Annotated in this window: 43 protein-coding genes and 1 tRNA gene; 26 read left to right on the top strand and 18 right to left on the bottom strand. The window is 32.5% G+C overall.

What is annotated here, in order from left to right:
- Positions 1-82: 82 nt before the first annotated feature.
- Positions 83-571 (bottom strand): DUF456 domain-containing protein, encoded by a 489-nt coding sequence (locus DFR66_RS12590; protein ID WP_114755190.1) that lies wholly within the window; start codon positions 569-571, stop codon positions 83-85.
- Between the two features lie 51 nt (positions 572-622).
- Between DFR66_RS12590 and DFR66_RS12585 the strand changes: the two genes are divergently transcribed.
- The 3 genes from DFR66_RS12585 to DFR66_RS12575 are packed head-to-tail and all read left to right on the top strand — an operon-like array spanning position 623 to position 2248.
- Positions 623-1012, top strand: coding sequence for a hypothetical protein (locus DFR66_RS12585; protein WP_114755189.1), 390 nt, complete (start codon positions 623-625; stop codon positions 1010-1012).
- A 42-nt stretch (positions 1013-1054) separates the two neighbouring features.
- A complete protein-coding gene (locus DFR66_RS12580) occupies positions 1055-1531 on the top strand; it encodes a hypothetical protein (protein ID WP_114755194.1) in 477 nt (158 codons plus the stop codon).
- Between the two features lie 3 nt (positions 1532-1534).
- On the top strand, positions 1535-2248 hold the full coding sequence (locus tag DFR66_RS12575; RefSeq protein WP_114755188.1) for a DUF4184 family protein: 714 nt from the start codon (positions 1535-1537) through the stop codon (positions 2246-2248).
- Here DFR66_RS12575 and DFR66_RS12570 read toward each other — a convergent pair.
- Both DFR66_RS12570 and DFR66_RS12565 read right to left on the bottom strand, forming a co-directional pair.
- Positions 2241-3350: a glycosyltransferase family 2 protein gene (locus DFR66_RS12570; protein WP_114755187.1), complete on the bottom strand. Its 1110-nt coding sequence runs from the start codon at positions 3348-3350 to the stop codon at positions 2241-2243. The two genes, DFR66_RS12575 and DFR66_RS12570, sit on opposite strands and share 8 nt — an antisense overlap.
- A gap of 3 nt (positions 3351-3353) precedes the next feature.
- Positions 3354-4316: a lysylphosphatidylglycerol synthase domain-containing protein gene (locus tag DFR66_RS12565; RefSeq protein ID WP_114755186.1), complete on the bottom strand. Its 963-nt coding sequence runs from the start codon at positions 4314-4316 to the stop codon at positions 3354-3356.
- Positions 4317-4481: 165 nt separating this feature from the next.
- On the opposite strand from DFR66_RS12565, the gene ruvC reads away from it, so the two are divergent.
- From ruvC to DFR66_RS12495, 14 genes are all read left to right on the top strand, one after another.
- Positions 4482-5036: a crossover junction endodeoxyribonuclease RuvC gene (gene ruvC, locus DFR66_RS12560; RefSeq protein ID WP_114755185.1), complete on the top strand. Its 555-nt coding sequence runs from the start codon at positions 4482-4484 to the stop codon at positions 5034-5036.
- A gap of 105 nt (positions 5037-5141) precedes the next feature.
- Positions 5142-5513 (top strand): four helix bundle protein, encoded by a 372-nt coding sequence (locus tag DFR66_RS12555; protein ID WP_114755184.1) that lies wholly within the window; start codon positions 5142-5144, stop codon positions 5511-5513.
- Between the two features lie 86 nt (positions 5514-5599).
- On the top strand, positions 5600-6754 hold the full coding sequence (gene hemW, locus DFR66_RS12550) for a radical SAM family heme chaperone HemW (protein WP_114755183.1): 1155 nt from the start codon (positions 5600-5602) through the stop codon (positions 6752-6754).
- Positions 6755-6846: 92 nt separating this feature from the next.
- Positions 6847-7632: a cyclase family protein gene (locus tag DFR66_RS12545; RefSeq protein ID WP_114755182.1), complete on the top strand. Its 786-nt coding sequence runs from the start codon at positions 6847-6849 to the stop codon at positions 7630-7632.
- Between the two features lie 9 nt (positions 7633-7641).
- Entirely contained in the window at positions 7642-8007 is a 366-nt protein-coding gene (locus tag DFR66_RS12540; RefSeq protein ID WP_114755181.1) for an MmcQ/YjbR family DNA-binding protein, read from the top strand.
- A 211-nt stretch (positions 8008-8218) separates the two neighbouring features.
- Positions 8219-8632 carry a response regulator gene (locus tag DFR66_RS12535; protein WP_114755180.1) on the top strand — a complete coding sequence of 138 codons (414 nt, stop codon included), beginning with the start codon at positions 8219-8221 and terminating at the stop codon, positions 8630-8632.
- 10 nt (positions 8633-8642) lie between these two features.
- On the top strand, positions 8643-9185 hold the full coding sequence (locus tag DFR66_RS12530; protein WP_114755179.1) for a heme NO-binding domain-containing protein: 543 nt from the start codon (positions 8643-8645) through the stop codon (positions 9183-9185).
- 3 nt (positions 9186-9188) lie between these two features.
- Positions 9189-11498 (top strand): PAS domain S-box protein, encoded by a 2310-nt coding sequence (locus tag DFR66_RS12525; protein WP_114755178.1) that lies wholly within the window; start codon positions 9189-9191, stop codon positions 11496-11498.
- A complete protein-coding gene (locus DFR66_RS12520; RefSeq protein WP_114755177.1) occupies positions 11495-12628 on the top strand; it encodes an FIST signal transduction protein in 1134 nt (377 codons plus the stop codon). Before DFR66_RS12525 ends, DFR66_RS12520 begins: the two co-directional genes overlap by 4 nt.
- Positions 12628-13653 (top strand): sensor histidine kinase, encoded by a 1026-nt coding sequence (locus DFR66_RS12515; protein WP_114755176.1) that lies wholly within the window; start codon positions 12628-12630, stop codon positions 13651-13653. The genes DFR66_RS12520 and DFR66_RS12515 overlap by 1 nt, the downstream gene beginning before the upstream one ends.
- A 20-nt stretch (positions 13654-13673) precedes the next feature.
- Entirely contained in the window at positions 13674-14954 is a 1281-nt protein-coding gene (locus DFR66_RS12510; RefSeq protein WP_242008679.1) for a GAF domain-containing sensor histidine kinase, read from the top strand.
- Positions 14954-15271 carry an Hpt domain-containing protein gene (locus DFR66_RS12505; protein ID WP_114755175.1) on the top strand — a complete coding sequence of 106 codons (318 nt, stop codon included), beginning with the start codon at positions 14954-14956 and terminating at the stop codon, positions 15269-15271. The genes DFR66_RS12510 and DFR66_RS12505 overlap by 1 nt, the downstream gene beginning before the upstream one ends.
- Before the next feature lie 14 nt (positions 15272-15285).
- Positions 15286-15996 (top strand): LytR/AlgR family response regulator transcription factor, encoded by a 711-nt coding sequence (locus tag DFR66_RS12500; RefSeq protein WP_114755174.1) that lies wholly within the window; start codon positions 15286-15288, stop codon positions 15994-15996.
- A gap of 114 nt (positions 15997-16110) precedes the next feature.
- The gene (locus tag DFR66_RS12495; RefSeq protein WP_114755173.1) at positions 16111-18891 is read left to right on the top strand and encodes a T9SS type A sorting domain-containing protein; all 2781 of its coding nucleotides are present in this window, start codon (positions 16111-16113) and stop codon (positions 18889-18891) included.
- Positions 18892-19309: 418 nt separating this feature from the next.
- On the opposite strand, the gene DFR66_RS12490 is transcribed toward DFR66_RS12495, so the two are convergent.
- A complete protein-coding gene (locus DFR66_RS12490) occupies positions 19310-21370 on the bottom strand; it encodes a tetratricopeptide repeat protein (protein ID WP_114755172.1) in 2061 nt (686 codons plus the stop codon).
- Positions 21371-21717: 347 nt separating this feature from the next.
- Here DFR66_RS12490 and DFR66_RS12485 point away from each other — a divergent pair, with 347 nt between their 5' ends.
- Both DFR66_RS12485 and DFR66_RS12480 read left to right on the top strand, forming a co-directional pair.
- Positions 21718-22998, top strand: a complete 1281-nt coding sequence (locus DFR66_RS12485) for an oligosaccharide flippase family protein (protein WP_114755171.1) — start codon at positions 21718-21720, stop codon at positions 22996-22998.
- 75 nt (positions 22999-23073) lie between these two features.
- Entirely contained in the window at positions 23074-24270 is a 1197-nt protein-coding gene (locus DFR66_RS12480) for a glycosyltransferase (protein WP_114755192.1), read from the top strand.
- Here the strand turns inward: DFR66_RS12480 and DFR66_RS12475 are convergent.
- The 3 genes from DFR66_RS12475 to DFR66_RS12465 are packed head-to-tail and all read right to left on the bottom strand — an operon-like array spanning position 24260 to position 30124.
- Positions 24260-25813, bottom strand: a complete 1554-nt coding sequence (locus tag DFR66_RS12475) for a glycoside hydrolase family 2 TIM barrel-domain containing protein (protein ID WP_114755170.1) — start codon at positions 25811-25813, stop codon at positions 24260-24262. The genes DFR66_RS12480 and DFR66_RS12475 overlap by 11 nt on opposite strands.
- Positions 25800-27035 carry a hypothetical protein gene (locus tag DFR66_RS12470; RefSeq protein ID WP_114755169.1) on the bottom strand — a complete coding sequence of 412 codons (1236 nt, stop codon included), beginning with the start codon at positions 27033-27035 and terminating at the stop codon, positions 25800-25802. The genes DFR66_RS12475 and DFR66_RS12470 overlap by 14 nt, the downstream gene beginning before the upstream one ends.
- Positions 27032-30124, bottom strand: a complete 3093-nt coding sequence (locus DFR66_RS12465; RefSeq protein ID WP_114755168.1) for a glycosyltransferase family protein — start codon at positions 30122-30124, stop codon at positions 27032-27034. Before DFR66_RS12465 ends, DFR66_RS12470 begins: the two co-directional genes overlap by 4 nt.
- 140 nt (positions 30125-30264) lie before the next feature.
- Here DFR66_RS12465 and DFR66_RS12460 point away from each other — a divergent pair, with 140 nt between their 5' ends.
- The 4 genes from DFR66_RS12460 to DFR66_RS12445 all read left to right on the top strand — a co-directional run bounded on the left by DFR66_RS12460 (position 30265) and on the right by DFR66_RS12445 (position 34923).
- Entirely contained in the window at positions 30265-31446 is a 1182-nt protein-coding gene (locus tag DFR66_RS12460; protein WP_114755167.1) for a glycosyltransferase, read from the top strand.
- A gap of 415 nt (positions 31447-31861) precedes the next feature.
- Positions 31862-32569 (top strand): LytR/AlgR family response regulator transcription factor, encoded by a 708-nt coding sequence (locus DFR66_RS12455; protein WP_114755166.1) that lies wholly within the window; start codon positions 31862-31864, stop codon positions 32567-32569.
- Positions 32570-32862: 293 nt separating this feature from the next.
- Positions 32863-33954: a response regulator gene (locus tag DFR66_RS12450; protein ID WP_114755165.1), complete on the top strand. Its 1092-nt coding sequence runs from the start codon at positions 32863-32865 to the stop codon at positions 33952-33954.
- 258 nt (positions 33955-34212) lie between these two features.
- Complete coding sequence (locus DFR66_RS12445; RefSeq protein ID WP_114755164.1) at positions 34213-34923, top strand: PH domain-containing protein; 711 nt, start codon at positions 34213-34215, stop codon at positions 34921-34923.
- 76 nt (positions 34924-34999) lie between these two features.
- Here DFR66_RS12445 and DFR66_RS12440 read toward each other — a convergent pair whose 3' ends face one another.
- The 3 genes from DFR66_RS12440 to DFR66_RS12430 all read right to left on the bottom strand — a co-directional run bounded on the left by DFR66_RS12440 (position 35000) and on the right by DFR66_RS12430 (position 38333).
- Positions 35000-36100, bottom strand: coding sequence for a DUF4407 domain-containing protein (locus tag DFR66_RS12440; RefSeq protein ID WP_114755163.1), 1101 nt, complete (start codon positions 36098-36100; stop codon positions 35000-35002).
- A gap of 165 nt (positions 36101-36265) precedes the next feature.
- Positions 36266-37867: a phosphoenolpyruvate carboxykinase (ATP) gene (gene pckA, locus DFR66_RS12435; RefSeq protein WP_114755162.1), complete on the bottom strand. Its 1602-nt coding sequence runs from the start codon at positions 37865-37867 to the stop codon at positions 36266-36268.
- 73 nt (positions 37868-37940) lie between these two features.
- Positions 37941-38333, bottom strand: coding sequence for a DUF423 domain-containing protein (locus tag DFR66_RS12430; RefSeq protein WP_114755161.1), 393 nt, complete (start codon positions 38331-38333; stop codon positions 37941-37943).
- 182 nt (positions 38334-38515) lie between these two features.
- Here DFR66_RS12430 and DFR66_RS12425 point away from each other — a divergent pair, with 182 nt between their 5' ends.
- Both DFR66_RS12425 and DFR66_RS12420 read left to right on the top strand, forming a co-directional pair.
- Entirely contained in the window at positions 38516-39886 is a 1371-nt protein-coding gene (locus tag DFR66_RS12425; protein WP_114755160.1) for a saccharopine dehydrogenase family protein, read from the top strand.
- Positions 39887-40432: 546 nt separating this feature from the next.
- Positions 40433-41707, top strand: coding sequence for a hypothetical protein (locus DFR66_RS12420; RefSeq protein WP_114755159.1), 1275 nt, complete (start codon positions 40433-40435; stop codon positions 41705-41707).
- Positions 41708-41887: 180 nt separating this feature from the next.
- On the opposite strand, the gene DFR66_RS14050 is transcribed toward DFR66_RS12420, so the two are convergent.
- From DFR66_RS14050 to DFR66_RS12400, 4 genes are all read right to left on the bottom strand, one after another.
- Positions 41888-43480, bottom strand: a complete 1593-nt coding sequence (locus tag DFR66_RS14050; protein ID WP_242008678.1) for an energy transducer TonB — start codon at positions 43478-43480, stop codon at positions 41888-41890.
- The gene (locus tag DFR66_RS12410) at positions 43477-43851 is read right to left on the bottom strand and encodes a BlaI/MecI/CopY family transcriptional regulator (protein ID WP_114755158.1); all 375 of its coding nucleotides are present in this window, start codon (positions 43849-43851) and stop codon (positions 43477-43479) included. The genes DFR66_RS14050 and DFR66_RS12410 overlap by 4 nt, the downstream gene beginning before the upstream one ends.
- Positions 43852-43860: 9 nt before the next feature.
- Complete coding sequence (locus DFR66_RS12405) at positions 43861-44286, bottom strand: hypothetical protein (RefSeq protein WP_114755157.1); 426 nt, start codon at positions 44284-44286, stop codon at positions 43861-43863.
- Positions 44287-44874: 588 nt separating this feature from the next.
- The gene (locus DFR66_RS12400; RefSeq protein WP_114755156.1) at positions 44875-46263 is read right to left on the bottom strand and encodes a dipeptidase; all 1389 of its coding nucleotides are present in this window, start codon (positions 46261-46263) and stop codon (positions 44875-44877) included.
- A gap of 110 nt (positions 46264-46373) precedes the next feature.
- Here DFR66_RS12400 and DFR66_RS12395 point away from each other — a divergent pair.
- Positions 46374-46455 (top strand) — tRNA-Leu (locus DFR66_RS12395).
- Between the two features lie 104 nt (positions 46456-46559).
- Here DFR66_RS12395 and DFR66_RS12390 read toward each other — a convergent pair.
- From DFR66_RS12390 to DFR66_RS12375, 4 genes are all read right to left on the bottom strand, one after another.
- Positions 46560-47318, bottom strand: coding sequence for a LytR/AlgR family response regulator transcription factor (locus DFR66_RS12390; protein WP_114755155.1), 759 nt, complete (start codon positions 47316-47318; stop codon positions 46560-46562).
- 2 nt (positions 47319-47320) lie between these two features.
- Positions 47321-48331: a sensor histidine kinase gene (locus DFR66_RS12385; RefSeq protein WP_114755154.1), complete on the bottom strand. Its 1011-nt coding sequence runs from the start codon at positions 48329-48331 to the stop codon at positions 47321-47323.
- Positions 48332-48378: 47 nt separating this feature from the next.
- Positions 48379-49113: a hypothetical protein gene (locus DFR66_RS12380; RefSeq protein ID WP_114755153.1), complete on the bottom strand. Its 735-nt coding sequence runs from the start codon at positions 49111-49113 to the stop codon at positions 48379-48381.
- A gap of 247 nt (positions 49114-49360) precedes the next feature.
- Positions 49361-50068, bottom strand: a complete 708-nt coding sequence (locus tag DFR66_RS12375) for a hypothetical protein (RefSeq protein ID WP_146841174.1) — start codon at positions 50066-50068, stop codon at positions 49361-49363.
- Between the last annotated feature and the right edge of the window lie 96 nt (positions 50069-50164).

Here is a 50164-nt window from a genome sequence, read left to right as displayed (position 1 = left end):
TAAGTAGGTCGGCGAAAGAATCTTGCATTTGTATATAATTTGGAAATACAAATATCTAGATTTTAATATTTCCCCACAACTTTTAGACTTGATCCCATACAATCCACACAAACAATCCCAGATACATTACACAAATTACAAATTTCATGAAACTGGAGGCCAGAAACCCTACAAAGGAACCTGTAGCTGCTTTCAAAGCTCGATTATGGTCTTTAAAGTCATAAATGAGTTCACCTATGAATGCCCCAATAAAAGGACCTATAATAAACCCAAATGGAACTGGAGCAAGAATCCCAACGATTAAACCGATATTAGTTCCCCAGATACCATAAGAGCTTCCGCCATATCTCTTGGTTCCTTTTGCAGGAATCACGTAGTCTAAAACCGAAATAATAACTGTAATCAAAAGAGCAATCCCCAGAACCCAATAGTTAGCCGGAACTGCCTTTGTGAAATAAAGAAATGCTAACCCAACCCAACTAATTCCAGGTCCTGGCAAAACCGGTAAAAAACTTCCAAAAACACCCAAGATAACACAAATAAAACCAAGAATCAAAAGGAGTACATCCATAAATTTATTTTTAGTAATTTTGAAAAAAACAAAAGCAACATTTACTAGCTTATGATACGGATTAAATTAACAACTCTATTTTCTATCTTCTTCTTTTTTACATTTTCTTTTTGGGACGTAAATGCTCAAGAAAAAAATGTAAAAAGTAACGACCTGCTTTTAAAGGAAACTATTTATAACGAGTATCGAGTAAAAGTATTAAATTTTTCTTTGAAACAGTTTGATGCTCTTTTTTTTGAGTTTTTTGATAAAAAATCAAATCCAGACATTGTGTTGACAAAGGAAGAATTCTATAAATACACAATCCAGATTGCAATTTTTTCAGATCGATTGGCTGCTTTGTATCCAGATCAAAAAGAAATTGCAGCCGAAAACAAAAAGAAATGGTTTGCTGAAAACTACGAAGATTATTTGCTTTCGAAAGCATCTCAAAAAAAATAATTGTATTTTTATAGATTATTATTCCAATTCAAAAACAAAACCTTGAAGCAGTATTTCCTCTTTTTAGTCTTTATTTTTTTTAATTCCTGTCAATACTTTGACAAGCAAATTCCTTCGGAAAAGGAATTACTGCAAAAGGAACTGAAATCCATCAATTGGAAAGAAGTCGATGAATATCCATCAGTATTAGATTGCGAAAAAATTGAAGATAAAAAGCAACGCCAACAGTGTTTTTTTGAAATTTTAACACAGCTGATTCAGGAAAAATTGAGTGTTGATACGCTTTCCGTTCTCTATCCTGAACTAGATACAATTGAAGTTAAGGTGACTGTTTTTCCAAATGCAACAATGCAATTCGAGCCGCAATTTCCCAAAGATTCTGTTGCTTATGACAAAATCAAAATTGACAGTATTCTGAAAGCCCGTTTGGTTGATTTCCCTAAAATAAATCCAGCCATTAAGCGTGGTATTCCTGTAAAAACGCAATTTATACTTCCTGTAATTCTTAAAGTCGAGTAAATAATGCCATTTACATTTTCACACCCAGCAATACTTTTGCCATTTTTAAAAAATAATAAATTATCAGCTACTGCTTTGATAGTAGGCTCCATGTCTCCTGACTTGGAATATTTTTTCCGAATGAAAATGCAAAGCGAAATTAGTCATACGCTTTTAGGGATATTTCTAATTGATTTTCCTCTGGGTTTTATAATTATGTTTGCTTTTCATGAAATTATAAAACGCCCTCTCATAGAAAATTCGCCACCTTTTCTTCAAAACAGGTTGCAGGATTTAAAAGAGTTCAATTGGGTAGTTTATTTTAAAAGTGCATTTTTTGTAGTTTTGATATCCTTTTTTTTAGGAGCTGTTTCACATATAGTATGGGATTCAATGACGCATTGGGATGGATATATAGTACAACAAATTCCCTTTTTTAATCTAAAATTTTTTTCAATACCGTTTTACAAAATTGCACAGCATGCAAGTTCAATAATTGGCTTGTTGTGGATTTTATTTTATATTTATAAACTACCAGAAACAAACGAAAATAGCAAAATAATTAATTTCAATTATTGGTCTTTGTCCATTGTTTTTTCAGTGGTTTTTATTGCTATCCGATTTTATTTTGGAACAGAATTGAATCAAATTGGGAATTCAATAGTGAGTATTATTTCTCCCACGATATTAGCAATTACTCTGACGGGATTGATTTTTAGAAATAAAAAAACTATTTAGTAAAGCTTCTCCCTTTCCATTCGTATTTTCCAAACAATGAATACAAAGCCACATTTACGCTAAAAAAAGGATAAAACAAACTACTTAAAATCAAATACTGTATTTTGGTATTGGTTAAAAATTGATTGGTTTTGTAAATTAAAACGGTGTCAACTGAAAATTTTAAAATAAATAATAAAAAGACATTCTGAAAACTAGTTAAATCCAAGATCCAAGAACCAAGGAGGAAGATCCAACTCAGATTTCCTACAAAAACTAACAGCCCCAATCCTTTCCCGAAAGTGCTTTGATATGAACTTGCTTTAGATGCCCAACGGATGCGCTGATGGAATAATGATTTCCAATCATTCAATGGTTTTGTGACAACAATATTGTTTTGGGATTTCAAATAATGGACTTTTTCAGGGGATTTTGCAATTGCTTTTTGCAAAAGGAAAACATCGTCGCCGCTGGCGATTTCATCGTTTCCTTCAAAACCATTGAGCTCATTAAAAAAGGATTTGGTATACGCAAAATTAGCACCATTGCACATGAAACCTTTGTTGATTCCAAAACTCCCAATGGTTGCACCCTGCAAACTAGCCAAATCCAACTGCTGGAAATGATGCAGAAATGAATTGCCGCAATCATACGTTACCGCTCCTGCAATCATCGCAACATCGTGCAGCTGAATGTAATTATCCAAGGTTAATAACCAATTTGCATTGACTACACAATCGGCATCGGTGGTGATAATCCAGTCTGTATTTATAAATTGCATCGCAGTTACTATAGCATCTTTTTTGGGTGAATTCGAAACCCGAACGTTCTCTATTATCCGAACACTGAACACTGAGCACTGAACACTGAACACTTCTTTAGATTCATCATCGACCAAAATCACTTCGAACAATTCCATCGGATAATTCAACTTTGATAAACTTTCTAATAAAACAGGTAGATTTTCAGCCTCATTGCGGAAAGGAACGATAATAGAGAATTTTGTTTTTGGCTTTAAACCCGAACATTCAATTGAATTGATTTTGGTAAAACCATAAATCAGTGCAATTATCGCTAAGCAATAAAGGAGGATTATGAGGCTTAAAACAAATGTAATGATCATATTTTATGGCGTTTTATTTCCCGCTACTTGGGAAATAATTTTAAAATTCAACACATAGTAAGTGCCAATAATCACTGGTAAAACCACATTCAAAAACCACATCAAAGTCGAAATGAAAATCACAATCCATTCGTTTACACCTAAAATCCCAAAGAAATAAACGGCGACACTTCCTTTTACGGCAAAGTCTAAAAACTGAAAAGTAGGCAAGGAAGACGCTAAAAAATAAACAGACGAAATGGTTGCAATCAAGGTGAAATATGGCAAGTCGACATCAAAAGCCAGAAATAAAAAATAGTATTGGTGCGAGAAAACGATATAGCGACAGATTCCTAAAAAGATGTTTTTTTGATGAATGGGTTTTGGTATTTCATTAATCTTATGAAGCAGTTTTTCGATAGAGTAGCCTTTGATGGTAATTTTTTTAATCGAAAATAAAACTACAAATAGGAGAATTAAAAATCCAAAAAGCACTACTACCGTTTTTGTGGTAATCACATTGTACAGTGCATTAAAATACAACAAACCGAAAATTCCAAAAATAACGGTCAGTATCATTTGGATTCCGTTGCAAATCAGGTTCAAGAAAATGACTTTTTTAGTATTTGATTTATCAAAAAACAACGCTTTTCCGGCATATTCTCCAACTCCATTCGGCGTAAAAAGTCCCGCAGTTAATGCGCCAAGAACTTGTTTTGTTGCTTCTCCCAAAGATATTTTATGGATAAATTCTACTAAGTTTTGCCATTTTAATATTTCAAAAAACCGATTCAAAACACTCAATAACAAAATAAACGCGATTCCGATAATAGATTGATTTTTTTGAAATAAAATAATGAATTTTTGCCAATCCAACTTGTCGTTATTGGCCAATTGATTGTAAATAAAATAAAACGCACCGGCCACAATCAAAACTTTGATTAGAAGTACGAGGAATTGCTTAGTTTTGTGTGGAATTGAAATCATTGTGCAAAGTAAAGGAAAACTATTGTGAAAAAGCTATTCCACAGAGATTCACAAAGAATTCGCGAAGATTCAAAAAAAAATATTAGGAGGATTGCAAGCTTAGTGAATCTCGGTGGTTCTATAGAGCATCTTCGTGTAACTACAAAGAAGTTAAATTAAAAAGTATTGGCAAACGAGCGCATCATATTAGGAATTGACCCTGGAACCACAATTATGGGTTTTGGATTGATAAAAATTGTCAATAAAAAAATGGAGTTTTTGCAATTGAATGAATTGCAATTGTCTAAGTATGACAATCATTATCAGAAATTGAAAATTATTTTCGAACGTACGATTGAGTTAATTGATACGCACCATCCAGATGAAATTGCTATCGAAGCGCCTTTTTTTGGTAAAAACGTACAATCGATGCTAAAGTTGGGTCGAGCGCAAGGAGTGGCCATGGCGGCAGGACTTTCTAGAGATATTCCTATCACGGAATACGAACCCAAAAAAATAAAAATGGCGATTACTGGAAACGGAAATGCTAGTAAAGAGCAAGTTGCCAAAATGCTACAGCAATTATTAGGATTGAAAGAATTACCTAAAAATCTGGATTCCACAGATGGATTAGCAGCCGCAGTTTGTCATTTTTTCAATTCTGGAAAAGTGGTTGGTGCCAAAAGTTATACAGGTTGGGATGCTTTTGTGAAACAAAACGAGGAACGAATAAAAAAGTGATCAGTGTTCAGTATTTTAGTGTTCAGTTGCGTTGGGCAAGTATGATTAGTCAGTTTTCAGTAATTTTAATTAAGTTAGAGTATTCCGTTTTTTAAAATGTATCATATGAGATTCCAAGATTTATTAGCCTATAAAAAATCGTTCGCATTAGCAATGAAGGTTTTTGAAATAACAAAATCATTCCCAAAGGAAGAAACCTATTCATTGACAGATCAAATTCGGCGCTCTTCAAGAAGTGTTCCTGCAACTATTGCTGAAGCATATAGAAAGAGGACTTATCCAAAACATTTTTATAGTAAGTTGACTGATTCTGATGGAGAAAATTCAGAAACGCAAGTTTGGTTAGAGTTTGCCGTTTCTTGTAAATATATTTCTGAAGCTATTTATCAGGAATTTATTTCTGAAAGTTTAGAAATCGGAAAACTTGTAAATTATATGATATTGAATCCTGAAAAATTTGGAGTTAAAAAGGAGTGATCATTATTTAAAATATATATACTTTCTCAAGACTGAACACTAAAAATCTGACCACTGACCACTTTATTATAACTAACCACTAATAAATGAGCGGAATCTACATCCATATCCCTTTTTGCAAGCAGGCGTGTCATTACTGCGACTTTCATTTTTCGACTTCTATGAAGAAGAAAGAAGAAATGGTTTTGGCTATTGCCAAAGAAATTCAGATGCGTAAAAGTGAGTTTTCGTTTCTCGACAGCGCTCGAAGTGACAATAAAATTGAAACTATTTATTTTGGTGGAGGAACGCCAAGTGTCTTGACTTCTGAAGAAATTAATTTTTTGATTGAGACGGTTTACAGTAATTATGCAGTGATTGAAAATCCCGAAATCACTCTGGAAGCCAATCCGGATGATTTGTCAAGCGAACGAATAATCGAATTGTCAAAAAGTAAAATTAATCGTTTAAGCATAGGGATTCAATCGTTTTTTGAAGACGATTTGCAACTGATGAATAGAGCTCATAATTCGGCGGAAGCCAAAAAATGTTTAGAAGAAGCCACAAAGTATTTCGACAATATTTCCCTCGATTTGATATACGGAATTCCCAGAATGAGTAATGAGAAATGGAAACAAAATATTGAAACAGCGCTGTCTTTTGGGATCCCGCATATTTCGAGTTACGCTTTAACGGTAGAGCCTAAAACCGCTTTGAATAAACTGATTCAAACGGGAAAAATTGCTGCTCCTAAAGATGAAGTCGCGCAAGAGCATTTTGCTATTTTGGTAGAAACGCTTGAAGCCAATGATTTTATTCACTATGAATTATCAAATTTTGGCAAAGAAAACTATTTTTCCAAGAATAATTCGGCGTATTGGTTGGGGAAAAAATACATTGGAATTGGACCTTCTGCACACAGTTATGATGGCATTTCCAGAAGTTGGAATGTTTCGAATAATTCGCTATATATAAAATCTATTCAAGAAAATAAACTGCCTAACGAAACTGAAATTCTTACGACAGCTGACCGTTACAACGAATATATTATGACGGGTTTGCGAACGATTTGGGGCGTTTCTTTGGATAGAATTAACACCGAATTTGGAAGTGAATATTTAGAATATTTGAACAAACAGGCTCAAAAATTCCTTAGTGATGATTTAGTTTTTATTGAAAATAATATCTTGAAGCCAACACCAAAAGGAAAGTTTTTGACGGATGGAATTGCAAGTGATTTGTTTTACTTAAATTTGGAATAACATATAACCACTAAGAACACAAAGAAGGCGATAAGCCCACTATGCTTTGTGATCTTGGTGATAATCTTAGTGCCCTTTGTGGTTAAATAATTATGATTGCAACTATTGATAACTTTAAAGTCGACCTATCAAAACCCATTGATATTTCGATTCCATTAACGAATACAGATGAGAATCCAATTGCTTGGTATATTGATAAACCAGTAATTGAACCTGTAGTTTTTGGGGACTGGATAGGGAAAGTTTCGGAAGGGAAATCTTCGACAAACTTTAATAATATTTTCTTTAATCCACATGGGCACGGAACTCATACTGAATGTCTAGGGCATATTACACGGGAATTTTATAGCATTAATCAATCGTTGAAACAGTTTTTCTTTTTGGCTGAATTGATTTCGGTTGTTCCGGAACTGCAAGGAGAAGATTTGGTAATCACGTTAGAAAGCATCTCAACTGCGCTCGATGTGACACTGAAATTAGGTCTTCCAAGAGAAGCGCTAATCATTAGAACACTTCCTAATTTTAAAATAAAAAAATCTTTGAAATATTCGAATACCAATCCGCCATATCTTTCTGAAGAAGCTGCGCGTTTCATTCGCGAAAGCGGGATTAAACATTTATTGATTGATTTGCCAAGTGTAGATAAAGAAAAAGATGATGGAAAATTATTGGCGCACAAGGCTTTTTGGAATGTTACCGATGTCAACAATCTGAATGCTGATGCACGATTAGACTGTACGATTACCGAAATGATTTTTGTGTCGGATGAAGTGAAAGACGGCACTTATTTGCTGAATTTACAAATCGCATCTTTTGAGAATGACGCGAGTCCGAGTAAGCCTGTTTTGTATGCTATTTTAAATGAGGAATCAAAATAATTTTAAAAAATGAATTTAGAAACGTACTACGAATATTGCTTGTCTAAGAAAGGGGTGACGGAACATTTTCCTTTTGATGAAGATACTTTAGTTTTTAAAGTAGGCGGAAAAATGTTTGCGCTATCGTCTTTAAGTCAGTGGGAGAAAGGGCAACCGTCAGTCAATTTAAAATGTGATCCGGAGCGTGCCGAGGAATTACGAGCGGAATACGATGACATTCAACCTGGTTTTCACATGAGTAAAACCCATTGGAATACAATTGCTGTAAATGAATCCGTTTCAGACAATTTAATTAGAGAGCTGATTGATCATTCTTATGAGTTGGTTTTCATAAGTTTGACCAAAAAAATTCAAAATAATGTAGTGTCAGAATAGTTTTCAAAAAAAACAGACATTTTGTTTATTGCTGAGTTCAACTTATAAGTTTAACAAATTTATTTTTTAGATTTAGTATCTAAAACAATAAAAACCATTCGTCGATACTTTTTTTGCAACTGTCGACACTTAATTTAACTCCAACGAAAATACCTTGTCATTCTGTATTTTAAATTTATTTTTGATTTTTGATAAATACACTGTAAATAAAATGATAAAATCATTAAACATTCTTTTAATAGAAGATGATGCTATTGAGGTGATGAAGTTCAATAGGGTTGTTAAAACTCTTAATTTGAATCACAAAATTATAGAAGCTAATAATGGTGAAGAAGCCCTTGAAATTCTTAGAGTTAAAGAGGTTATACCTGATATTATTTTGCTGGACTTAAATATGCCTAAGCTTAATGGTTTGGAGTTTTTGAGAATTCTTAAAAATGACGATACATTAAAATTCATACCTTCTATTATGTTAACAACTTCTAGCAATCATAAAGATTTATTAGAGTGTTATAAAATAGGGATTGCAGGTTATTTATTGAAACCTTTAAAATACGACGATTACATGGAGCGTATTAAAAAACTACTTGATTATTGGAGCATAAACGAACTAATTTCACAATAAAACTCACATTATGTACGGAATTGTAAATAAGGCTATTCAAGATTTAGTAATTACAAACTTTGGAGAACAAAAATGGGAAGACATTAGAGAACGAAGTGGTATAGAAGAAGATTTCTTTATCAGTAGCGAAGCGTATGATGATGACATTACTTATAAGTTAGCAGGAGCAGTTTCCGAAGAAATGAAAATGAGCGTGAGCGATGTGTTAGTAGCTTTTGGTGAGTGGTGGGTAATGAAAACTACAAAAGAAAAATATGGAGGTTTAATGGAATCTGGAGGCTCTACTTTAAAAGAGTTTTTAGTAAACTTACCTTTATTTCATAATCGAGTAATGCTTATTTATCCAAAACTTACACCGCCAGAATTTAAAGTTAGTGAAGTGTCAGAAAAAAGTCTTAATTTACATTACTTTTCTAAAAGAGAGGGATTGCAAGATTTTGTACGTGGTTTAATTAAAGGATTGGGAAAAATGTTCAACACTCCTGTAGAAATCGAATTGTTACAAACGCGCGATGATGGAGATTCACACGAAATTTTTAAAGTAAGTTGGTAAAAGATGAGCAATTTTCAATTCAATTTTAATGTAGATGAATTTAATACAATTTTTCCTTTTTACATTTTAATTGATGAGGAATTAAAAATAAAAAGTATAGGAAAATCACTAGCTAAACTGCTGCCTAAAGAATTTACGGGTAGCAGTTTTGTTGATTTATTTGAATTTCAAAGACCTCACTTTGATACATTAAACATTCAAAATATCAGCCAAACCTTCAATCAATTGGTGATTTTTAATTCAAAAATTGACACTTCTATTTCTTTAAGAGGTCAAATCAATTCATTTCATGATGATTATCTTTTTGTAGGGACACCTTGGTTTAGTTCTATTCAAGATGTAGTAGATAAAAAACTTATACTCAATGATTTTGCATTTCATGATCCGTTATTAGATTTATTACATGTTTTAAAAAACCAAGAAATACATAACGAAGAACTAAAAGAACTACTACATACCCTAAATAATCAGAGAAAACTACTGAAAAAAGATAAAGAAGAACTTAATAAACTTTCTTTAGTAGCAAGTGCTAATAATAACGGAGTAGTTTTTACAGATCCTGATGGAGTAATATATTGGTGTAATGATGCTTATGTAAATTTAACGGGTTATTCTAAAGAAGAAATATACGGTAAAACACCTGTTGAAATAGGAAGATTGCCTGAGTCAAGTGTAGATGAAATCAAGAGAATGGTTGCTGCATTTGGAAAAAACGAACCATTTGATGTTGAAATTTTACATAAAACAAAATCTGGAAGAAAGTTTTGGTCACGCACAAAAGGTCAACCCATAAAAGATGCAAACGGCATTACTAATCAGTATTTTGCCATGATTGATGATATTTCAAACGAAAAACTAAAGGAAGAACGATTACAAATTCTATCTTCAATTGCTGATGTTAACATTAATGCTGTAATTATATCTGATAAGTATGGTAAAATAGAATGGGTAAATAATAGTTTTGAAAAGATTACAGGATTTAAAATAGATGAAGTAGTTGGTAAATCACCAGGTTCCTTTTTACAAGGCGAAGAATCAAACCCAGATACAGTCAAGTATTTAAGAGATCAGATAAAAGCCGGTGAATCTTTTAATTGTGAAATATTAAATTACTCAAAATCCGGAGAAAAGTATTGGATTCGCATTCAAGGTCAGCCCATAAAAGATAAGAATGGCGAAATATTAAAGTACTTTGCCATTGAAGAGGATATAAGTTTAGAAAAAAATTACTACGAAAGAATAAAGTCCGAAAAAGAAAAATACAGCAACATTATTGCTAACATGAATATGGGATTGCTGGAAGTTGACAATGAAGATGTTATAGTTTTAGCGAATCAATCTTTCTGTGACATGAGTGGTTATACTTTACTGGACTTAGTAGGATCAAAAGCGTCTAATTTGCTGTCAAATATAAGCGACAAAAAAGTAATTCAGACTAAAAATGAAATGCGAAGTTCAGGCCTTTCAGATTCTTATGAGGTTACTGCTAAAACTAAAGATGGTCAAACAAAATTTTGGTTGATAAGTGGCGCGCCAAATTTTAATGTTCAAGGCGAGATTGTTGGTTCCATAGGTGTTCACCTCGATATTACGCAACAAAAATCCCTTGAATTACAAAAAGAACAATTACTTGTTCGACTTGAAAAACAAAACGAACAATTAAATGAATATGCACAAATTGTTTCACACGATTTAAAATCGCCCTTGCGAAGTATTCACTCTTTAATTTCATGGATTAAAGAAGATAATATTGGGGAATTTAGTGCGCAATCTGTTGAATACCTTAAAATGATTCAAAACAAAGTTGAAAAAATGGATCATTTAATTCATGGTATTTTAACCTATTCTAAAATCGATACTATTGAACTTACAAATGAGAACATTGATTTAAATGAAATTATAAATAACATAATAAACATCATTCATATACCAGACAATATTGCGGTAACTATACTTTCTAAACTGCCAACAATTATTGCAGATAAATATAGAATTCAACAATTATTTCAAAATTTAATTGGAAATGCAGTAACCTACATCGACAAGCCAAATGGTTTAGTAGAGGTCGATTTTATTGAAGAAAAAAACTATTTCATATTTTCCATAAAAGATAATGGGCCGGGAATTGCAAAAGAAAATCAAGAAAAAATATTTAAAATTTTCCAATCGTTTACAAAACACGATAAATCTACAGGAATAGGATTGTCTATAGTAAAAAGAATTATTACAAATTACAATGGAGATATTTGGATAGAAAGTGAACTTAATGTGGGAACTACGTTTTTTGTTAAATTACCTAAAAAAGTAAAATGAGAATAGTACAAGCATTTAAAAAAGAAAATCAAAGCTGGAAATATACAAAGTCCAAAGTCCAATTAGTCAATCCGTTGGTTTTGGTTTTTGGAAACAGAATGTTGTTAGAAAACGAAAAATTTATAAAGGAAGTTAGAGCTGAATTTCCTTATGAGCATATAGTTTTTGGCTCAACATCTGGAGAGATTGTAGATTCTATGGTTCTAGATGAGTCTATAGTTGTAACAGCAATCGAATTTGAAAAATCATCTTTTAAAGTAAAAACAGCTAATATTTTAGATTTTAATAAAAACGCACAATTATTGGGTGAAAGCCTTTATAATACTATGGCAAAAGATGGATTAAAACATTTATTTGTTATTTCAGAAGGAACTTTTGTAAATGGTAGTTCTTTAATTAAAGGTATTGAAAGAGGTATACACGATAAAACATTAATATCTGGAGGACTTTGTGGTGACGATGCAAAATTTGAAAAAACTCTTGCTTCATACAAAGAAAATCCAAAGCAAGGTGAGGTTGTTTTAATAGGTTTTTATGGAGAAAGTTTAGAAATATCGGTTGCGAGTTTTGGTGGTTGGATTACTTTTGGTCCAGAAAGGTTAATTACAAAATCTAATGCAAATGTTTTGTATGAAATAGATGGATTACCAGCACTTGAGTTGTATAAAAAATATTTAGGCGAAAAAGCAAATCAACTTCCTCAAGCATCACTTTTATATCCTTTAAATGTTACCGAACATGATAAAGAGCATGCAGTTGTTAGAACCATTTTAGGTATTAATGAAGAAGAAAACTCAATGACTCTTGCAGGTGATGTTCCAGTAAATTCAAAAGTACAACTCATGATGACTTCAGTTGATGGATTGTCTCAAGGCGCATTCAATGCTGCAAAATTAGCAAATGCAAATCGTATAAAAAAACCAGAATTAGCTTTGCTTGTAAGTTGTGTAGGAAGAAAATTAGTCATGAATCAGCGAGTAGAAGAAGAAATTGAAGAAGTTAAAAATGTTATTGGTAATGAAGTAACAATAACCGGCTTTTACTCTTATGGAGAATTAGCACCTTATTCAGGAAAATCTAGTTGTGAGTTACACAATCAAACTATGACTTTAACATTAATAAGCGAATAATGAATTCACTCATAAAAAGGCAAATTAATAAATTTCTAAAACCAGAACAACTTAAAGATATTAAAGATTTTCTTGTTGCTGTAAACGATTCTTACAACAATTTTGATGATCAACTCGCTATGTCACAAAGAGCTATGAGAATTAGTTCGGACGAACTTTTTGAAGCAAATCAAAAACTACGTGAAGAAGCCCAAGATTTAAAAGAAATTAATAAAAACTTAGAAGATGTTTTAAATTCAATGAATTTAGACGTTTCAAAAGTGGCAACTGAAACTAATTTTAATACATCAGATTTTGTAAAAAAACAAGCTTTAGAAATAATTACCATCAATAAACAGCGAGAACAATTATTGAAAAGTTTAGAAGAGCAAAACAGAGAATTAAACGAATATGCTCATGTTGTTTCACACGATTTAAAAGCACCGTTACGTAATATTTACACTTTAGTAAACTGGGTTATCGAAGATAATAAAGATCAAATGGGTGACCATTGTTTAACTTCTCTAAACTCTGTTTTGTATAATGTTGAAAAAATGGATGTTTTAATTAAAGGAATTTTAGAATATTCAACGATTGACAAAATAGAATCAGAAGATAGATTAATCGACTTTAATGTTTTATGTGATGAAACGGTAAGGACATTATTTGTGCCTAATACGATGACCATTAAAATTCAAGAAAATTTACCAAAAGTATTTGGGAATACTTCGCGTTTTAAGCAAGTGTTTCAAAATTTAATTCAAAATGCCATAAACTATTCTGATAAAGATAATGGAATAATTGAAGTAGGATATGAAGATAAAAATGACCACCATTTATTTTATATAAAAGATAATGGTATCGGGATTAATCCTAAGTATTTTGAACGAATTTTTAAAGTGTTTACTAAACTAGAAAGCAACAATCAATCATCGGGTATTGGATTGTCTATAGTTAAGAAAATTGTACACTATTACAAAGGAGAAATTTGGGTGGAAAGTCAAGAAAATATGGGTTCAACTTTTTATTTTACATTACCAAAGTAACATTTTCAAAAATACTAATTATGAGTCATTCTAATCAAATGGATAAGGATCAAATTATAAATCAACAATTGCGATTGCAACAATTATTAATTAGCATATCTACAGAATATATCAATGCAGATTTACATGATATTGATGGATTGATTAATAATTCTTTGCAAAAAATGGGTGAATTTGTTGAGGCAGACAGAAGCTATATTTTTTCTTATAATTTAATAGATAATACTTCAAGCAACACTCATGAATGGTGTGCTTCAGGAATTGAGCCTGAAATACAAAATTTACAAAATATCCCAACAGAATACATTCCTCAATGGCTAGAGGCACATAGAAAAAATGAAGCTTTTTACATTCAAGATGTAAATAAGTTGCCAGATGATGGTGAATTTGGGCTAAAAGCAATTCTAGAACCTCAAGGAATTCAAAGTTTAATAGCAATCCCAATGATTAAAGCCGGAGAACTTATTGGTTTTGTTGGTTTTGACTCGGTGAAAAAATTGTTTAATTACTCAGAAAACGAAAAAAATATTCTTTTTGTTTTTGCTAACATGCTTGTAAATGTTAGGCAACGTAAAGAACACGAAGAGCGAATAAAAGAACAAGAAGACAAAAAAGAAATATTATTACAAAATCTAGAAAAGCAAAACAAAGAATTGAGCGACTATGCTCATGCGGTTTCTCACGATTTAAAAGCTCCATTACGAAACATAAACGCACTAATTAACTGGATAAAAGAAGATAATCTAGACAAATTTGATGATCAAACATTGGGGTCATTTGATTTGATGTTGCAAAATCTAGAAAAAATGGATCATCTTATTATTGCCATTTTAGATTACTCTTCCATTGATAAAAGAGACACTGTTTCAACAAATTTTAATTTAAATGATGTTGTAAACGATTGTTTAAAAAAGATAGAAATCCCTACAAATTTTAAAATCATTGTTTCAGATGCATTACCCAATGTACATGGGAACAAACAACGTATGACGCAAGTTTTTCAAAATCTAGTTCAAAATGCTATCGATTATAATGAAAGTGATTCTCCATTAATTGAAATTGATTGTACTGAAAACGAAGAGTTTTACACAATTAAAATTAAAGATAACGGAATAGGAATAAAAAAAGAATATACCGACAAAATTTTTGACTCGTTTATGAAACTACACAATAACTTTAATTCGGCTGGTTTAGGATTGTCTATAGCAAAACGAATTATTGAATCTAAAGGAGGGAAAATTTGGGTCGAAAGCGAGGTGAATAGTGGTTCAACATTTTATTTTACAATACCAAAAAACTAATGGAACAGCCTAATTCAGAATACATCAATCAGCTCTCTGGCGATAATGAAGAATTCAAAACAAGAATAATTACAATTTTAAAAAGAGAGTTGCCAGAAGAAATAGAATTGTATCAAAATTATATTAGTAATAAAAATTTCAAACTTGCTGCAGAAAGTGTGCACAAACTGAAACATAAAATTTCTATTCTTGGTCTTGAAAAAAGTTATTATATTGCAGAAGAATATGAAGATAATTTAAAAGAAAATTCTACTAATTTGCAATCTGATTTTGAAGCTATTTTAAAACGAATGCAAGATTTTGTAGCTACTTTGTAAACCTTTTTTTGCATATGAACTGCATTGTTATTGACGATGAAGAAATGGCAAGAGCAATAATTGCTCAAATGATTTCTAATCACAAAGAATTAAAAATGGCTCAAGAATTTTCTAATGCCATGCAAGCCATAAAATATCTAAATCAAAATGAAGTTGATTTGATATTTTTAGACATTCACATGCCTGAATTTACCGGTTTCGATTTTATTCAAACTATAAAAAATCCGCCAAAAATTATTTTGGTAACATCTGATAAAAACTTTGCAATTGAAGCTTTTGAATACGAATGTATTGTAGATTACTTAGTGAAACCAATTACAGAAGAACGTTTTCAAAAGGCAATAATAAAAGCAAATGCGTCACAATTTTCTCCTTCGTCTATAAAAGAAGTTAAAGCGGTTACAGAAGATAATGCTAACGAATTTTATATCAATATCGATAGAAGACTAATAAAAATTGAATTTAATTCGGTATCTGTAGTTGAAGCTAAAGGCGATTATATTCATATTAAAACCGATACCAAAAATTACGTTGTGCATTCTACTTTAAAGAAAATAGAAGATAAATTACCTAAAGATTTATTTCTAAAAGTGCATCGTTCGTTCATTATTAATACCAAAAAAATTATTGATATTGAGGACAATAGCGTCTTAATTGCTAAAGATGTTATTCCGGTAAGTCGTGCCAATCGTCCTGAATTGATGAAACGATTGAATTTATTATAAGCTATTCGACCATACAAAAACGTATTTCAACTATAGTAAATGTTGGCTAATCTAATATTTCAATAATTCTTTACTTAGTTAATTATCTTTGATTCATAATAAAAAACTACAATTATGAACAAGAAATACTTTTTAGTTTCTTTGCTTTTTTTGATGTTATCTTATCACTTAGGTTTCTCACAAGGTAAAACTACAGTGGGAAAAGCTGCAGGAACTTGGATAGCATTGATGAAGGGCGATAAGTTTGATCCAAATGACGATCAACAGTCAGTAGCTGATACTGATTTTGTAGGGAATGCAAGTAACGCTATGGTTGAAACCCAAAAAGCAACAATAAACTTTATTGACGGGATAACAGACGAAACTTACTTTTTTAGAGTAAGAATGGGACAAAGTAATGCATCTACTTCGTTTTATTTAGGCTTGGACGTTTCCGGGGATTTGATTGCGGATATTTTTATTGAAGCAAATATGAAAAGCCAAACACCTTACGTTTCTTTTCATAAACGAGATCAAACTAAAACAGGAATTTCTCCTTCACAAACTGCCTGGTTAAACGGTACAAGAAATAATGAACTCATCTTGGACACTCGCAATGCTGATATTTCGACTTATAGTGCCGGAACAGATATTGACGGTGGAAATAGTGGAATAGACAGTTGGATAGAATTTGGATTTACAGAAGAAAGTTTGAAAGCTTATGTTTTGAATAACTTTGGTTTAACAATTACGGGAAATTCAACAATTGCTTTGTACGGTTTTACCTCAACAAGTCAAACTTCTAATGGCGATGTTGCAGGGGTAAATGATAAAGAACCAGGAGTATTAGACAAGACTTGGGTACAGTTAGGGATTGTTATCAACGGGACATTAGATAATATAGCTGCAGGAGAAATTTTGACACCTACTGTAAATACATTAACAACCACGGATACCACTCCAACTATTTCGGGTACATGGGGAGGGAGCATGTTAGGAGATGACAGCTTAACAGTTACTGTAAATGGAATCATTTATACCAGCGAAATTTATATTAATAATACAAATTGGAGTCTTACCGTTTTATATCCAGAACTACTTCCTGGAACTTATGATGTTGTTGCTACAACCAAAAGAGCTTCAATGAATATAACTAGTAACGATACATCAACGGCTGAAATAGTTATCATGCCTACAGATGAAAATGCTGTAACAACGGTTTCCTCTGCAAATGATGGTGGACTAGAAAGTAATGGAGATTTAGCTACACTTATTGCTAAAAGAAATTTCAAAAGAAGTAAAACAAATAGTTATGCCAATAAAAAAGAATCTCAAAAAAAGTACATTTCCAATTCTATTCTCTCCAAAACAAGTAGTTTTAGTATTGATTTTTCTGCTATAATCCCAAATACAGGAATGTTAGGTACTGAAACTACTTTTGTTTCTAGTCCAACAGACTTAATTGGAATTACAAATGCGAAACAAGTATATTCCATAGATTATTACCAAGGCGACAAGCGAGTGGGAGCAGTTTTAGCTACTGATACTAAAAATTCGGTTTACAGTCATTCTAAAGCCATTTGTGATCGATTGAATGATTCTTCGTTAGAGAATATAGTTACGATTAATTTGAACGGGGATGAAATCATTTTAGTTGAATTAAAAAGAGCCAATGGATTAATTGAATATGCTTTGAATTTTTCAGTACAACAATTGGAAACTGAAAATAAGCTTCACAGCTATTGGAATATAGAACAATATCCTTCAGGTGATTATCTTAATTTTCAGGTTTGGGGATCTTCAACAGCTCAGATTTGTAGTATTGCAAAAACAATTATTTCTAAAATCAGACAACAAAAAACATTAATTTCTGAAAAAGTAGATAATAGAATCCCTAATGTCTTTGTTAAAAAAGGCAGTTATAAAGATGGGCAGTTAAATTTGACAATAATTAATAAATCAAATGCTTACGCTTTATCTTTTCAAGGAAATAAAAAAGCAACTGAAGTAGCAACAGCAGAGCTAGTTTCTCAAAATATAGGACTAACGGCAGCATACGAACAAAATGTTGTTTTACCCGTTGGAAATTTATTTGATATTGGTTTCTCAATAATTGGAGATACTTCTAAACAAGTCGATGCTTTATATTTAGCTGATGGTCCTTGGGGTTTAGATTATTCAGAACTCCAAACCACAATAGCAACTTTTAAAATTAACAACATTGCAACTAGTGCTAGTACCAATGATCAATACAATATTGAACGTGATGCCGCGGTAACCGGAAGCGTTTATGGAACAATGAATTTGTTTAGAAACATCCTTCCTGGAGAATTAGTATTTGATGCAAGTAATTACTTATCCCTAAATTTTGCAATCCAAAATTCATTGCCTGTTGAGGTAGTCCTAGTAACGGATAAAACTACAGATTGGAATGATAGATTACGTTTTCAGCTGAATGTAAATTCAACTGTTTCAGATATTAAAATACTTTTCGACATGTTTACGAATCCAAAAGGGCACAGATATACTAACGAAAAAATTAAGGGAGTTGTTTTCTCAGTTCAAGGGAATTACAATACGTTTCAACCATTTGAGCTTAATGTATCCAGTCTTTCCTTTAAAAACGCTAATACTTTGAGTACGAATAACTTTACGAATGGATTTATTAAGAGTTTATATTCTTATCCTAACCCATGCCAACTTTCGACTACATTAGTTATCCCTAAAATAACAGAAAGTGCAACCGTGGAAGTTGTAGATATGATGGGAAGAGTGATGATAACAAAAGAATATAAAACGATACCTTCAAATAATGAAATACAAATAGCTGTAGACAATTTAAGCAAAGGCCTTTACCTCTTTGTTGTTACAACTAAAGAAAAAGAACAATTCCAAACCAAGTTTATGATTAATTAAGAATACCACAAAGCAATGAAAAGCGATCTATTTGGGTCGCTTTTTTTATGTTTTAATGTAATCAAAAATGATGGGTTAGTTTAGCCATTTTTGAAACTGTTTGTACTGTAGGTAAGCAATTTGCAGGGTCAAATGTAATAAAGACTCTAGTGTGACTGTATTGCAATCATAGAGAGTCAATCGTGTTAGTCGAGTAAATATTTAAATGAATTCAATTAGTTACTTGAGGATAATTAGGTTGACTTTTTTACAGTCATCTACATTAAAGATATAGATAAAACAGTAGAACTCGCATACACTCTATTTAACTAATATATTTTGTGTGCTTCTAAATCTTACTTATAATTTAAGTGTAGCACATAAAAAAGAGATTGCCTTAGACAATCTCTCATTGGTTTAACTTAGTTTAGTAGGGAAGTTATTTCAATACGAAAATTGGTTTATCAAATAAATTCCATTTTAATCGTAATCCTATTTCATTAAAAGTAAAACCAGCCGCTGTGGTCGATGCAATATTACTTCGGGTTCCGTAAATATTCGCTAATAAACGATCAGAGAATTTATAACCGAATTTTGCTTGAACTCTGTATGTCCATTGTTTAGAATTATCTTCTATAAATTGAAAACCCGTTGCAACATTGGCGTTGTAAAACCAAGACTTAGCTTCGACTATTTTTTCATCTTTAAGTATTTCTAAGAACAACTCGACAGCATTAAATTTTTTCGGACTAAAATAATCAGTTGGAACTTGATTTTTAAAAGCAATATATTGGTAATTTAGTCCGCCTTTTAAAACAGGATTCGACATGAAGTTATAATAAAAAGACGTAAACAAAAGGTTTCGGGTATTATTATCTGTTTGAGATGTGTAGAAGTATTGTGTAAACCATCCAAAATTAAAATTAGTACCCATATTATAATTCAAATAGTAATTATTAGTAGCAATTTGTTTGTCAATCAAATCTGAGTTAAAATTCTGCACTTCTCTTTTATATCCAATTTCTAAATCTTGTAATTTGAAAGGTTTTGCTTTGAAATAGGTATTAATCAATAATTGATTGTAATTTATCGTATTAGAATTAGCAGAAGTTACTCCCGCATCTAACGTATAGCTAATTTTTGGATGAAATTTATAATCGAAACCCAATAAAATATCATTTGTTTTAGCACTTACATTTGAAACGGTGTTTTCTGTTTCTCTATATTGATAGGTTGTATTAATCGTTACTTTTGTTGATAAAGGAATCGAAATGAGTGTACGAGTGGACATAGCCGTGTTGTTACCATTGTCAAAAGAATAACTTAATTTTTCTTCCAGATAAGGAGTAAATTCCTCTTTGATTTTTTTAAAAAAATTCTCTGCGTCATTTTGGTTTTTAAAAATTTCTAACGTTTTTGCAACAGCTGATAGCGAATTTTTCACTTCTCCTGAAGCATAATAAGCATTTGCAATTCCTAGATTTCCATCAAAGGATTTTGAATCATTTCCTAAAATAGTGGAGTAGTAGCTGATACTTTCTTTGAAATCACTGCGATAAATGGCTAACGTTGCAGATAGTGCTAATAACCAATTTTCATTAGCATATTTAGTATTTAAATCGGTTATTTTTAGTTCTGCTAGTTTATATTTTTTATTCCAAATCAAAGCTTGTACATATCGTTCGTGGGTTTGTTTAATTAGGTTTTCATCAGTAATACTATTGATTTTTTGAACTGCCTCTTCTGAAATAGCTAAAGCTTTTTTGTCTTTTCCATCAATATGCTCAATTAAGGACAATCCATTTAAAGCAATAATTGGGTCGTTAGTGGCAATTAAATTATAGGTTTCTTTTCCACTTACAATATTTTTTGTAATAAGATATAAATTTGCCTTGTTGAGTAAGGTTTCTTTGTCTCCAGGGAAATCAATTAAAATTTCATTATAAAAAGCTTCGGCTTCAGTGTATTTTTTTTCATTAACTTTTTGATTTGCAAATCCTAGCTTTATGTATTTTCTTGAAACCAATGGGCCAGGATTACCAGGAGACAGTTCTAGTGCCTTATTAACTTGATCAAGTGCTTCTTTGAATTCTTTTAAATTAGACAAGGTATTCGCATAACCAAGATGGCCAACAAAATTATCAGGGTTTCTCTCTACAAGTCCGCTGTAAAACACTTTAGCTTTATCAAATTTTTTGTTCCAAAGTAACGATTCTGCATAATTTAGTTCAATTTCTAAATCGCCAGGATATTCACTTTTTAATGCTGTAAAAAGGTCTAATGCTTTTTCGGCTTGATTATTTAGGCCAATTGCTCTTGCATAACACAAGCGTGCCGTTTTATTATTGGGGTAATCTTTCAAAATATTTTTAAAAAACACTTCTGCTTTATCAAATTCACCCTTTTCCAGATTACTGAAACCTTTGCTCATATCTTGTGCATTTCCAATATTACAGAATATGATTAGTAGAAAAAAGATAGTTTGGTTTAATAATTTCATCCGATTGTAGTATTGATTTATATTGATGCAAGTTAGGTATAAAGCTATGATATTTCACCTACTGAAAAAGACTATTCGTCGAAGAATTATATAGTTTCATGGTTATGCAGTTGATATTTGTTCCAGATACGATATGTAAATTCAAAAAATGCAGCAATGAAAATAACATATAACGCGAGCCTTTTTGAATCATATTTTTTTGAATTTGCATAAAAAGCTTTTTTGAGTGATGCGTTATTTTACATTTTAGGAAGAGAAAAACCAGAAAGTAAAAGAATTATTTCGCTCTTGTGGTTATTACGATATTTTACTGTATTATTTTTTGTATTTTGCTTTAAACTTAACCAATGAAAATAGCATCCTATACGATTCCTTCTATTCCAACAAAATTAAGTCCTGAGCAGTTATTTATGGTTACCATACTTTTAGTAAATGGTGGTAATTATCTGTATAACTTATTGCTGGGTCGCATATTAGGGCCTGCTGCGTTTTCAGATGCTGCAATTTTAATTACATTTTTATTGATTTTGTCGTTTGTAGGAATGACTTTTCAGATTGTATCTGCAAAATATGCGGTTTTATTCAGCGAAGAAAAGCTTGTTTTATTTACAAATATGATTACAAAATATGCTCTTTTATCAGGTATAGCAATAGGTATGGCTATTGTACTTTTTTATCAGGAATTTCAAGAACTTTTTCACACAAAAACTGCTTCAATGTTTATGATCTTTGGTATTGGAATACCATTTTACTTTATGATGAGTATCAATCGCGGCTTATATCAAGGGAAGAATCTAATGAAAAAATTAGCGCTTACTTATCAAACAGAAATGGCGAGCAGACTAGTACTCACCATTTCGGCTGTTTTATTATTACCTGCCGTTCCTCCGTCCATAATTGTAGCATTTGGAATATTATTATCCTTTGTTTTTGGTTTGTTTCCCTTTCAAAAAAATATTGGACTGTCTTTAAAATTTACCAATGTGCAGGAAGGACAAGACACTTTATTAGATAAAAAAGCAATAATTACCTTTTTTTTGCTAACTGCATTTTATGAGTTCACACAAATTATAATCAATAATAGTGATATAATTTTAGTAAAACATTATTTTGATAGTGAGCAAGCGGGTTTGTATGCATCATTAGCTTTAATTGGCAGAGTAGTGTATTTTGTTGCTTGGATGTTTGTTATGTTACTGCTTCCTAAAGTGATTCAATTGAAAAAAGATGGTCAGGAAACTAAGCCTATACTAATGAAATATGTGGCCTACATCACAGTTTTATCCTCTTTTATAGTATTAGTAACGTTTGTTTTTCCTGAAACCGTTGTCCATTTAATGTTTGGGAAAGCATATCTGTCGATTGCATACTTATTATGGAAATATGCTTTAGCTACTTCTGTTTTTGCGATAGCAAATATTTTTGCGTATTATTTTTTATCTATTAACCAATACATTCCAGTTGTAGTCTCAGGATTAATTGGACTCACTCAAATCGTACTAATTGTTTTATTTCATGACTCTTTGCAACGAGTCGTAGAAATGCAGATTATTGCTATGGTAGCATTACTCTTTTTTCAATTGACGTTTTTCTTTTATCATAATAAAAAGCACGTTCGTCTAACCTAATCAACCATTCGTCGAAAACTTTAATAAATAATTTATATGAATAAAGATATTTGCAGCACAAAACAAGAAAAACCTATGAGAGTAGCTGTAGTAACATCATTTCCACCTAGTAAAGTAACTTTAAATGAGTATGGGTATCATTTAGTTAAAAATTTCGTGCAAAAGGATGAAATTGCAGAATTGATTTTGATTACTGATAAAACAAAAGAACCCAAACAATTGGACTTTGAAAACAGTAACAAAGTTTTAGTCAAAGAATGTTGGGAGTTTAACAGTTACACTTCTATTTTTACTATTTGTAAAACTATCTTAAAAGAAAAGCCAGATGCTGTTTTGTTCAATTTGCAGTTTGTAAAATTTGGAGACAAAAAAGTTCCTGCTGCTTTAGGATTATTAATACCAATGATTTTGCGATTATTGGGTTGCAATACGGTAGTGCTATTACATAATATTTTAGAACAGGTGGACCTTAAAAGCGCAGGTTTTACAGATAGTAAAATTGCCCAAAAAATTTATAATTTTATAGGAACTAGTCTGACTAGTTGTATTCTTAAAGCTGATATTGTTGCTGTTACCATTAGTAAATACGTAACGGTTTTGAATGAAAAGTACAAAACAAATAATGTGGTTTTAATCCCTCATGGAACTTTTGAAATCCCGAAAAACCCTTGTTTTGATTTGCCTGAAGGGCCAAAGAAAGTGATGGCTTTTGGGAAATTTGGAACGTATAAAAAAGTTGAAATTTTAATTGATGCTATTGAACTTATTCGCAAAAATAGTAATGAATCTATCGAAATTATCATCGCTGGAACTGATAGTCCAAATACTCCGGGATATTTACAAGGGGTCAAAGAAAAATATGCTAATGTTCCTGGGATTACTTTTACAGGTTATGTAGAAGAAAATGAAGTGGCAACTATTTTTAATAACAGTACGATGGTTGTGTTTCCATACACTTCAACTACAGGAAGCTCTGGTGTTTTACATCAGGCGGGTAGTTATGGCAAGGCTGTTGTCATGCCTGATTTAGGTGATTTAAGTATTTTGGTTAAAGAAGAAGGTTATAAAGGTGAGTTTTTTGACCCTGAGAGCAAAGAGTCTTTAGCAAATGCTATAAGTTCGATTTTAAACGATGACAACTACAGAAGGAAGTTAGCTATGAATAACTATGAAGCGGCTTGCGAACTTTCGATGGATAAAATTGTTCAAATGTATATTGGAAATTTCAAACAAGTCAATTACGACAAAGTGTTAAGATGGGCTAATGATTAATGTATAGAAAAGCAGGTTTTTTATTTCCATGTATATCTATAAATCCAAATCTTTTTTGTCTTAACTTCTGCCATGGCCATTTACCGGCGACCTGATCCGGTACTTGAGGGAAATCATATAAGGTCCACGACATAAATGCAAAGTCATTCTTTTTGAAAATGGCTTGCATTTTTTTATGGTAAGCAGCCTGTTTGGTTACACTTCCTTCCCAAAAATTCCACATACCTCCATAGGATGGCACTCCAAATTCAGAGATAACAACTGGCTTATTGGTGCTTTTCATCAAGGTATTGGTTTCGTATTCTAAATGGGTATTGTCATTATAAAAGTGGTAGGAAATAAAATCCATCTGCTTGGCGAGATGGGTAGCTTCTACAGAGTTAGACCACCCAATGGTAATCAGGTGATTGGGATCATTCTCTTTGATTACAGTTGCTATATGATCTAGCCAACTCAAAACATTTTCTTTGCCTCTGTTTTCAAAATCTAAATTAGGTTCATTCTTTAAATCCCACGCTATAATCGCTTTATGATCTTTAAAGGTGTTTACTATTTGCTCCGCATGTCGATGCGTTAAGGTCCAGCTGTCTAAGGAATAGTCACTGTAAAAATCAAATAATGTTACAATGACTTCTAATTTTTTAGATTGAGCTAGGTCGAGTAGGATTTTTAATTTTTCAAGTTTCTCAGCCAGTACTTTGGCTTTGCCAAAATCATCGTATTGAATAAAAATGCGTATGGAATTTAAATTGGCCTTTTTGATAATGTCAAAATCTCTAGCAATAGTATCTTTATTAAACAAATCGCCAAAGGTGTCCCAAGCTGAATTTTTAGGGTAATAATTAATACCTTTAATGGTAAAAGGGGTGCCATTTTTTAATATCACATTGTTTTTTATGGTATACATTGGTTTGGCACGCACTGTATCTTTAGCAAAAGCTGCTGCCTCCATTTTTTGAAAATGACGCACGCGCCAGAAGCCATCTTCTAGCAGCATCATTACTTTGTAGGTGGTCGTGTCTTGAATAGTAGTAACCAATTGTTTGTTTTGATATACTTTTTGATATTCAATCACATTTTTATCAGTAAAAACAACTAATTGCCCATCTTCACTATAAAATTCTAATTCAGGAAAATGTTTAAGTGTTGTATTTTCGATAGCAATATTTTGTGATTTGTTGTGTTTAATAGTTCGGTATAAATTTTGGCGGGTGTTAAGTGTGTAATAATCATCAATACCTTTGTAATCATTGTTTTGTAAAGCTGTATTTTTTACATACCAAGAAAACAAATAATCTCGTTCTAGTTTTCCCAACGTGTTTTTTTCCATTTTACGCGCGGGATTTTCTAATTTAGTCCAATTAACTTTGGGAAGATAAATATCCTCACTTTCGGTAGCTAGGCGTAGCATACCCCCCCTGTCTGCGCCGGTATTCAAAAAGTCCAAAATTTTTGCCATTCCAGAAACGGTAAAAATACTGATCAATATAAAGCAGGTAAAAAAAGCTGCTTTGTACAGATTGCGATTGTTAATTAGCTTCATAATTTTTAGTTTCAGTTTTTTTAGTAATCCCTAAGGTAGTGATTTCAAATTGGTAGGTTGGCTTTTTGTAAAAAGCAGCTAGTAAATTGAAGGTAGCATATCCTTTATTGGTTTCAACATTTTTTGTTTCCAGTAGTTTCCCGTTATGAAATATTTTTAGTTCTGTTTTGATTCCGTCCGGTACAATTTGTTTCATAAAACTTTTCAAAGGACCCACAGTTATTTTTCGATTTTTTTCAGAAAATTGATAGGTAAAGTTACTTAGTAGCGGTTTATAAGTTATTTGTATAAGGTTGCTCTCTGCTATTCCGGTGATATAGGCTTTTACGTTATAGGTTTCGGCATGGTCCGGGTGCAGGAGCTGTGCAATGGCAACTCCGTTGATTGTAGCTGCAAAGGTTTTAAGCAACATATTGTTTTTGGTTATAACCTGAAAAATTACAAGTGTACCATCACCCACTAAATTTCCAAATTGATCTTTGATCTTTGAAGTTTCTAGTTTTGTAATTTGATTTCCATCAGCAAATTCGTGGTTTCTAGAAAATCCTACTGTAAAATCAGTAGCAATAGATGGATTGAGCTCAGTTTCAAACTCTTTTGAACTGGTATTTTCACATTGCGTAGAGACTAACATTTTCCCAGATTTGGTTCTAGAATATATGTTTTTCCAAGCAATGAACGAGGCTGTCTTTTGTGTACTTACGGTAATATTTTCTAAAAATTGGTCTTTTATAAAAACGGTGGTGTTATCTGCTTTTGGATTGTCATAACTATCCGTAGGAATAGCAACCATCATGGTGTAATGTTCTTTTCCGGTAAGAATGGTGTTTGGTCCTAGATAGTTTTCCAGTAAGGTTGGAGTAGTATTGTTAGGCAAAACTTCAAAATTCCCGGTGTCAGTTACTTTTTCATTTTGAATCAGATACCAAGATACTTGCCCAGTCTTTAAACTGTAAATAGGAGGGATTTTAAAAGTTAATTTCCCTTCTTGATTTTTTCCTTGCAAAATAGTTTTCCCGTAGGAATGAATAATAAATAATCGAGCAGTTGCGAGTGTTGAGTTGCTCTTGAATTGTAACGCTATTGGTTTGCCTGCTATAAATTTTTTTTGAGTTGTAACCAATGAAATATTGGCTTCGAGATTATTTGTTTTGGTGGCTGCAAAGACAAATAATAAGAAGCAAATAATGGAAACTATAATTAGGCGGAGTCTCTTTATCATTTTGGATTACCAATATAATTATTTAATTCAATTTTAATGAAGCTAAATCCTTTTCCGTTTACCTTTTGTAGCAGTTCTTTTTCTGCCTTTTTATTGCGCTTTGGAACAATGGTGCGGGCTAGTGACTCATTAGGTAAGCCATTGACAAAGCAATTTTCTAAAGAAGAAATAATAATGCGACAATTTGATAAATCAAGTAATTTGTAATCAAAATACTGCTTGCGTTGCACTCTTACTCCCTCTCTTACAAAATGATGATCTACATATAATAGTTCTTTATCAGCTGTATAATAAGATATTAAGAGTTCAGGAACCGTAACTTCTTGAATGCCATAATTGAACAAAGTACCTTTTAGATGGTTGTTTTCAATAATCAGATCAGATAGAGCTACTTGATTGTAAAAGTCGGTGATGGCAACGTTTCCAGCGGATTGTATGTCAAAATTAGTGGGTGTTTCACTTATGTCTTTTGGAGTGTATTCATTAGGATTAAAGGTTGTTGGTTTTTTTACTTCTTTTTTTAACCATGAAATTTCTTCAAAATTCACTTTGAAACTAGTTGTTTCTTTGGGTAATATCTTATGCTTGATGACATTTTTAGCATTAAATGTAGCCAAGACGCGGTCGTATTTATTGTAAAGGCTGGACTTTAGAACAACGTCAGCAGGGCTGTTGTCTAGGTTTTGTATTTCGCCAATAATCATGAATTCTTTGTTGTATTGAATGAGTTTTGCCGAAAGGATTTCGAGCTCTGGTTGTTTCAAAACATCTTCGTGATAGGTAGTTTGGGTTGATATTTTTCGGCGTCCTTGTTTGAAGTACTCTGTTAAATTACTAGATACAAATTGGTCAGGAGGTATGTCTAAAGGCACGCTTTGCGGCAAAATATACCATTTCCCTGCTCTTTTAATCACCTCGTGATAGTAGTCTTTTTTGATTATTTCTAGTGGAGTAATCCATTTAGTTTTGGCTACCAGTGTACTCCTATTGGCAGAACTTTTGATGATATCTATGGTTATAGCATCGAGTTTAGCATACGAATTTAAAATCCCATCAGCAACTGAGGTTTCAAGCATGAACTGCGAAATAGATAATTTGCTATTAGGGTCAATAAAGGAATGTGCTTTTTCGTAATATTTAAAGTCTAAGGCATCATAATAAGCCTTAACAACGTTTTTTGGACTTACTTGCGTTGCGTTGTTTATATAAAAATCATAGATACCATAGCTTATTACACCTAAAAGCAGCAGGATCCATAGGTGCAAAACAGCGATAATCTTAAACGGAAACTTAGTATAGGGCACTTCAAATTTGAAGAAATCGGGTTTAGTCTCGTCTTTTAATTTTAATGCTCGAAAAAAGATGCTTTGCACATTGATTACAAAAGCAATAATGATTGTTAATATGGGTATGATACCCCACATTAGTTTGAGGTAGGTAGGAACTTCGTCTTTTGGGAGCACTTTGGGAAGTGGCGAAATGTTTAATTTTTCCCAGACCATGATACCATTCTCTAGTTGAGAAAGTCTGTGCCAACCACAAAAATAAAGTATCGGATCATAAAATTTATCATTCGAAAAAACATATTTCAGGTTGTATTTTTCAGGAACGGTCAAGAATTGTTGCAAGGAACCAATGCCTTCCATTCCTCTAAACTTCGAATTCTCTAGTCGTTCAACGGCACGTGAGGTTAATTCAGGTAGCCGGCGTGCGGAATGGTAGTTTCCATCTACTGTTTTTGCATTAGTTTGTGACGACAACGTTGCCATTTGATCGCCAAAGCCAAGTGGCAAATAGCGCCATTGATCGTGCTGATCTTGGTTTAAAAAGTTTACTAATGGTAACGTATTGATTTTTTGAGGTTGAAAAGGCCTAAAATAACCTAAGGTAATCGTGAAACCAGCAAAAAACAAAAAAGTACCTGCAAAAGCTGCACCTAGAATACGATGATACACATTGCCAAAACGATTTTGGATGGCTGTTTTTAAATCACCTTCAATTAAGCGATACACAAATTCACCAAACATGGGCAAACTCATTATAGAAGCCCAGAGTGTAAAACGGTCCAATGTTAAGATGTTAAAAGCATTTTCGCCCAAAACCTTTAGCGGAATAGGAGTGGTTCCCCCAGTTCCCAATACAATTAAAAGTGAAATGGATAATCCAAAACAAATGTATCTTTTGCTGTAATAACGATATAAAATGTAGGGCAAAATAAAAAAAAGGATACCCCAAGGGATTACAAAAAACATGAGTCCTGAGGAGGTCACTTCAAGAAAATTGTCACGACTTCCGTGTGGAATAGGAACCTGTGTTATGGGATTTGCCTTAGAGTTGACCCAATAAGGAAAAATACAAAACACAATTAAAAAGAGCGATCCCGCGCCAAAAACAATAATTCGTTTGAGTAATTCAAATAAGGTTTGCAAGAAAAGTTTAAATCTCACTTCTTTGTAGGAAGATACTTTTTCTCTTGAAACATCCATAACGACAGTGCCTATCAATGGGAAAATAAAAAACACCATCCCAAAAATTGGCGTAACATGATGAGAGCAAATGGTTAAAGCGAGTAGTGAAAAAGATTTCACAAGATTTTTGATATGTCCATTTTTTATCCAAAGATAAATTTCGGGCATGCAATGCATCAAAACAGAAACCCCAATTATGCTGGGCAGTTGACCAAAAATATGTAATGTCTCAACAAATGAAGATGAAAATACAGCAACTATCGCTGCGTAACCAGCCACCGTTCGATTACCGGTAATCATTAAAGTGTAGCGGTACACCCCAGTAATAAATAAAATAATTCCTATTATAGCAACTGTAAACAAGCCAAATTTCAACCCGCCCAGTAAGGATAATAACCCAATGGCTTGATGAACTAAGGGTGGGTAGCCCATAACGGTAAAGCCAGTATACCAGCTATAATTCCATGGTTCAAACCAACTCGTTGCATAATGATTGGCAAAAAACATATGGATTAATGCATCGTATGTGCTTTCTAGTGTAAAAAATATTGCACTAGCGTGAAAAACGACCCCAATTAACAGAGCAACTATTAAGTATTTATTTGATTTTTCCTTTGACAATTGTTTAAAAATGATTTTTTTGTAAATGTATTAATAAAACTGTTAATTTAGTGAATAAGTGTATTCTGCATTACGATTTTATTGTGTTATTAAATCATAAATCATATATTTACTATAACCAAATCCCATAAGTTATAATTATGAAAATATTAATTATCGATGACCAAGAGTTAGTGATCCTTTCTCTAGAAAAAAGCCTACTCGATTTAGGGTACGAAGTGCTTTCAGCAAATACAATTTCTGATGGAATAGAGAAGTATGATCTCTATCAACCCGATTTGGTTATTGCGGATATAAATATGCCTTTTTCTAATGAAACAGTAGTGACTGGTTTAAATGCTGAAATTGAAGAAGATTACAATGGACTTGAAATTGCAAAGCACATAAAAATTATAAGAGAGCACACTACTCCGGTAATGATTTTATCTGGAAATACAAACGAAGATATCATCGTGAAGGGATTTGATTTAGGCGTTGATGATTACATGAAAAAACCAGTAAGCTTGAGTGAAATTGGTGCTCGTGTGAAACGTTTAATTGGTAATGGAAAAATGCCAGCGAAGGAAACCAAGAAAAACCAAATTATTCAAACCAATTGCATTGGTGTAGTAATACCTTGCTATAATGAAGAATTACGATTGCTGGGGGATGATTTTAAAGCGTTCATTAATTCTAATTTAGGATATCATTTGTGTTTTGTAAATGATGGTAGTAAAGACAAAACACTCGAGGTTTTAGAAAAGTTAAGAGCAGGTCATGAAGATCATATTAGTATATATAATTGCGAGAAAAATGGAGGTAAGGCAGAGGCAGTTCGTTTAGGGATGTTGCATCTAGCAAAGCAAGATCAGTTTGATTACATTGGTTTTTTAGATGCTGATTTGTCTACTGATTTTGAAGATTTTCATGATTTAGTAAAGGTTATTTCTACTTCAAATTATAAATTAGTAAGCGGCTCGAGGATGGCTCGTATGGGTGCTGATATCACTAAAGAATCAGCTCGTGCTATCATCAGCAAGATTATTAATTTAATCATTCGTAAAACTATTGGAATGGAGTTTAATGACACACAATGTGGCGCTAAAATCATGAGTAAAGATGTGATTGATAAGACTTTTCAAACAAAATTTTTGACGAAATGGTTGTTTGATGTTGAGATTTTTATGCGCATGAAAAAGGTGTATGGAGATGAAGAAACTAAAAAAATTGTTTGTGAGCAACCTCTAAAAAGATGGATTCATGCTGATGGTTCTAAGTTATCCTTCAAAGATTCTTTGAAAATTGTTTTTCAAATAGGCCAAATAGCGATTCATTATAGATAGGACAATGCAAATATTTATATTTTAAAGAATGTTAGGTATTTAACATATCCTCCTTTCAACTTTTATTAGCATTAAGTTCAATTAAGTTTAACAAATACATTTTAAAGACAAAATTCAAGCATTTGTCTAATTTTATAAAGACATTTATAATACAAGTAGTTGAAATTCTTAAAAAAGAACTTTCAGAAGCATACAAAGATACTTGCAGCATATGAAAATTCGACATTTTTATATGCTTAACAATATTCACACAAGCTAAAACATAGTATGTCTATACTTGGTTTAGAAAAAAGTTTAAATAGAGCTAACGAATAAGAATATAACTTAATTAAAGAACTACAATACACAAACTTGAATTTGAAATTATTTTGAAATCCATGCAAGATGTTTTAGATTTACTATAACCACTTACTTTATGAATTGCATTATTATTGATGACGAAGAACTGGCAAGATCGATTATGACCGAAATGGTGAGCAGGCACCCTGAACTCAAGCTAATTCAGGAATTTCCAAATGCCATTCAAGCAATTAAATTCTTGAATAATTTTGAGGTAGATTTGATTTTTTTAGATATTCATATGCCTGATTTTACTGGGTTTGATTTTATTCAAAGCATAAAAAATCCACCAAGAGTAATTTTAGTTACCTCAGATAGTAATTTTGCTATTGATGCTTATGAGTACGAGTGTATTGTAGATTATTTAGTAAAACCCATCTCCGAAGAACGCTTTCGAAAAGCAATTCAAAAAGCAAATTTCTCTAAAACTTCTGCCAAACCAATAGAAACTAAAGTAGTAGAAAAAGATAATGTAAACGAGTTTTATGTCAATATCGACCGAAGATTGATAAAAATAGAAATGGCATCTGTAAATATTGTGGAGGCTAAGGGCGATTATATTCATATTAAAACAGAAAGTAAAAATTATGTGGTCCATTCTAGCCTAAAGAAGATAGAAGATAAATTACCTAAAGATTTATTTTTAAAAGTACATCGCTCTTTTATTATCAATACTAAAAAAATTATTGATATTGAAGACAATAGTGTCTTGATTGCTAAAGATGTAATTCCCGTAAGTCGCGCTAATAGACCTGAATTAATGAAAAGATTAAACTTGTTGTAATAATAAATAGTCAAAAAACAAGGTTGGTGTTAATTCCTAAATTAAATTTTTTTCTCCATTCAACATAATTACAGCTACTTAATCTACAATTGTATTAAGTAGTTGTAAAATATTATTTTTAATTCTATTTGATTCATTTTCAGATATTTTACCCTTTTTTTTGAATAATGAATCTACAGAATATCGAAATTTTAAATAATTTCATCGATACTTTCTGCCACTCTAACTTAAAAATAAAACGATATAATATTGTATCTATATTTTTGTAATGATAAAAATAAAGAACAATAGCTATGAAAATACTTATTATAGACGATCAAGAATTAGTTTTATTAACTCTGGAAAAATATCTTATAGATTTAGGATACCTTGTCAAAAAGGCGAATAACATGGCTGATGGAATAGCCATGTATGATGAATTTCAACCTGATTTAGTTATTACAGATGTTGATATGCCTGTAGTTGCAAATTCAAGTTTTGAATTTAAAAGCTTGGATTATATAAAAAAGAAATCAGGTTTAGAGATTATCAAACATATACGAGTTTTAAAGAAAGAAACGACTCCAGTAATGGTCTTGTCTGGTAATAGGCAATTAGATGTCATTTCTCAAGCTTTGTCATTAGGTGCTGCTGATTATGTAATTAAGCCGGTACGTCTCGATATAATAAGTATGCGAGTAGAAAACCTAATTGGAAAAGTTGATACTGATAAAAAAAATACTAAAAAAGAGCGCTACATTCATGAATCTTGTGTGGGAGTAATAATCCCTTGTTATTATAGTTTAGAAACCATGCTGAGCGAGGAATTTATAAAATTTGTAAACACCAATCTTAACTATCATTTATGTTTTGTTAATTATAGCTATGAAGAAATGCCTACAAAGATTTTAAATAAATTTTGCAAAGGCAAAAGGATTAGCGTTCTGAATTTTGATCACGTTGTTCATAAAACAGAAGCGATAAGATTAGGCATGTTACATTTAGAGAAAGAGCATCAGTTTGAGTTTATAGGTTTTTTAAACGAAGATCTTTCTGTTAATTTTGATACCTTCAAAGAATTGGTCAATATTATATCCACATCTAATTATAAAAATGTTGTAGGTTTAGAAGTTGGTTCATCAAATTCTACTTTTTGGGGATTTCCAATAAAGCACTTTGTAAATAAAAAAATAAACGGTTTCTACAAGAAATTTTCAGAAAAGCACAGTAAGGAAAAGAATAGGTTTATCGAAGTTTTTGATAATGACATAGTTAAAGATATTTTTAAAAATAAATTTTTGTTGGAAAATAAATTTGAAGAGGAAATATCAAACAGAACAAAATGTTTTTTTGGAGATGATAAGTGGAATGATAGGGTATGTGTTAAATTGCTTAAGCTCGCTTAAATTAACAACTAAAGTTATTAATTGCAATCAACATGTTGCAATCCCAGTTTATTATAAATTAAACTATTTTTAAAATTACCAAACTAAGAGATTATGCAATTTGTATAATCTCTTTTTTATGAATTTTAGTTGGTTTTCAAAAGTTTAACAAAGAAATTGAAGAGTGGAATTTCAGAATTACTAAATTAGGCATTACTTTTGCGAATAAAGTTAGAATAAAAATTACAAACACATACTGAAATAAATTCAGGATATCATATGAAAGAACAATTTAAGAAGTTTTTAAACGAAGAACAAGACCCAAAAGCTATAGAAAAAATCGCTTCAAAACTGAGTGATTTATTGATGAAAAATGAAGAAATAGGTTATATAGCCGTTCAGAAAAAACCAGCAATTACCGTTTTGCCAGACAGTATTGTTTTGACCAATAAAAGAATTGTTATTTGTCAGCCTAAAAACCTAGGACTATCCATGAATTTTATAGATTACACTTGGGATGAGATTGAAGGCACTTTTGTGAAAGAAAATATTTTAGGTTCAGAGTTTTCTTTTACAACCAGAACAAATATGGAAGTTTCTATTGATTATATTCCTAAAATTCAAGCGCGAAAGATTTTTACGTTTGCAAAAGAACAATTGGATATATTGAAAGTTGGGTCTGTATTGAATGCAACTATGATGGATGAGGTTCCGGTTTCAGCATCAGAAGAAGTGGAGATTGTCGAAGAAATGGAAACGGAAGAAGTGATTAGTTTTGCTGAGATAATGCCGGTTTCACAACCTAATTTCATTGCTGAAAATCAAGTATTCGAAGACGTTCCAGCAAGTCCAAAAGACAAATCGTTAAGTGATTTATCTCAAGACGAACTTTTTGAGAAATTACAGAATTATAAAAAATTATTGGACAACGGGTTGATTTTACAAGGCGAATACGATGCTTTCAAAAAAGAAATTTTGAGTTATATGTAATTAGTCTTAAAGTAGAAAGTCATAAAGTCAAAAGGAAGTAAAATATCTTTTGACTTTATGACTTTCGACCTTTGACTTAAAGCGTTCTTTTCTGCTTTTCTACAAAATTATTGGATTGTAATTCTAATAAATCAGTGGCGTTTTTCCGCTGTAAATCATACAGTTTTTTATCGTCAGCAATTTCTCCGTAGACTTTGTCGTGCATCGTGGCGCTGGTTTTTACGAGCAAAGTACGTTGGTATTTATCTTGTTCTATTGTGGCTTTCAAAGCGGTTTCAAGATCCTCCAGTTTATAATCATATTCGCCTTTTGGAGAAAGTAATTTGGCAATAATAGGAGAGGTTTCTATAGCTAAAAACAGGAGCATGATGAAAAACGAAGGTAGCCACGGCAGTTTGTCTAAGGCGTTAATTCGGGCCATTAAACCATCAAATCCATCAATAATAGGCTGTGTTTCGGTCACTTTTTTGTCTAAATCGGTTTGCAGCGTTTTGGTATTTTTCTCCATTTCTACAATTTTAGCCAAGTTGTTTTTTTGTAAGGTGTCCAGTTCTTGTTTTGCCAAATCATGTTTGGCGATTTTTTCTTTAAAAACGGGGCCTTTGCCTAATTTTTTTGTTCCTGCGGTTCCTTCGGCTTCGGTGATGTAGGTTTCATAAAGCGTATTGACTTCTTTCTCCTTGCTTGTGATTTCGGTCTTTAATTTTTCTATATCTGCTTTGTTTTTATCCAAATCCGATTTGAAATAATTAGCCACTTCTTTTTTGTTATTCAAAGCCATGGCATTTTTTTCTTTCAATAAAACGGTATTAATTTCTTTTTCGAAGATTTTAATTTCTAATGGTTTCGAAATAACAATCGCTATGATTACCGCCAAAATAATTCGGGGAGTTGCCTGAAGAAATTCACTTCCTATTTTGTCTCTTTTTCGAATAGTGGAAACTATGAAACGATCGAGATTAAAAATAAGCAAACTCCAAACGATACCAAATGCAATTGCGGGATATACACTATCAAATACGGTATACAGCGCATAAGAACTGGCAAGGAAAGCCATGACAGCAGTAAAGAAAACGGTGGCGCCAATACCTACATATTTGGTTTGTTCGCCTTCGGAACTGCCTTCAAGTAAGTTTTTGTCTGCTCCTGAACAAAGGATAAAAAATTGTTTTAACATGATTGATGATTTTTTGATTGATGATTACAAATTTAACGCCAAAAAAGGAATCTTGGTATAAATAATTGATATGTATTTATTTAAGGCATTTGTTACGGTTTGTATCAAATAAAAGAGAGCTGCTCACAAGGAACAGCTCTCTTTCTTTTTTGAATTATAATTAACTTATGCTAAGGGAGCGCCAGCCATAATTTCGGCATTGGCAAATTCTTCAAATTTGGCAAAATTAGCTTTGAATTTTTCAGCTAATTCAATTGCTTTTTTATCGTATAGTTCTGGGTCTTCCCATGTGTTTCTTGGGTTCAATATTTCACTAGGAACATCTGGACAGGTTTGCGGTTTTGCAATCCCAAATACTTTGTGATTCTCATACGCTACGTCGTCTAATTCTCCGTTTAATGCAGCGGTAATCATGGCACGTGTGTATTTTAATTTCATGCGGCTTCCTATTCCGTAAGGTCCGCCAGTCCATCCTGTATTGATCAACCAAACTTTTACATTGGCATCTTTCATTTTCTTACTCAACATTTCAGCGTATTTAGTTGGGTGTAATGGCATAAATGGTGCGCCAAAACAAGCCGAGAAATTAGGCTGAGGCTCTGTGATTCCAGCTTCGGTACCTGCTACTTTTGCTGTATAACCAGAAATAAAATGGTATGCAGCTTGTCCTGGAGTCAGTTTAGAAATTGGAGGCAATATCCCGAATGAATCTGCAGTTAAGAAAAATATATTTTTTGGATTTTTACCAATAGAACCCGGCTGAATATTATCAATATGGTAAATAGGATAACTTACTCTAGTGTTTTGTGTAATAGAGACATCTTCATAATCTACTTCTTTTGTGTCTTTATTGATGATTACATTTTCAAGTATAGCTCCTTTTTTTATAGCTCTAAAAATGTCTGGTTCATTTTCCTCAGTAAGGTTTATTACTTTAGCATAACAACCACCTTCAAAGTTAAAAACTGTGTTTTCGTTTGTCCAGCCATGTTCATCATCACCAATTAATTTTCTGTTTGGATCTGCTGATAAAGTTGTTTTTCCTGTTCCTGATAATCCAAAGAAAATTGCAGTATCACCGTCTGTTCCCACATTAGCACTACAGTGCATTGGTAATGTATTTTTGAAAACTGGTAAAATGAAATTCAATGCAGAAAAAATTCCTTTTTTCATTTCACCTGTGTAACCGGTACCGCCTATCAAGACTACTTTTCGAGTAAAGTCAAGAATAGCAAAATTACTTTGTCTTGTCCCATCCACCGCTGGATCAGCCATAAAACTAGGCACACATAAAAGAGTCCATTCTGGGTCGAAGTTTGCTAATTCTTCCGTTTCTGGTCTCAAAAACATATTGTAACAAAATAAATTTGCCCAAGGGGTTTCTGTTATTACACGAACATTTAATCTGTAATTTGGGTCAGAACACACATAAGAATCTCTTACATAAACTTCTTTGTTAGATAAATAAGAAGTGACTTTGTTGTACAGTGCTTCAAAAGCGTCTGATTCAAAAGGGATATTTACTTTTCCCCACCAAACTTGATTTTCACTGATGCTGTCTTTTACTATATATCGGTCTTGTGGAGAACGGCCAGTATATTCACCAGTATTTACTGCTAATGCACCGGTTGAGCTTTCAATTCCTTGACCTAATTTTATTGTTATGTCGTGTAATTCTTCAGGGGATAACTGGTAATGAATTTTTGCATTTTCAATTCCTAATTCTTTTAACGAAATCGATTGCGAGAAAAGCGTGTTATTGTCCATAAATTTATTGTTGTAGTTACTTTTTTATAGACTGCAAAAGTAGAAATTATATTTCAGTTAGCCTTTGATTCTTTTAATTTTGTGATTTTTTATTCATAATATTCAGTAATAAAACGCCCCAGCCCAGTATTAATAGGAGTCCGCCAATAGGAGTCACGAATCCAATAATTTTAAAATCAAATGGGGTAAGGTCATTAGTTGCTAACAAATAAATAGACCCAGAGAATAAAATTACGCCAATAAGAACTAAAAAATAGATTGCATTTTTTGTTTTTTTAGGAACGTCCTTCAGTAATCCCAAAAACAATAAAAATAGCGCGTGGTACATTTGGTAGCGTACACCGGTTTCAAAAGTCACTAATTGTTCAACAGACAGTACTTTTTTTAGGGCATGTGCGCCAAAAGCACCAAGAATTATTGCAATCACTCCTAATATAGCTCCTGTTGAAAGTATCTTTTTGTCCATGTTTATTTTAATTTTATTGTAAAAGTATCTCATCTCACATTAAATTAAAAGCGTTTTGTGAGATACTTTTTTTTAGCATTTGATTTATTCTAAATCAGAAATTATAACGAACATAATTTTTTTCTCAACACTATTTGTTATAAATACAACAATTTTGTATGTTTGTGTTATAATTATACAAAATGAAAACAATTTTAATCATCGGAGCAGGAAGATCAGCTTCATCTTTGATCCATTATCTGTTAAGTAAATCAGATAAAGAGAACTTGCATCTTATTATTGGTGATTTGTCATTGGCATTAGCCCAAAAAAAGACAAACAATCATCCTAATGCAACGGCGATTGCCTTAGATATTTTTGATGAAATTCAAAGAAAAGAAGCCATTCAGAAAGCCAGTATTGTAATTTCTATGTTGCCGGCTCATTTGCATATTGAGGTTGCAAAGGATTGTATTGTTTACAAAAAGCATTTGGTTACCGCGTCCTATGTGAGTGACGCCATGCAGGAATTAGACGCTGCAGCCAAAGAGAATAATCTGATTTTCATGAATGAAATCGGACTTGATCCTGGCATTGACCACATGAGTGCCATGAAAGTGATTGATGAGATTAAGGAAAAAGGCGGCGAGATGATTTTATTCGAATCTTTTTGTGGCGGACTTGTAGCGCCGGAATCGGATACGAATCTTTGGAATTACAAATTTACCTGGGCGCCACGCAATGTAGTTCTTGCGGGTCAGGGTGGCGCTGCTAAGTTTATTCAGGAAGGGACTTACAAATACATTCCGTACTGTAATTTGTTCCGCAGAACTGAGTTCTTACAAGTGGAAGGATATGGTCGATTCGAAGGCTATTCAAATCGCGATTCGTTAAAATACCGCAGTGTGTATGGTCTAGATAATGTGCTTACTTTATACAGAGGAACCATTCGTAGAGTGGGTTTCTCTAAAGCTTGGAATATGTTTGTGCAATTAGGAATGACGGATGACAGTTACGTTATGGAGGACTCAGAAAACATGAGTTACAGAGAATTTGTAAACTCGTTTCTGCCATATCATCCCACGGATTCTGTGGAAATCAAGACCCGTTTGATTCTAAAAATTGACCAAGATGATATTATGTGGGACAAGTTATTGGAACTCGATTTGTTCAACCGTGATAAAAAAGTAGGTTTAAAAAATGCCACTCCAGCACAAATTCTGGAAAAAATATTGACGGATAGCTGGACGCTACAGCAAGATGATAAAGATATGATTGTCATGTATCACAAATTTGGATACAAATTAAATGGCAAAAAAGAACAAATAGATTCAAAAATGGTTTGCATTGGCGACGATCAAACCTTTACTGCCATGGCAAAAACAGTGGGTTTACCTGTTGCAATGGCGACTTTACTAATCTTAAATGGCACAATCACGACTCCGGGAGTGCAATTGCCTATTCGTAAAGAAGTGTATGAGCCTATTTTAAAAGAATTAGAAGAATACGGTGTTGTTTTCAAGGAGCAATCCATGCCGTATTTAGGATACAATCCGGATAAAGAGTTTAGTTAGTAAGTTAGTTAGTAGTTTTTTTAGATTTTTAGTTTGATAGATCCGCTCCTTTTTAGAAGCGGATTTGTTTTTTAAAATGCTTTATTTATGCTGAGCTTAGCCAAAGTGTGGGCGTGACCCTGCAAATTGCTTCGTCGTTCCTCCTCGCAACTTCGGGTCGGGCTGTTCGCTGCAATCTTTATGTTTTAAAGAAAAACATAAAGGATTTTCGCTGCCATCCCTCACGCAACGCATTCAATGGATGCATTTTTTTTTTGAATTGTAAGAAAATTTAATTATATTTGAAAAGCACAAAGCGAAACAAACCTTCGCCAATCTACCCAATTTTGGTGTATATGCGAAGGTTTGTTTAGTCTATATACTATTTACCTGCTATTTTGCGCTAAAACTTCAAAATAAATAACTTAATAAAAATATATAATGAGTGAAAATACTATCAAAGCAGAAGAACCAGAAATTGAGCAAATTGATAAACCAAATTTTGGCACTTAAATTAATAAATTTATAAAACATATCGAAGCTCAAACTGACATTTTTCCTCTTGTAATGAGTTTATTAGGTGTTAAACTAATTCAAGAATCTAAACATGTAGATAAATATATTAAAGATAATGGCTTACTAATTAAAGATGAAGAAAATACAGAACTAAAACAATTAGAAATTCCTGAAAGTAAAATTAAAGAATTTATTAAGCTAAACGAAAAAGTAGATACAACAAATTTAGCATACAGCCTATTACCTATAAATTTTGTTGTATCATTTGTAAGTCAGTATGATGCTTATTTAGGTGGTTTGATAAGAGTAATGTTTTTAAATAAGCCAGAATTTTTAAATAATTCGGAAAAGAATATTATGTTTTCTGAATTACTTAAATTTAATTCAATTGAAGAAGCGCAAGAATTTGTTGTAGAAAAAGAAGTTGAATCTGTTTTAAGAGAAAGTCATATTAAACAATTTAAATGGTTAGAAAATAAACTAGGAATACCATTAAGAAAAGATTTACTTAGTTTTAGTGATTTCATTGAAATAACAGAAAGAAGAAATCTTTTTGTTCATTGTAACGGAGCAATTTCAAGGCAATACATTGAAAATTGTAAAGAAAATGGCGTAAAAGGTATTGATGAATTAAAAATCGATGATTTATTAGATGCAAAGCCTGCTTATTTTAGTAAATGTTATATGACCTTATTTGAAATTGGTGTAAAATTAGGTCATGTAATATGGCGCAAATTGAAACCTGAAGAAAATAACGAAGCTGATGGTCATTTAAATGAAGTATGTTACGAACTGTTAATAAATGGGCATTATAAGCTAGCTATTAATTTATTAACTTTTGCAACCGAAACCTTAAAAAAACATACTCAAGAAATGGTTTGTGTTTTTACAATAAATAAAGCATTAGCATATTATTTATCAAATAAGAAACAAGATTGTATAAAAGTTATAGATAAACACGATTGGTCAGCAACAAATGACAAATTTAAACTTGCAATTGAAATTCTAAAAGAAAATTATCCAGAGTCATTAGAAATAATGAGATCGATTGGTAATAAAAATGAACATTTAAATGCAGAAGCTTATCTTGATTGGCCATTATTTAATGAAATCAGAAAAACAGCAGAGTTTAAGCAAACTTACAAAGAAATTTTTGGAGAGGAATTAATCTATAAGGAAACAAAACCAAGAGATTTAGAAGATATTTTAACTGAACTAAAGCAAATTAGGAAAGAAACAGAAGAAGCGCAAAATGCTGAAAATGATGAAATAATTGAGGAAGTAGAATCGATAAATGAAGAAGCAGAAAGCATAATGGAAGAATAAAAAACAGCTGGTAATAGTCGTTTTGCAAACTTGCTAAACTTGTGATAAAACTGGTTTTCGTTTCGCAAGAAACTAAATTTTTAAAAGAAAATAAGTACTTCTGAAGTCCGCAACCTCGCCAAACGCAGGAGCGCTAGTTTAACATATCCGCTTCTAAAAAGAAGCGGATTTTGTTTTTTATTACGCCTTTCCAGATTGAATAGTTATTGGTAAACTATACATTACTCTCACAGGGACGCCGTTCAGTTTTCCGGGAATCCAATTAGGACATAAACCTAAAACACGGACCACCTCTGTACCAGTTCCGTATCCAATATCTCTTATGATTTTGATATTAGTCAGTCTGCCATCAAGTTCAACGATAAATGTAGCGTAGACTTTTCCTTTAGCATTATTTTTTTCAGCATCTAATGGAATATTAAAATTGGTTCCCACAAATTTGTAAAATTCCTCAATTCCTCCCGGAAAATCAGGTTTTGTAGTTATACCTGCAGTATTATAAACGTCTCCCAGTTCATCGCTGGCAGTCAATTTTGAAGCCTCTGCCTGATAGCCTTTTTCTAAAACAGTAATTGTCTCATTATTTAATTTTTCACCTTGGCTGTTTACTCTATATCCATATCTGTCGTAGTATTCTCTTTCATTGCCTTGGGTCACATAAAAATGAACATCATTGTTGATGTTAATATAGCCGTTAGCGGCAGGGTTACCGTTAATGTCTACAGATCCTTTGTCATTAAAATAAAGACTACCAATTTTGGTATACTCCTCGTTCTTAATTTTTACTACCTCTAGTTTTTTTCTTTTTATAGTGTCAATTTGGTTTTCTGACTTTTCAATTTGTTGCAATTCACTTTTGGCTGTTGCAATTTTCTTATTTAAAATAGGTTGCTGTTGTACGATAGTAGTGTTCTTTTCTCGTGCAACCGTTTCTGTACATAAAGAAAATAATAGTATTGCAAGTACTGGAGCAATTGCCATTTTCTTCAGTATTGAAATGTTTTTTGATGTGGTTTTTGTCATCATAAGTAATCGTTTTTTAGTTATTAAATAATTCAAATTACTGGCCAAGTAAAAAGTTTGGTTCTCGTTAGCTTTCGATAGTAATAAAGATTGGTAGAACGGAACATTGTTATAAGAGGTCACTACTTTCTCATCAGCAAGAAATTCGTGGTTGAGTTGTATGGCTTTTTTGTAAAAAATAAAAATAGGGTTGAACCAAAAAACGGTTTTCAATAATTCGATGAATAAAATATCCAAAGTGTGTTTTTGGGTTACATGCGTGAGCTCGTGTGTGTACAATTCAGCTTCAATTTGACGGTTGTTGTATTCCGTTTCGTTAATGAAAATCGTATTCAGGAAAGTGTGTGGCAACGTTTTTTCGGGAACCAAAATCAATTTGGCATTCTTATATTCAATTGGTGTATTCGATTTCATTTTAGACGAAATCTTAATGATATTGCTGATAAAACGTACCGCCAAAACGAGTGTTACTACAGCGTACAAACTCCATAATCCTATTGCCAGATAGTTAGTTTCCTCCAGTATTACAGCGCTTCCTTGCAGTATCTGGATATTTCCTGGATTGAGTCTAGGTTTTGCTATTTCTTGAATCACTTCAATAGTTATAAATGGAATTACCATTGAAAAAACAAGGCTTAACAACAAGTAAAACCTATTGAAAACGTGTATTTTTTCTTTTTCCAAAAACAAATAATACACCGCCAATAGCACCAATAAAGTAATTGTCGATTTGATTAGAAAGTCGCTCATTTTTTCTTTTTTAGAATTTCACTGTCTATTATTTTCTTGAGATCTTCCAGTTCCGTTTGAGACAAATTAGTTTCTGTGGTAAAGAAAGAGGCAAATTGTGATGCCGAATTGTTGAAGAAATTACTAATCAATCCGTTGACGTGTTTCGAGAAATAATCGGTTTTCTTGACCAAAGGATAATATTCCCGAGAGTTCCCAAATTCAGTGTATGCTACAAATTGTTTATCAATCATTCTTTTCAATAAAGTAGCAATGGTTGTGGTTGCAGGTTTTGGTTTTGGGTAGGCTTCAAGCAAGTCTTTCATGAAGGCTTTCTCGAGTTTCCAAAGGTGTTCCATTACTTGTTCTTCGGCGTTCGTTAGTTGTTGCATGTTATTTTTTTATTTGGTGTACATTTCTTCAATGGGTATTCCTTTTTCGTAGATTTTGGTTCCTAGTAAAACGCCTTCGGAGTCATAAAATATCCATTTTCCTGTGGGTAGCCATTCAGTTTTTGAATTTATAATGGCTTTATTGGAAACTCCTATTTGTTGGATTTTGCCTGTATTGTGATATTTGATAATGTGGCAACTGTTTTTTTTGTACTTTTCTTTAGAAGTTAATCTATCACTAACGAACTCTTTCCAAGTTCCTGTTTTATCTCCTTTTTTGTATCTTCCTGTTGCGCTGGATTCGATGTTCATGAATTTTTCTGTTTGTATCCATTTACCTGTTTTTAATCCGTTTTTGGTTTGATTAATTTTACAGCTAGTGAGACTTATACACAAAAGAATGATGATTATTGTGTACTGATTTTGCGTTTTCATTTCTACAGATTAAAAAATTGCTCTACAAATGTAGAATAAAAAATGAAACAAACAAGTTTTAGAGAAAAAATAATTATTGGTTAGTTAATTTACTGGTAATGAGTTGATGTAGTTGGCGGTGGAAGGTTTGCCACAGATTCACAGATTTTTTATTGGATTGGTTGTGGTATAAAAAATTTACCGCAGATTCGCAGATTTTTCATGGATTGTTTTGCTGGATTGCTGGTGTAAAAGTGACCACCGCAGATTCGCAAATTTTTCATGGGTTTGTTTTGCTGGATTGATGGTGTAAAAGTGAGCACCGCAGATTCGCAAATTTTTTCCTGGATTGACGGTATGAAAAATTACCGCAAATTCGCAGATTTTCTTGATAGGATGCTTTAGAAAATCACCGAGGGTTTGCGTTAAGGATGGAAGTGGAAATCCTTTTTAGGTGCCTTTTTTTGGTGGCTAAAAAGATTGAGAACGCACAGCCTGACCTTGTTGCTTGACGAATTGTGTTGTTTAAGAAGGATTTTATGCAACGAGGAAACGCCCAAAAAAAAATCCGCCCTGTGGAGAGCGGATATAGTGTTTGATGAAAGGAATTTATTTAGACAACTCCACGAAATATTTGTAAAACAACGGAATAGTTTCGATTCCTTTTAGGTAGTTGAAAATACCGAAGTGTTCGTTTGGCGAGTGAATGGCATCGCTGTCCAAACCAAATCCCATTAGGATAGTCTTGCTTTTCAGTTCTTTTTCGAATAAGGCAACGATAGGAATACTTCCTCCGGAACGCACCGGAATTGCAGGAACGCCAAAGGTTTCCGTGTACGCCATGTTTGCGGCTTTGTAGCCAATGCTGTCTATAGGGGTTACGTAGCCTTGCCCGCCGTGATGCGGTTTTACCAAAACGGTTACGCCTGCAGGAGCAATGCTGTTGAAATGTTTGGTGAATAATTCCGTGATTTGTTCCCAGTCTTGATTAGGTACCAAACGCATGGAAATTTTGGCGTAAGCTTTACTGGCAATTACCGTTTTGGCTCCTTCGCCGGTGTAGCCGCCCCAAATTCCGTTTACATCTAGCGTAGGACGGATGGAGTTTCTTTCGTTGGTTACATAGCCTTTTTCGCCGTACACATCGTTAAGTTGCAAGGCATTTTTGTATTTTTCTAAGCTAAAAGGCGCTTTGGCCATTTCAGCTCTTTCTTCCAGGGATAATTCTTCAACATTGTCATAGAAACCAGGAATGGTAATGTGGTTGTTTTCATCATGAAGCGAAGCAATCATTTTAGACAACACATTGATAGGATTAGCAACAGCACCTCCGTACAATCCAGAATGCAAGTCGCGATTAGGACCTGTAACTTCTACTTCTACATAACTTAAGCCACGTAAACCTGTTGTGATTGACGGCTGCTGATTAGAAATCATTCCCGTATCTGAAATTAAAATCACATCATTCTTAAGTTTTTCCTGATTGCGTTCTACGAACCAACTCAAACTTTTGGATCCAATTTCCTCTTCGCCTTCAATCATGAACTTGACATTACAGGGTAACGTATTGGATTGAACCATATATTCTAATGCTTTTACGTGCATGTACATTTGGCCTTTGTCATCACAAGATCCTCGGGCAAAAATGGCGCCTTCGGGATGGATTTCGGTTTTCTTGATTACGGGTTCAAAGGGTGGAGAAGTCCATAGCTCCATTGGGTCGGGTGGTTGCACATCATAATGACCGTATACTAAAACAGTAGGTAAATTTGGGTCAATGATTTTTTCGCCATATACGATTGGGTAGCCTGGAGTATCACAAATTTCAACAAAATCACAGCCTGCTTTTTCTAAACTGGCTTTTACGGCATCCGCTGTTTCAAAAACATCGTGAGAGTATGCGGTGTCAGCACTTACGGATGGGATTTTCAATAATTCGATTAACTCGTTGATAAAGCGGTCTTTGTGTTCTTGAACGTATGCTTTAATATTTTCCATTATTTGAATTTTGTTTATATTTCAAAAGTACAAAAAAGAGTATGATTATTTTTTATCAAAATTGTTTTGAAAATTGGAAGTTAAGTGTATCTTTGCACCCACAATAAACCGCGGATATGGTGAAATTGGTAGACATGCCAGACTTAGGATCTGGTGCCGCAAGGCGTGTAGGTTCGAGTCCTATTATCCGCACGAAAAGCCCAAACGAAAGTTTGGGCTTTTTTTATGCTTTTTGATTTTACTTTATACAAACCAATAAAAAAGCTTCTCAAATCGAGAAGCTTTTTTTGGGGAATTTATTGATTGATCCAGCGTCTGAATTCAGCTGTTGATGAGGTGCTTGTAATGAAACGTTTTTTATAGTTTTTTAACTGAATTGATAAACGGTCATTAAAGTAATTTTCAATTTTTAAAATACAATTGATATTAATAATCTCGCCACGGTTGATTTGAAAAAATACTTTTGGATTGAGTTCTTGTATCAATTCGCTTAAAGTATCCTTAAAGGCATGTTCTTTTCCTGAGGTGTCAATTGCAACACATTTGCCTGATTCTGCTACTATGGCTGCGATTTCATATGTGTTCAGCATAGCCATTCCTTCATTATTTTTAATTATAATTCGCTCTTTGTATTTTTTCTCTTCACGTTGTAGTAGTGATAGCGCCATCTCATGCCAGTTAATGGTATTTTCCTCTTTCTTTTTTAGGTTGAGGAATTTTTGCATGGCTTCGTTAAAGCGATTGTAACTAATAGGTTTTAGTAAATATCCAATACCATTTGTGTCAAAAGCTTCCTGATAAAAAGTATTATAGGCTGTCGTAAAAATAATTGGAGCGCTGATCATATTATCTTTTAACGATAAAAAAACCGTTCCATCTAATAGCTCGATATCTGAAAAAACTACATCTACAGTTTCCTTTTTTGTGGCCCAATTGCGCAACTCTTCATTGCTTTTAATTTGAGCAAGTATAGTAATGTTTGGGTCAAATTTATGAATGTGATTTCTAATGATTTCAGCATTATGATTTTCATCTTCAATGATTATGCATTTCATATTTAGTAAATTAGCGGAATTGCTACACAATACTCATTTTCTGTTTTTGTGAAAATGACATCCAAGTTAAACATGAGTTTGTAGTGTTTTTTTAGGTATTGGTTTCCTAGTTTAGAGCTGTTTAGTTGTTGTATTGTATTCAATTTGTTTTTTATGAATATCGTGTTTTCATTTCGGTACAATTCAATAATAAGAGGATTTTCTTCACTTGCCTTGTTGTGTTTTATGGCATTTTCAATTCCTAATTGCAAAGTACAAGGCAATATAAATCCGGTTGTGTCATTGATATTTGTAACAACTTTATAAGCGTTGTTGAATCTTTTTTCGATTAGATTACGGTATCGTTTTGTAAATTCAAGCTCTTCAGATAGTGGTACAATTTCCTGTTCGTAATGGTCTAAAAAATAGCGGTACACTCCTGAAAAATCGTCGATAAAGTTTTCTAAATCTTCGGGGTTTTTATGACTTAAATTCGACAGCACGCTTAAATTGTTGAATAGAAAATGCGGTTCAAGGTTTTTTTGTAGCATTTTAGATTTAAAAATTTCCTTTTCTCGCTCTAATCGTGCTATGTCGATTTCCAATTTTTTAGAATCATTAAAATAAAGGTAAATAAGCGTAAACCCGCAGGTGTATAAATGATAAGTAGTGATTCCGAAAGCAATATTACCAATCAAAAGCCACGTTGAGGTACTTAATCCGTGTACTAAATAGCGGTAACAAATAAAAAATATACTGGTAAAAACAGCAAATACTAACAAGGAGAGTACAAAAGAAAGTGTGATTCTTTGGGTATTTTTGAACTGCTTTTTAGAGATGATTTGCCATGATAAGTAGGAGCTAATCAAGGCCAACAAACAAGTAAAGAGCCCAAAAACATGATCTTCGATTGCAAAAAAATTAATGGAACCAAACTTACGTGTTTGGTACAACGTGTAAATCTGTGTAGTGTTGACACCAATTACCACTAGTATTGTGAAGAAAATATTTTTTAGGCTACTTTTTGTTTTCATTCCTGCTGTTTTTACAAATATAATAAAACCTTGTAAGGAGTATCAGTTTACAAATCTTCGGCAATCACATTTTTTATTTCGCCTTTTGTGTTGAATGTTTGTATTTTAGGATTGCCTTTTTCGTCTACATAAATCATTAGTTTGGGCCTTCCTGTAGCGTCATTTAAAAACAAACCTTGCGAGTTTCCTCTGGTTTTGCCTAAGAACAATAGATTGCGTTCACCATGTAGCTCATATATTTCATTGATCTTTTTTTTGCGTGCTTCAGGGTCGGTAATTTTTTCAGCTTGGGCAAATAGTTCCATTCTTGTCGTAATGTTACTTTCTGCTGGATAATCATTGATGTTGATGCCACGTTGCGACATGATTTTGCCATTAATAATGGACTCTTGATTGGATAATTGTAAAACTTGATCGTCCTTGTATCGATCCATCGTAATTGACATTCCAGAAATCAAACCGTTCTTTGTTTGCTTTGTTTGATAAATAAGTCCACCACATTCATCGCCTTGATCGTTAAAGAAAATAAGTCCTGATGGTCTTTCTCGTTTTTCCCAATCTTTGCCATCCATTCTGCCTGAATGTTGTAATTCCTTATTGCTAAGAACCATTCTTAGAGTGCCATCGTTTTCGATAATATTGATTCTTTTTACGTTGATTTCTTCAAAATTTTCAATCTCCTTTAGTTTGTTAAAGGAGAATAAAAAAAAGCAAAGCATTAGTAAGGTTAAAAAAGTTGAGTAACGTGTTAAAAATTTCAGTTTTGCATCGGTTGTGTTCATGATATGTTGTTTTAAGGATTTCTATGCTGCTAAAGTAGTAGCTATGCGATTGCCTTAAAACGGATTAAATCTCAATTAGGGGAAAATGAACTTGAAATAGGGGAAATTTGAAATGAATCCTAAAAGTAAAAATGATTTTCAAATTAAAAAGCTGAGGTGCTTTTGCCAATGCATGCTGAGGTTGCGTTAGTGAGTTATAGTTAAGTACAGTTCAAAAAAAAGCTTCTCAATCGAGAAGCTCTTTTTGTTATTGAATAGTACTTAGGAAATTTGTCAGAGTAATTAAATCTTTTTCTCTTGATAATGAAATGCTATTAGCTTTAATAAACTTTGTTATTTCACTTTCTTGTTGTGGATACATAAGCAGTAGCTTTGCTTTTGACTCTGGGAATGCTACTATTTTTTTATCTTTTGTTTCTAAATAATAACTGTACTTTACTGATGTAAATTTCGGTTTGTTGCCTAATTCAAAAGAAGTTCGTGGTATTCGTCCTTCTATGAAGTCAATTTTATCTCTACGCAATAAACTCAAATTATTTTTATTTAGTAATTCAAATAAATACAAGTAGGACGGTTCGCTTGAATTGTTCTCCAAGTTTACTAATCTAAGTTTAAATTGATTATTGTTCATTAGAAAAGTATTGTAAAGCGGGTCTTTTGAAATAGTATAAATTTCATTTGGCGCCTTTTGAACCTCAATAACATCATCATAAGCATTATACCTTAGCATCATTTTTGTTTTTATACCTACAATTTCAGAAAGTACAAAGTTTTTAAAAATATACGGGTTACCTTCAACGTCTTTATAGAAATCTTGGGTATACTTTTTATTTCCTTCAATATTACTTAAGTTGTTATAGATAGGTATTATTGTTTGGTCAGTTCCACCAAAAGTTTGAGATAACATAGAAATGCAATATCCCATACAAAAACTAATTAAAATTATTTTTTTCATAACCCGTTGGGTGAAATTAGTTTATTTGAATTTTGATATTATTGATTGGTCTGTCAAATATGAATTTGTTGATATATTGAACCAATGTTAATGCTG

The organism is Flavobacterium glaciei (genome assembly GCF_003350545.1).
GTDB classification, from domain to species: Bacteria; Bacteroidota; Bacteroidia; order Flavobacteriales; family Flavobacteriaceae; genus Flavobacterium; species Flavobacterium glaciei.
Note: the sequence above shows the minus strand (reverse complement) of the source record. Positions and strands in the feature narration are given on the sequence as shown.

Coding starts and splice junctions, on each gene's coding strand:
- DFR66_RS12590 (WP_114755190.1), bottom strand. CDS start 571: ATGGATGTACTCCTTTTGATTCTTGGTTTTATTTGTGTTATCTTGGGT.
- DFR66_RS12585 (WP_114755189.1), top strand. CDS start 623: ATGATACGGATTAAATTAACAACTCTATTTTCTATCTTCTTCTTTTTT.
- DFR66_RS12575 (WP_114755188.1), top strand. CDS start 1,535: ATGCCATTTACATTTTCACACCCAGCAATACTTTTGCCATTTTTAAAA.
- DFR66_RS12570 (WP_114755187.1), bottom strand. CDS start 3,350: ATGATCATTACATTTGTTTTAAGCCTCATAATCCTCCTTTATTGCTTA.
- DFR66_RS12565 (WP_114755186.1), bottom strand. CDS start 4,316: ATGATTTCAATTCCACACAAAACTAAGCAATTCCTCGTACTTCTAATC.
- DFR66_RS12555 (WP_114755184.1), top strand. CDS start 5,142: ATGAGATTCCAAGATTTATTAGCCTATAAAAAATCGTTCGCATTAGCA.
- hemW (WP_114755183.1), top strand. CDS start 5,600: ATGAGCGGAATCTACATCCATATCCCTTTTTGCAAGCAGGCGTGTCAT.
- DFR66_RS12545 (WP_114755182.1), top strand. CDS start 6,847: ATGATTGCAACTATTGATAACTTTAAAGTCGACCTATCAAAACCCATT.
- DFR66_RS12540 (WP_114755181.1), top strand. CDS start 7,642: ATGAATTTAGAAACGTACTACGAATATTGCTTGTCTAAGAAAGGGGTG.
- DFR66_RS12535 (WP_114755180.1), top strand. CDS start 8,219: ATGATAAAATCATTAAACATTCTTTTAATAGAAGATGATGCTATTGAG.
- DFR66_RS12530 (WP_114755179.1), top strand. CDS start 8,643: ATGTACGGAATTGTAAATAAGGCTATTCAAGATTTAGTAATTACAAAC.
- DFR66_RS12525 (WP_114755178.1), top strand. CDS start 9,189: ATGAGCAATTTTCAATTCAATTTTAATGTAGATGAATTTAATACAATT.
- DFR66_RS12520 (WP_114755177.1), top strand. CDS start 11,495: ATGAGAATAGTACAAGCATTTAAAAAAGAAAATCAAAGCTGGAAATAT.
- DFR66_RS12515 (WP_114755176.1), top strand. CDS start 12,628: ATGAATTCACTCATAAAAAGGCAAATTAATAAATTTCTAAAACCAGAA.
- DFR66_RS12510 (WP_242008679.1), top strand. CDS start 13,674: ATGAGTCATTCTAATCAAATGGATAAGGATCAAATTATAAATCAACAA.
- DFR66_RS12505 (WP_114755175.1), top strand. CDS start 14,954: ATGGAACAGCCTAATTCAGAATACATCAATCAGCTCTCTGGCGATAAT.
- DFR66_RS12500 (WP_114755174.1), top strand. CDS start 15,286: ATGAACTGCATTGTTATTGACGATGAAGAAATGGCAAGAGCAATAATT.
- DFR66_RS12495 (WP_114755173.1), top strand. CDS start 16,111: ATGAACAAGAAATACTTTTTAGTTTCTTTGCTTTTTTTGATGTTATCT.
- DFR66_RS12490 (WP_114755172.1), bottom strand. CDS start 21,370: ATGAAATTATTAAACCAAACTATCTTTTTTCTACTAATCATATTCTGT.
- DFR66_RS12485 (WP_114755171.1), top strand. CDS start 21,718: ATGAAAATAGCATCCTATACGATTCCTTCTATTCCAACAAAATTAAGT.
- DFR66_RS12480 (WP_114755192.1), top strand. CDS start 23,074: ATGAGAGTAGCTGTAGTAACATCATTTCCACCTAGTAAAGTAACTTTA.
- DFR66_RS12475 (WP_114755170.1), bottom strand. CDS start 25,813: ATGAAGCTAATTAACAATCGCAATCTGTACAAAGCAGCTTTTTTTACC.
- DFR66_RS12470 (WP_114755169.1), bottom strand. CDS start 27,035: ATGATAAAGAGACTCCGCCTAATTATAGTTTCCATTATTTGCTTCTTA.
- DFR66_RS12460 (WP_114755167.1), top strand. CDS start 30,265: ATGAAAATATTAATTATCGATGACCAAGAGTTAGTGATCCTTTCTCTA.
- DFR66_RS12455 (WP_114755166.1), top strand. CDS start 31,862: ATGAATTGCATTATTATTGATGACGAAGAACTGGCAAGATCGATTATG.
- DFR66_RS12450 (WP_114755165.1), top strand. CDS start 32,863: ATGAAAATACTTATTATAGACGATCAAGAATTAGTTTTATTAACTCTG.
- DFR66_RS12445 (WP_114755164.1), top strand. CDS start 34,213: ATGAAAGAACAATTTAAGAAGTTTTTAAACGAAGAACAAGACCCAAAA.
- DFR66_RS12440 (WP_114755163.1), bottom strand. CDS start 36,100: ATGTTAAAACAATTTTTTATCCTTTGTTCAGGAGCAGACAAAAACTTA.
- pckA (WP_114755162.1), bottom strand. CDS start 37,867: ATGGACAATAACACGCTTTTCTCGCAATCGATTTCGTTAAAAGAATTA.
- DFR66_RS12430 (WP_114755161.1), bottom strand. CDS start 38,333: ATGGACAAAAAGATACTTTCAACAGGAGCTATATTAGGAGTGATTGCA.
- DFR66_RS12425 (WP_114755160.1), top strand. CDS start 38,516: ATGAAAACAATTTTAATCATCGGAGCAGGAAGATCAGCTTCATCTTTG.
- DFR66_RS12420 (WP_114755159.1), top strand. CDS start 40,433: ATGAGTTTATTAGGTGTTAAACTAATTCAAGAATCTAAACATGTAGAT.
- DFR66_RS14050 (WP_242008678.1), bottom strand. CDS start 43,480: ATGAGCGACTTTCTAATCAAATCGACAATTACTTTATTGGTGCTATTG.
- DFR66_RS12410 (WP_114755158.1), bottom strand. CDS start 43,851: ATGCAACAACTAACGAACGCCGAAGAACAAGTAATGGAACACCTTTGG.
- DFR66_RS12405 (WP_114755157.1), bottom strand. CDS start 44,286: ATGAAAACGCAAAATCAGTACACAATAATCATCATTCTTTTGTGTATA.
- DFR66_RS12400 (WP_114755156.1), bottom strand. CDS start 46,263: ATGGAAAATATTAAAGCATACGTTCAAGAACACAAAGACCGCTTTATC.
- DFR66_RS12390 (WP_114755155.1), bottom strand. CDS start 47,318: ATGAAATGCATAATCATTGAAGATGAAAATCATAATGCTGAAATCATT.
- DFR66_RS12385 (WP_114755154.1), bottom strand. CDS start 48,331: ATGAAAACAAAAAGTAGCCTAAAAAATATTTTCTTCACAATACTAGTG.
- DFR66_RS12380 (WP_114755153.1), bottom strand. CDS start 49,113: ATGAACACAACCGATGCAAAACTGAAATTTTTAACACGTTACTCAACT.
- DFR66_RS12375 (WP_146841174.1), bottom strand. CDS start 50,068: ATGAAAAAAATAATTTTAATTAGTTTTTGTATGGGATATTGCATTTCT.